Annotated in this window: 41 protein-coding genes and 4 pseudogenes (1 of these 45 running past the window's edge); 21 read left to right on the forward strand and 24 right to left on the reverse strand. The window is 71.2% G+C overall.

Annotation, left to right across the window (positions count from 1 at the left end; all coding sequences use genetic code 11):
- Nucleotides 1–113: pseudogene (locus E6R60_RS18875) on the forward strand (electron transfer flavoprotein subunit alpha/FixB family protein); the annotation flags it as partial.
- A 130-nt stretch (nt 114–243) separates the two neighbouring features.
- Here the strand turns inward: E6R60_RS18875 and E6R60_RS18880 are convergent.
- On the reverse strand, nt 244–1,563 hold the full coding sequence (locus E6R60_RS18880) for a lipase family protein (protein ID WP_136327920.1): 1,320 nt from the start codon (nt 1,561–1,563) through the stop codon (nt 244–246).
- Nucleotides 1,564–1,986: 423 nt separating this feature from the next.
- Nucleotides 1,987–3,681: an MFS transporter gene (locus E6R60_RS18885; RefSeq protein ID WP_136327769.1), complete on the reverse strand. Its 1,695-nt coding sequence runs from the start codon at nt 3,679–3,681 to the stop codon at nt 1,987–1,989.
- 98 nt (nt 3,682–3,779) lie between these two features.
- Between E6R60_RS18885 and E6R60_RS18890 the strand changes: the two genes are divergently transcribed.
- Entirely contained in the window at nt 3,780–4,433 is a 654-nt protein-coding gene (locus E6R60_RS18890) for a TetR/AcrR family transcriptional regulator (RefSeq protein WP_136327770.1), read from the forward strand.
- 88 nt (nt 4,434–4,521) lie between these two features.
- On the opposite strand, the pseudogene E6R60_RS18895 reads toward E6R60_RS18890, so the two are convergent.
- Nucleotides 4,522–4,653: pseudogene (locus E6R60_RS18895) on the reverse strand (LuxR C-terminal-related transcriptional regulator); the annotation flags it as partial.
- Nucleotides 4,654–4,773: 120 nt separating this feature from the next.
- Here E6R60_RS18895 and E6R60_RS18900 point away from each other — a divergent pair.
- A complete protein-coding gene (locus E6R60_RS18900; protein ID WP_136327921.1) occupies nt 4,774–6,303 on the forward strand; it encodes a glycoside hydrolase family 43 protein in 1,530 nt (509 codons plus the stop codon).
- Between the two features lie 56 nt (nt 6,304–6,359).
- On the opposite strand, the gene E6R60_RS18905 is transcribed toward E6R60_RS18900, so the two are convergent.
- On the reverse strand, nt 6,360–7,091 hold the full coding sequence (locus E6R60_RS18905; RefSeq protein WP_240802620.1) for a hypothetical protein: 732 nt from the start codon (nt 7,089–7,091) through the stop codon (nt 6,360–6,362).
- Nucleotides 7,092–7,167: 76 nt separating this feature from the next.
- On the opposite strand from E6R60_RS18905, the gene E6R60_RS18910 reads away from it, so the two are divergent.
- The 11 genes and pseudogenes from E6R60_RS18910 (at nt 7,168) to E6R60_RS18965 (ending at nt 21,940) form a co-directional block, all read left to right on the forward strand.
- Nucleotides 7,168–7,485, forward strand: a complete 318-nt coding sequence (locus E6R60_RS18910) for a hypothetical protein (RefSeq protein WP_136327771.1) — start codon at nt 7,168–7,170, stop codon at nt 7,483–7,485.
- A gap of 498 nt (nt 7,486–7,983) precedes the next feature.
- Nucleotides 7,984–8,251: pseudogene (locus E6R60_RS37480) on the forward strand (transposase); the annotation flags it as partial.
- Nucleotides 8,252–8,877: 626 nt separating this feature from the next.
- Entirely contained in the window at nt 8,878–10,239 is a 1,362-nt protein-coding gene (locus E6R60_RS18920; RefSeq protein WP_136327772.1) for an alpha-lytic protease prodomain-containing protein, read from the forward strand.
- 297 nt (nt 10,240–10,536) lie between these two features.
- Nucleotides 10,537–11,658, forward strand: coding sequence for a LacI family DNA-binding transcriptional regulator (locus E6R60_RS18925; RefSeq protein WP_136327773.1), 1,122 nt, complete (start codon nt 10,537–10,539; stop codon nt 11,656–11,658).
- A 326-nt stretch (nt 11,659–11,984) separates the two neighbouring features.
- Nucleotides 11,985–13,376: an extracellular solute-binding protein gene (locus E6R60_RS18930; RefSeq protein WP_136327774.1), complete on the forward strand. Its 1,392-nt coding sequence runs from the start codon at nt 11,985–11,987 to the stop codon at nt 13,374–13,376.
- Between the two features lie 121 nt (nt 13,377–13,497).
- A complete protein-coding gene (locus tag E6R60_RS18935; protein WP_240802627.1) occupies nt 13,498–14,322 on the forward strand; it encodes a sugar ABC transporter permease in 825 nt (274 codons plus the stop codon).
- A gap of 17 nt (nt 14,323–14,339) precedes the next feature.
- Nucleotides 14,340–15,293, forward strand: coding sequence for a carbohydrate ABC transporter permease (locus E6R60_RS18945; protein ID WP_240802628.1), 954 nt, complete (start codon nt 14,340–14,342; stop codon nt 15,291–15,293).
- A 51-nt stretch (nt 15,294–15,344) separates the two neighbouring features.
- Nucleotides 15,345–17,501 (forward strand): beta-galactosidase, encoded by a 2,157-nt coding sequence (locus tag E6R60_RS18950; RefSeq protein WP_136327778.1) that lies wholly within the window; start codon nt 15,345–15,347, stop codon nt 17,499–17,501.
- Nucleotides 17,502–17,541: 40 nt separating this feature from the next.
- A complete protein-coding gene (locus E6R60_RS18955; protein ID WP_136327779.1) occupies nt 17,542–19,347 on the forward strand; it encodes an RICIN domain-containing protein in 1,806 nt (601 codons plus the stop codon).
- 485 nt (nt 19,348–19,832) lie between these two features.
- The gene (locus E6R60_RS18960) at nt 19,833–20,855 is read left to right on the forward strand and encodes a glycoside hydrolase family 11 protein (protein WP_136327780.1); all 1,023 of its coding nucleotides are present in this window, start codon (nt 19,833–19,835) and stop codon (nt 20,853–20,855) included.
- An 89-nt stretch (nt 20,856–20,944) separates the two neighbouring features.
- On the forward strand, nt 20,945–21,940 hold the full coding sequence (locus tag E6R60_RS18965; protein ID WP_136327781.1) for a polysaccharide deacetylase family protein: 996 nt from the start codon (nt 20,945–20,947) through the stop codon (nt 21,938–21,940).
- A 103-nt stretch (nt 21,941–22,043) separates the two neighbouring features.
- On the opposite strand, the gene E6R60_RS18970 is transcribed toward E6R60_RS18965, so the two are convergent.
- The 5 genes from E6R60_RS18970 to E6R60_RS18990 all read right to left on the reverse strand — a co-directional run bounded on the left by E6R60_RS18970 (nt 22,044) and on the right by E6R60_RS18990 (nt 28,155).
- Nucleotides 22,044–23,783 (reverse strand): trehalase family glycosidase, encoded by a 1,740-nt coding sequence (locus tag E6R60_RS18970; RefSeq protein ID WP_136327782.1) that lies wholly within the window; start codon nt 23,781–23,783, stop codon nt 22,044–22,046.
- Between the two features lie 89 nt (nt 23,784–23,872).
- Nucleotides 23,873–24,724, reverse strand: coding sequence for a carbohydrate ABC transporter permease (locus tag E6R60_RS18975; protein WP_136327783.1), 852 nt, complete (start codon nt 24,722–24,724; stop codon nt 23,873–23,875).
- On the reverse strand, nt 24,721–25,692 hold the full coding sequence (locus E6R60_RS18980) for a sugar ABC transporter permease (RefSeq protein WP_136327784.1): 972 nt from the start codon (nt 25,690–25,692) through the stop codon (nt 24,721–24,723). Before E6R60_RS18980 ends, E6R60_RS18975 begins: the two co-directional genes overlap by 4 nt.
- 20 nt (nt 25,693–25,712) lie before the next feature.
- Nucleotides 25,713–26,957, reverse strand: coding sequence for a sugar ABC transporter substrate-binding protein (locus E6R60_RS18985; RefSeq protein WP_136327785.1), 1,245 nt, complete (start codon nt 26,955–26,957; stop codon nt 25,713–25,715).
- A 154-nt stretch (nt 26,958–27,111) separates the two neighbouring features.
- A complete protein-coding gene (locus tag E6R60_RS18990) occupies nt 27,112–28,155 on the reverse strand; it encodes a LacI family DNA-binding transcriptional regulator (protein WP_136327786.1) in 1,044 nt (347 codons plus the stop codon).
- Between the two features lie 406 nt (nt 28,156–28,561).
- Between E6R60_RS18990 and E6R60_RS18995 the strand changes: the two genes are divergently transcribed.
- A complete protein-coding gene (locus E6R60_RS18995; protein WP_136327787.1) occupies nt 28,562–32,224 on the forward strand; it encodes a LamG-like jellyroll fold domain-containing protein in 3,663 nt (1,220 codons plus the stop codon).
- A gap of 52 nt (nt 32,225–32,276) precedes the next feature.
- Nucleotides 32,277–32,522 (forward strand): annotated as a pseudogene (locus E6R60_RS19000) (LysR substrate-binding domain-containing protein); the annotation flags it as partial.
- Nucleotides 32,523–32,533: 11 nt separating this feature from the next.
- Here the strand turns inward: E6R60_RS19000 and E6R60_RS19005 are convergent.
- The 5 genes from E6R60_RS19005 to E6R60_RS19025 are packed head-to-tail and all read right to left on the reverse strand — an operon-like array spanning nt 32,534 to nt 38,961.
- Nucleotides 32,534–33,775 (reverse strand): amidohydrolase, encoded by a 1,242-nt coding sequence (locus E6R60_RS19005; RefSeq protein WP_136327788.1) that lies wholly within the window; start codon nt 33,773–33,775, stop codon nt 32,534–32,536.
- On the reverse strand, nt 33,772–34,563 hold the full coding sequence (locus tag E6R60_RS19010; RefSeq protein WP_136327789.1) for an ATP-binding cassette domain-containing protein: 792 nt from the start codon (nt 34,561–34,563) through the stop codon (nt 33,772–33,774). The genes E6R60_RS19005 and E6R60_RS19010 overlap by 4 nt, the downstream gene beginning before the upstream one ends.
- A complete protein-coding gene (locus tag E6R60_RS19015) occupies nt 34,560–36,398 on the reverse strand; it encodes a dipeptide/oligopeptide/nickel ABC transporter permease/ATP-binding protein (protein ID WP_136327790.1) in 1,839 nt (612 codons plus the stop codon). Before E6R60_RS19015 ends, E6R60_RS19010 begins: the two co-directional genes overlap by 4 nt.
- The gene (locus E6R60_RS19020) at nt 36,398–37,393 is read right to left on the reverse strand and encodes an ABC transporter permease (RefSeq protein WP_136327791.1); all 996 of its coding nucleotides are present in this window, start codon (nt 37,391–37,393) and stop codon (nt 36,398–36,400) included. The genes E6R60_RS19015 and E6R60_RS19020 overlap by 1 nt, the downstream gene beginning before the upstream one ends.
- A complete protein-coding gene (locus E6R60_RS19025) occupies nt 37,393–38,961 on the reverse strand; it encodes an ABC transporter substrate-binding protein (protein ID WP_136327792.1) in 1,569 nt (522 codons plus the stop codon). The genes E6R60_RS19020 and E6R60_RS19025 overlap by 1 nt, the downstream gene beginning before the upstream one ends.
- A gap of 203 nt (nt 38,962–39,164) precedes the next feature.
- Here E6R60_RS19025 and E6R60_RS19030 point away from each other — a divergent pair, with 203 nt between their 5' ends.
- The 3 genes from E6R60_RS19030 to E6R60_RS19040 all read left to right on the forward strand — a co-directional run bounded on the left by E6R60_RS19030 (nt 39,165) and on the right by E6R60_RS19040 (nt 43,975).
- Nucleotides 39,165–40,232: an Lrp/AsnC family transcriptional regulator gene (locus tag E6R60_RS19030; RefSeq protein WP_136327793.1), complete on the forward strand. Its 1,068-nt coding sequence runs from the start codon at nt 39,165–39,167 to the stop codon at nt 40,230–40,232.
- Between the two features lie 247 nt (nt 40,233–40,479).
- Nucleotides 40,480–41,931, forward strand: a complete 1,452-nt coding sequence (locus tag E6R60_RS19035) for an amidase (RefSeq protein ID WP_136327794.1) — start codon at nt 40,480–40,482, stop codon at nt 41,929–41,931.
- Nucleotides 41,932–42,016: 85 nt separating this feature from the next.
- Nucleotides 42,017–43,975 (forward strand): acyl-CoA synthetase, encoded by a 1,959-nt coding sequence (locus tag E6R60_RS19040; protein ID WP_136327795.1) that lies wholly within the window; start codon nt 42,017–42,019, stop codon nt 43,973–43,975.
- 133 nt (nt 43,976–44,108) lie between these two features.
- Here the strand turns inward: E6R60_RS19040 and E6R60_RS19045 are convergent, their stop codons facing one another.
- From E6R60_RS19045 to E6R60_RS19060, 4 genes are all read right to left on the reverse strand, one after another.
- Entirely contained in the window at nt 44,109–44,690 is a 582-nt protein-coding gene (locus E6R60_RS19045; protein ID WP_136327796.1) for a sigma-70 family RNA polymerase sigma factor, read from the reverse strand.
- Nucleotides 44,691–44,792: 102 nt separating this feature from the next.
- On the reverse strand, nt 44,793–45,626 hold the full coding sequence (locus tag E6R60_RS19050; RefSeq protein ID WP_136327797.1) for an alpha/beta hydrolase: 834 nt from the start codon (nt 45,624–45,626) through the stop codon (nt 44,793–44,795).
- A 103-nt stretch (nt 45,627–45,729) separates the two neighbouring features.
- Nucleotides 45,730–48,480, reverse strand: coding sequence for a LuxR family transcriptional regulator (locus tag E6R60_RS19055; RefSeq protein WP_136327798.1), 2,751 nt, complete (start codon nt 48,478–48,480; stop codon nt 45,730–45,732).
- A gap of 529 nt (nt 48,481–49,009) precedes the next feature.
- Complete coding sequence (locus E6R60_RS19060) at nt 49,010–49,768, reverse strand: DeoR/GlpR family DNA-binding transcription regulator (RefSeq protein WP_136327799.1); 759 nt, start codon at nt 49,766–49,768, stop codon at nt 49,010–49,012.
- 49 nt (nt 49,769–49,817) lie between these two features.
- On the opposite strand from E6R60_RS19060, the gene E6R60_RS19065 reads away from it, so the two are divergent.
- Nucleotides 49,818–50,201 carry a DUF4406 domain-containing protein gene (locus tag E6R60_RS19065; protein ID WP_168713643.1) on the forward strand — a complete coding sequence of 128 codons (384 nt, stop codon included), beginning with the start codon at nt 49,818–49,820 and terminating at the stop codon, nt 50,199–50,201.
- Nucleotides 50,198–50,875, forward strand: coding sequence for an NUDIX domain-containing protein (locus E6R60_RS19070; protein ID WP_136327800.1), 678 nt, complete (start codon nt 50,198–50,200; stop codon nt 50,873–50,875). The genes E6R60_RS19065 and E6R60_RS19070 overlap by 4 nt, the downstream gene beginning before the upstream one ends.
- 239 nt (nt 50,876–51,114) lie before the next feature.
- On the opposite strand, the gene E6R60_RS19075 is transcribed toward E6R60_RS19070, so the two are convergent.
- The 6 genes from E6R60_RS19075 to E6R60_RS19100 form a co-directional block, all read right to left on the reverse strand.
- Nucleotides 51,115–52,386 (reverse strand): hypothetical protein, encoded by a 1,272-nt coding sequence (locus E6R60_RS19075; RefSeq protein WP_136327801.1) that lies wholly within the window; start codon nt 52,384–52,386, stop codon nt 51,115–51,117.
- On the reverse strand, nt 52,383–53,246 hold the full coding sequence (locus tag E6R60_RS19080; RefSeq protein ID WP_136327802.1) for an inositol monophosphatase family protein: 864 nt from the start codon (nt 53,244–53,246) through the stop codon (nt 52,383–52,385). Before E6R60_RS19080 ends, E6R60_RS19075 begins: the two co-directional genes overlap by 4 nt.
- Nucleotides 53,247–53,645: 399 nt before the next feature.
- The gene (locus E6R60_RS19085) at nt 53,646–54,509 is read right to left on the reverse strand and encodes a hypothetical protein (RefSeq protein WP_136327803.1); all 864 of its coding nucleotides are present in this window, start codon (nt 54,507–54,509) and stop codon (nt 53,646–53,648) included.
- A gap of 257 nt (nt 54,510–54,766) precedes the next feature.
- On the reverse strand, nt 54,767–54,982 hold the full coding sequence (locus E6R60_RS19090) for a hypothetical protein (RefSeq protein WP_206309454.1): 216 nt from the start codon (nt 54,980–54,982) through the stop codon (nt 54,767–54,769).
- Between the two features lie 388 nt (nt 54,983–55,370).
- Entirely contained in the window at nt 55,371–56,714 is a 1,344-nt protein-coding gene (locus E6R60_RS19095; protein ID WP_136327804.1) for a TRAM domain-containing protein, read from the reverse strand.
- 132 nt (nt 56,715–56,846) lie between these two features.
- Nucleotides 56,847–57,671: the 3' end of an APC family permease gene (locus tag E6R60_RS19100; protein ID WP_136327805.1), read on the reverse strand. It continues 1,224 nt past the right edge of the window; only the last 825 of its 2,049 coding nucleotides appear in the window; its start codon lies beyond the right edge, outside the window; the stop codon is at nt 56,847–56,849.

The raw sequence follows: 57,671 nt of genomic DNA on the forward strand, positions 1-57,671 counted from the left end.
TCAACAAGGACGCCGAGGCGCCGATCTTCGACCTCGTCGACTACGGCGTCGTCGGTGACCTCTTCAACGTCGTCCCGCAGCTCACCGGCGAGATCACCGCCCGCAAGGGCTGACCCACCGGCAGGCAGGCAGGCAAGCAAGCAGGCAGGCAGAGTCGACGGCCCGGGGCCGCGCGGTGAACCCACCGCGCGGCCCCGCACCGTTTCCGGTCGCTCAGCGAGCAGTTCGCCGATGAGGACCGGGTCAGGGCTGGATCGGCATGGTCCAGCAGTTGGACGATGCGGCCTTGCCCGCGAGGCGGTCGGTCATCCAGGAGATCGCGTCCCCCTGGTCGGTGATCAGCGGGACCAGGTGGTTGGTCAGGATCTTGTCGCCGAGGTTCGGCAGGTTGATGGCGTCGTAGGTGACGTCGGCGCCCTTGCGGCACCAGTCCACGGCCAGCTGGCGTGCCTGGGCGTGGGGCACGATGTCGTCCTGCACCCCGGTGGCCAGCCGCACCGGACCCGCGGGCCTGAGCGTGCCGATGCGCTGCCGGTCGAGGGCGGCCTGCGCCCGGGGCTCGGCGGCGAGGACGTCGCCGAGGGACTTGCCGCTGGTGGTCCACTTGGTGCTCTTGGTGAAGCCGTAGCCGAAGATCGCGTCGCCGACGCACATGGTCGACGCGTCCTTCAGCGCGGCGCGGCCGGCGTCGTTGACATTGGCCTCGACGACGTCGCGCAGATCGGGGTCGGCCTGGGCGAAGCCGTTGATCGACCAGGCCAGGGCGCCGGCGAGGGCGCTGCCGTCGATGCCCTTCATAACGGCGGTGAGGTTGGCGGGCGGCGCACCGGCGTAGGTGCCGGCGAGCTTGACGTCGGGCGCGTAGGACGGCTGGAGCTCGGCTGCGGACGCGCTGGCTCCACCGCCCTGGCTGTAGCCGTACAGACCCGTGCGGGAGTCGGATGTGAGGGAGGTGCCCGGCAGTCGGTGCGCGGCGCGGGCCGCGTCCAGCAGGGCGTGGCCCTGGTCGAGCCGGTTGACGTAGGTGTGGAGCCGGTCGGTGGTGCCGAGCCCGACGTAGTCGGTGACCACGACGGCGACGCCGGCGGAGAGCAGTCGGTAGACCGCCAGGATCTCGTACCCCACGGACACGGTGTCGCCGTTCAGGGTCAGCGGGTGCTGGAGGGTCATGGAGGGTGCGCACTGGTCGCCCTGGCCCACGGTCCCGGAGGCCAGCGCCACCAGGGGGCGGGGGCCGGGCCCCTTCCAGGCGGCGGACGGTTCGATGTAGGCGCCGGTCACCGCGACGGCCTGGCCGCCGGAGTCGGTGGAGCGATACATCAGCCGGGTCGCCGTACCCGGCATCGGGCGGCCGTCCAGACCGGGCAGGCTCAGCCCGAGCGGCAGCGGTTCGTGGCGGATCAACGAGCCGTTGGCGGCGGGCAGTTCGGTCGGCGGGTTGTAGAAGTCGGGGATCGTGACCCCTCGGGACACCACGGGCTGCGTCCCGTCGGTGGCGGACGCGGGGGAGGCGTACGCGGCCACGCAGGCCGCCGCGGTCACGGCGACGGCCACCGCGCGCATGCCACCGGCGCGGGGTCCGCGGGCGGCGGACACCAGGGGGGACGTCGTGGGGGAGGTGGATGGCGAACGGGTGCTCTTGCGGCTCACAGCTCACTCCTCGCTCTGCTCGGAATGCGGGTGAACGCAAGCTAGCAGCGGGCCTTACCGAAGGTAACCCACCGGTAAGTTACGCTGTGGTAACTGTCCGGCGGGCACCTTCGGGCCGGCCTGCCGGCCCGTGCGCGCATGATCTTCCTGCTCAACGTCCCGATCGCCTGCTGGCCCTGTACGCCGCCTGGTCGTGGTCGTCCACGCCCCCAGGATCTGACGACGGCTGCCGGGCGGGCAGCCGCCCGGCGGACAGGAGCCGGGCGGACAGGAACCGGGCGGTCTGCACTGCACAGCGTTCGGCCAGACCCGGCCAGGCACCGGGCGAGCGAGCGGTCAGCGGGCCCGGATCTCCTCCTCCGTGCGCCAGTCCTCCTCCCTGATCTCCGTCGGCAGCAAGGCTGCCAGCAGCAGGGCGAGGAGGACGAGGCCGCCGGAGAACCAGGTGGTCGCCTTGGCCGAGTCGGTGAACGCGGTCCGCGCCGCCGTCTCCACCTCCTGGCCGGCCACGGCCGCGGTGGCGCCGCCGCGTTCCATGAGCCGGGCGCAGGCGCCGCCCGACGACGGGCCCTCGTCCGTGGCGACCCGCTCCCGGACACAGCCCCGGAAGTCCGAGACCAACGGGCCCGCGTCCTGGCCGGAGGTGACGGCGACGGCACGGACGCGGGGCACGGAGTCGTCCGCCACGTGGTCGGCCCGGACCCCGAGCAGCGCCACGAACACGGTACCGAGCACGGCCACCCCGAGGGTTCCGCCGAGCTGGTCGAAGGCGTTCAGGAGGCCGGAGGCGGAGCCGGCCTCGCGGTCCGAGACGCCACCGAGGATCTGGCTGGTGAGCGGCGTGAGGACGAAGCCCATGCCGGTGCCGCAGAGCAGGCCGGACGGGATCAGCTCCCACGGGTTCAGGCCGTTGCCGGCGAGCTGGAGCGTCAGCCAGGCACCCGCCGTGCCGGCCAGCAGGGCGATCAGGCCCCACTTGAGGACGCGGCCGCCGTACCGCGGAACGAGGGCCATGCCGGACCACGCGGAGCCGAAGGCGACGCCGATCGCCCAGGGCCCCTCGGTCAGACCGGCCTTGAGGGCGGAGAAGCCGAGGCCGATCTGCAGGTGCAGGGCGAGGACCATCAGGTAGCCGGCCATGGCACAGAAGAAGGCCAGGGTGACGAACAGACCGACGACGAAGGCGCGGTTGCGCAGCAGGCTCATCTCGACGAGCGGGGTGCGGCCGGCGCGCTGCAGCCGGACCTCGTACCGGGCGAAGAGCGCGAGGACCGGGACGGAGCCGGCGAGCATGGCCAGGATCCAGCCGGGCCAGCCCTGCTCACGCCCCTGGACCAGAGGGTAGACGAGCAGGAACAGGCCGGTGGTGGCGAGCAGCATGCCGATGATGTCGAGGCCGGCGCGGCGCGGTGAGCGGGACTCGGGAAGGATGCGCAGGGCGAGGACGAAGGCCGCGAGGCCGACGGGGACGTTCAGCAGGAAGACGGAGCGCCAGCCGGTGCCGAAGAGGTCCCAGTCCACGAGCGCGCCCCCGAGTACGGGGCCGCCGACGGCGGCGAGTCCCATGAACGGGCCGGACGCGCCGAAAGCCGCTGCCCGCCGCTCCGGCGGGAAGACGTTCTTGATGACGGCGAGGACCTGGGGCACCATCACCGCCGCCGAGGCACCTTGCAGGACGCGGGCCGTGATCAGCTCCGCGGGGCTCTGCGCCACCGCGCACAGGGCGGACATGGCGGTGAACGCGGCGAGACCGACGAGGAAGGCGCGGCGGCGGCCGAAGATGTCGCCGAGCCGGCCGCCGGTCACCAGCAGAACGGCGAAGGCGAGCGCGTAGCCGGCCGCCATCCACTGCAGCGCGGTGTAACTGCCGCCGAGGTCGGCGCGGATGGCCGGCAGGGCGACGTTGATGACGGAGCCGTCCAGCAGGTCCATGAAATTGGCGCCCAGCAGGACGAGGAGCAGGAGCCAGTGGCTCCGTGAACCACTCCGGGCGGGCTGTTCTGCGGTGGTGGGCATCGCGGTCGAGGCCATGGGATCTCCCTCGTCGTAGGCTGAACCAAGAACGAAGTTATACCCAGTGAAATTTTTTATCAAGGCAAAAATTGGTCCGCATCAGGTACGTTGGCCTCATGGCAGAGACCACCACGCCCGCACCGCTCGGTCTGCGCGAACGCAAGCGCCGGGAGACACGGATCGCGATCTCGCGCGCCGCCACCCGCCTCTTCCTCCGCGACGGCTTCCACAACGTCTCGGTCGGCGAGGTGGCCAAGGCCGCCGATGTCTCGAAGGTGACTGTCTTCAACTACTTCCCGACCAAGGAAGACCTGGCTCTGGCCCCGATGGCGGAGCACACCCGCGACGAGGTCCGGGCGGTCCGCGAGCGCCCTGCGGGAACCTCGCCCCTGGACGCGCTGCGCGACGCCTTCCTGCACGACCTCGCCGCTCACGCACCCCAGGCCGGCATGTTCGAGCCGGCCGCCCCGCTGGTCCGGATGATCCTCACCACCCCCGCCCTCAGCGCCCGCCTGCTGGCCGTCGAGGCTGACCGCGAACAGGCACTGGCCGACGCCCTCAGCGAGGAGACCGGAGAGCGCGGCGCCTTCGAGGCACGGGTGTTCGCCGCAGCCGCCCTCGGCGTACGCCGCACCCTGATCGCCGAGAACTACCGGCGGCTGGCCGAGGGAACGAGCCCCTCCTCGCTCTACCCGGACGCCCTCGCGCGGGCGGAACGGGCCTTCGGGCTGCTGGAGTCCGGCTTCGGCGGCGCGTTCCCGGTCCGCTGAAGCCGTAGCCCGGCGGGCCGCGCCGGGCGCCCTCGCTCACGGTCTGCGGATCCAAGCGGCGGCGCGTGACAACTGCGTACAGGCCCTGCAGCCAGTCCGCCTCGCGGGCGATGCGGACCGCGTCCACCCGATTGCGGGCCCCCCGCCTCGTCACCGCGTTCGTCAGGTAGTTGCGCACCGTCCCCGCCGAGAGGAAGCGCCGGCTCGCGATCCGGGCCGCTCCCGCGCCCCCGGCATCCGTTGACAGCGCGGCGTCCCCATGCCAGCTTCGAAGCGCTTCGACGATCGTGGCGGTGCGGCGGGCAGCCGTCCCCGCCACCCGGCCACCCCTGGGACGAACATGGCGCTCTTCGACAACCCCGTGATAGCCGGCTTCAGTCCGGACCCGAGCATCTGCCGGGTGGGCGACGACTACTACGTGGCGACGTCCAGTTTCGAGTACGTGCCCGGGGTGCCGCTGTGGCACAGCCGCGACCTGGTGAACTGGCGGCTGGCCGGGCACGCGCTGGACCGGCCCGGTCAGTTGGAGCTGCCCGGATCGGTCCCGGCCTCATGCGGCGTGTACGCGCCCACCCTGCGGCACCACGACGGCCGGTTCTGGATGATCACGACGGTGGTCGACGGCGCGGGCACCTTCCTGGTGACCGCGAAGGACCCGGCCGGACCCTGGTCGGATCCGGTTCCGGTCGGCATACCCGGCATCGACCCCGATCTGGCCTGGGACGAGGACGGCACCTGCTGGTGCGTGTACTCGGACGACGGCATCCACGGGGTGCGCATCGATCCGGGAACGGGCGAGGTGACCGGCGATCCGGTGCCGCTGTGGTCGGGCAGCGGGCTGCAGTACCCCGAAGGACCGCACCTGTACCGGATCGGCGCCTGGTGGTACCTGCTGCTGTCGGAGGGCGGCACCGAGCGCGGCCACGCGATGTCGGTGGCGCGGGCCCGCAGTCTGCCGGGGCCGTTCGAGCCGCACCCGGACAATCCCGTGCTCTCCCACCGCAGCACCGGCCACCCCGTGCAGAACGTCGGCCACGGAGATCTCGTACAGGCGCAGGACGACACCTGGTGGATGGTCCTGCTGGGCACCCGGCCCCGGGGCGACACCCCGAAGTACCACGGCCTGGGCCGGGAGACGTTCCTGGCGCCCGTCCGCTGGGAGGACGAGTGGCCGCTGCCGGGCCCGGTGGAGCTGCGGGCAAAGGGCCCCGCCCTGACGCCGCACCCGTGGCCGGACGAGCCGGAGCGGGACGAGTTCGACTCGCCCTCGCTCGCACCGTGCTGGGTGTCGCCGAGGCGCCGGGACCCGGCGGCCGTCCGCCTGGACGAGCGACTGGGGCACCTGGTGCTGCACGCCCGCGCGGACAGTCTCGACGCGCCCGGCGCGGCCTTCGTGGGCCGCCGCCAGCAGGCCCCCGACTGTACGGCCCGCACCCGGGCCGACGTCGCCCCGGGCGGCCTGGGCGGGCTGGCCGTACGGCTCGACGAGGCCCATCACTACCGGGTGGAGACGGACGGCGCCGGCCTGGTCCACGTCGTCGCCAGAATCGGGCCGCTGTGCCACACCGTGGCCACGCGCACCGTGGCGGCCGGCCCGTTGACCCTGCGGGTCGACGTCACCACCACCGTGGTCCTGCCTCCCTCCGTCACGGACCCGGGGGCGGCGGCCCCGCCCGGCCTCCGCGTCGGCGGCCCCGACACCCTGCACCTGGGGTACGAGACGGCCGAAGGCGACTTCGAGATCCTGGCAGCACTCGACGGCCGCTACCTCACCACGGAGGTCGCCGGCGGCTTCACGGGCCGGGTCATCGGCATGTACGCGACCCGGGGCAGCGCCGCCTTCGACTGGTTCGGCCTGCGCCCGGCGTGACACCGGGGGACGGGGCGCGCGCCGGGAGGGCGGCGCGCGCCCGTTCCGTGCGGCGCTCAGTTCTGGTTCACCGGCCAGACCGCCGCCGGATCGCAGTGGGCGGGGCACGCCATCAGGTAGACCTCGTTGCCGAGGAACATGCCGTACATGCCGGCCCCCACGCTGTAGGGCTGCTCCGGCAGGCCGGGCCGGACCGCGAACTCCATGCCTTCGGGCACCTGGCAGAGGAACCGCAGATCCGCACCGCACGCGCAGGTGTAGTACTCGGGCTCCTGCGCCCAGGACGGCGTACCCCCCAGCTTGAACGTCTGGGCTCCGATGCCGCGGGAGCCGGGAGCGTCCAGGAAGGGCCTCAGCGTCAACGGCAGTGCGCACACGTCCGGTTCCGCCTCGGCGGCCGGGAGCGCCGCCTGCCGTTGAAGCAGAATGCGCCAGAACGGCCCCGGGTAGGGCGGCTGCGGTGCGTCCCAGTACCCGGGTACGAGCCGGCCACCGGCGAACTCGGGCTCGGAGGCGTCGTTGTGCGCACGGCAGTGGAACACCAGCAGGTGATCCCCGCCGAAGGGGACCAGGTCCTCGGGCACGTCGAGCTGGAAGAGCAGAGCCAGCCTCTCCCGGCAGAAGCACACGGGCCACTCCTGCCCGTCGTCCAGAAAGGGCCGGCCGCCCACGGAGTCCCGCGCCGGCCGGTCCAGCACATCGGCGCCGACCTCGATCGCGTAAGCGGGCGCTGCCGCCGACTGCTCCCCCGCGCCCTGTTCGCCCATCCGCTCACCCTCAGAAGTCATCTCATTCGGCACGTGAACGTAGGGTTCAGGCTGTTGCGGCGCGCCTCTGACGTGGAGGCTGGAACATACTCCACGCATGACTACACCGATAGGCCCCGTGGTCCTCTTCGATGACGACTACCACATGTACGTCCTCCCGGACCGAGCGTCCGCCGAGGCATGGTGGGAGATGCCCGACGACTACGCTTTGGGGTTCGACGCCTTGGCCAGACCGTTGCGTATGACGGGTGAGCCGCATCAGGTCACCCTTGAGCTCAGCGGTGATCAATCGGCCGAGGCAGACCTGCGTCGTCTCGTAGCCGACCACTACCAGCGCTTCCTGCCTGGGCAGGCGCCGCCCCGAGGATCCGATCTTTCGGAGTTCGTTGCGGGACTGCCTGTCGAGGGCGAATAACGCGAATCCGTCTTCACCGTATTGCTCAGGGACTCTGCTGCCTGGGACCGTGGCGTGATGGTCGATACTCATGCACGCAGGTACCTGCTGTTGGTCCGCAGAATGTTCTGGTGCGGCGCCCTGTTCTTCGCCCTAGGTCTCACCGCCGGCTGGTCTGCCAGAGGTCACCGAGCGACCTCGTGGGACTGCGATCCGACGTGCCGACCCTCGACCAGCACAGCATGGGAAGCCGTCGCCGACGCGGCACTGATGTCCATCGTGCTCGGGACCGCTCTCGCCGTCACTGCATTCCTGATGATTATGCTCCGCCGACCACGCTCCCTGCCTGACAACGACAAACCCTCATAAGAAATCATCTCCATGGGTGGATCAAGCCGCCCATGCATATGGGCCGCCCAGACGCAGGCCGGTGACCGGACCGTGAGGTGAGAATTGCAGCATGGACATGGGGCGTGAGTCGCGGTGAGAAAAGGACGCAATGACAGGTAGCGTCTCGGCGTGGGGATCGCTGAGCGGCTGGGGCCGGACGAGTTGAGTTGTTCCAGCGAGTGGTGCCGGAGGCGCCGGCGCGCCCCCGGGGCGGTGGTCGGCGCCGGCACGGCGACCGGGAAGTGCCGGCCGCAATCGTGTTCGTGGCCACGTCCGGTTACACCTGGCGGCAGCTGCATCGTTCGGCCCTTCCGGAGCGACCGCCCACCGGCGGTTCTCGGAGTGGTCGAAGGCCCGGGTGCGGGCCAGGCTCCACCACTTGATCCTCGACCAACTCGGGCGCCCACGGCGAGCTGGACTGGCCGCGTTGCGCAATCGACTCGGTGACGTTGTCGAAACACCCGAATACACCCCGCATGCGGGCGCCTCTCCGCCTTACGATGCACCGCATCCGACGCCACGCGCTGATCCACCAGGAAGGGCGGGACAGCCCTTTGGCACTCCGCCCGCAGGCGTGCCCGGTCCCCGAGGGAGGACGGTAGGCGCCGGCCGGCGGGGAAGCCGTTTCGGTCCACGCCGGGTGCTCCCACCCCCGCGCCGGGCGGTCCAGGGACGTCCCGCCTGCGCGGCCCACCCCGTGCCGGTCGGTATCCGCGTCCACCCGATCCACCCGGGCTACGACCGAGGTGACCGCCCTCTCCGCACCCTGCGCTCATAGGCGGCCGGCCGCTCGGCACGGCGCACCGTCAGGGCGCGCCGGCACGCCGGCCCACCCTCCGGGCATCCGGGGCCTCCGAGGCGGGAACACCCGCACGCGCGAGGTCCCCGGCATGGCCCGCGCTTAGGCCGCCCGGCGGTCTCCGTGTCTGCCATCGCGCCGAACACGGAGCACATAAGCATTATTTGCCCGATTTCGGCAATGTCTGCGGTTCACACGTTCTCCCGGATGAATCGAGGAACTCGATGGCCCACAGAAGCCCCGGAGCCGCTCACGCCGCCCTGACCCTGGTCACGGCGGCCCTGCTGCTGACAGGAACGCCCGTCGCGGCCGCCGCCGGGCACACGGCTCCGTCCGGCGGCCCCGCCGCCGGAGCACGGGGTGCCGACGAACCGTCGCCCGCGCTGCTGAAGGCACTGGAGCGGGACCTGCGCCTGACGCCCCAGCAGGCGCGGCGGCGACTGAGCAACGAGGCGGACGCCGGTGCGCGCGCCGGGCATCTCCAGCTCGCCCTGGGCAAGACCTTCGCCGGCGCCTGGGTGCGCGGTGACGACTCCGCCCGCCTCACGGTGGCCACCACCGACGCCGCCGACGCCCCCGCGATCGAGGCCGCGGGAGCCGATGCCGAGGTCGTGCGGTTCGGCCTCGCCGCGCTGCGTGACGCCGCGGCGAAGCTGGACCGTGCCGCCACCGGCACCCAGGCCCTCGACACGCCGGTGCGGTACGTCGACGTCCGCAGGAACCGGGTGACCGTCCAGGCGTCCGCGAGCAGCGCCGCCGAGGCCCTCATCGCCGCGGCCGGGGTGGACCGGGCACTCGTGAACGTCGCGCTCTCCCCGGAGCGGCCCCGCGCCCTGTACGACCTCGTCGGCGGTGACGCGTTCTACATCGGACAGGGACGCTGCTCCGTCGGATTCTCCGTCACCAAGGGCCAGGAGCAGGGATTCGCCACCGCCGGGCACTGCGGCCAGGCCGGTGCGACGACCACCGGCTTCAACATGGCCGCCCAGGGCACGTTCCAGGCGTCCACCTTCCCGGGCCAGGACACCGCCTGGGTGAAGACCGGGACCGACTGGACCGCGACACCGCAGGTCAGGGGCGCGGGCGGGGAGAACGTCCAGGTGGCGGGTTCCACCCAGGCCATGGTCGGCGCGGCGGTCTGCCGTTCCGGCTCGACGACCGGCTGGCACTGCGGCGAGATCGAACAGCACGACACCTCCGTCACCTACCCGCAGGGCACCATCAACGGCGTGACCAGGACGACGGTCTGCGCCGAGCCCGGCGACTCGGGCGGCTCGTTCATCTCGGGGAGCCAGGCGCAGGGCGTCACCTCAGGCGGCTCGGGAGACTGCACCAGCGGCGGCACGACGTACTACCAGCCCGTCAATCCGCTCCTGGAGAAGTACGGACTCGTCCTCAAGACCACCGCGCAGGACACCACCACGCCCGGCTCGGAGACGGACCAGGGCTCCTGGACGCCGGGGCACGTCTACCGGACCGGGGACGAGGTCACGTACGGCGGCGTCACCTACCACTGCGTCCAGACGCACCAGGCCCAGGGTGCGGCGCGCCCGACCGACGCACCGGCGCTGTGGGAGCGCGCCTGACGGTGCGATGACGGCGCACGACCGCGTGGGGCGAGCCCGGGCCAGTCGGCCCGGGCTCGCCCCACTCGGTCGCGCACGCCGACCACGGTGGACCCGCGTCACGTACGGCGGGCCGAACAACCTTGGAAACAACCGCTTTCGCGTGACGTTTCTGTTCTGGACTCTTGACGCCCCTCTCATGACTGCGTAGACATAGCGACCAGGAACTCACGGCGGAGCACGGTATGACTGCGCAGTCATACCAAACAGCGTCCGCATCATCGGTTCGCTCATGTACGGGATCACAGGAGGACACCCATGACGCGTGGAACGGGACGGGGGCCGAGCCCTGCCGCGCCTCGTAGCGTAGACGTGGCCCAGTTGGCCGGGGTCTCGCAGAAGACGGTGTCCCGCGTCTTCAACGATGAGCCGTACGTCTCCGCCGATGTGCGCCGGCGTGTGCTCGCCGCCGCCGAACAGCTCGGCTACCGACGCAACAACGCCGCCCGGGCGCTGGTTTCGGGGCGTACCCGTTCGATCGGCGTGGTGACGCTCGGCACCGCTCTGTACGGACCCGCCTCGCTCCTCATGGGGGTGGAGCGGGTCGTCAGGGACCTGGGCTACGCACTCCGCGTGGTGAACACGATGGAAGGCGACCCGTCCGGCATCGCCGGCGCCGTGGACTCGCTCCTCGACCAGGGGGTGGACGGGATCGTCATCTCCGAGCCGATCGACGAGGGGGACGGGGAGGGGGAGGGCGCGACCCTCCGCGTCGACGTGCCGGTGCTGGTCCTCGGTGCGCCGCCGCCCTTCACGGCTCCCACGGTGCTGACCGCGGGAGGCCGCGCCGACCTGATGGCGTGCCGGGCCACGCAACACCTCCTGGACCTGGGGCATGCGACGGTGCACCACCTGGCCGGCCCGCAGCGGTGGTACGCGGCCCGGGACCGGCTGGAGGGGTGGCAGGCCACCCTGCGTGCGCAGGGCAGGACCGTCCCCCCGGTGGTCGAGGGCGACTGGTCCGCGGCGTCGGGGTACCGGGCCGGACGCGAACTGGCGGACGACGGCGACCTCACCGCCGTCTTTGCCGCCAACGACGACATGGCCATCGGCCTGATCCGCGCACTGGCCGAGTCCGGCCGGCGCGTGCCGCAGGACATCAGCGTCGTCGGCTTCGACGACATCCCCGTCGCCGCCTACGTCAGCCCTCCTCTCACCACGGTGCGGCAGCCGTTCGAGTCCGTGGCGCAGGAAGGGCTCAAGCGCCTGGTCCACGCCATCGAAAGCCCCGAGGCGGAACCATTGCCGTTGAGCGACCCACCGGTCGACCTCGTCATCCGGGCCTCGACCGCGCCACCGCCGGACCCGGAAGACCCCGGCTCCGCATCGCACTACACCGTCCTCCCCCTCCCGGCGGCAGGCCCGGGCCGCCCCTCCTGAGGGAGGTCGGGTACCCCTCCGCCTGGCGGGTGGCCCGGTCGATGCCGTCGGCCTGACCCGCGCGACCTGACGTGCCGGGCTCCACGTCCCGGCACGGCCCCTGAGAACCAGGAGCCGCCCGGCCGCGTTCCGGTACCCCGCCTGATCCGCACCACCGCGTTCCGACCGCCCTGCCCCCATGGCAGGCGCGCTCCGCGCCGCCGCGGCCGCGCCGCCGCGCCCTCGTGCGTCGGCGTGCGCGCCCTCGGCCGCGTCCTTCCCTCTCCTCACTCACCCCGCACGCCCTCGCCCGGCGTGCCGTCACTTCGCCTCGGCGGGAGCCAGCCATGCCCAGATCAGTGTTCACACCCAGCGCCTCCTCTCTGAACCGCCGGTTGTTCCTCACCACGACAGGAGCCCTGTCCCTCGGCGCCGCCCTCACCGCCTGCGGCGGCGGTGGCTCCCCGGCCTCCTCGGCCTCCGCCGAGCCGGTCGGCCGGGCCGAGATCGACAAGGCGATGAAGACGCCGACGGAGCTGACGTTCTGGACATGGGTGCCGGACATCCGGAAGGAGGTCGCGCTCTTCGAGAAGCGGTACCCGGCCATCAAGGTCAAAGTGGTCAACGCCGGTCAGGGCGTGGCCCACTACACCAAGCTGCGGACCGCGCTGAAGGCCGGCAGCGGCGCCCCCGACCTGGTGCAGATGGAGTACCAGGCGATCCCCACCTTCACGATCACGGACAGCCTGCTGGACCTGCGGCCGTACGGCGCGTCCGCGCTCAAGGACGAGTTCGTCGACTGGACCTGGGCGCAGGTCAGCGGCGCCGGCGGCGAGGTCTGGGCGATCCCCCAGGACAGCGGTCCGATGGGCATGCTGTACCGCAAGGACATATTCGACGAGCACGGCATCGACGTCCCCGGAACGTGGGAGGAGTTCGCCGCCGCCGCGCGCAAACTCCGCAAGGCAGCACCGGATGTCCGTCTGACCAACCTCGCGGCCAACGAGGCCGCGGCGTGGCACGGCCTGCTGTGGCAGGCGGGCGCCAAGCCGTACGCCGCCTCCGGCAAGAGCGATCTCACCATCAGCGTCGACGACGCCGTGTCGCGCAAGCTCGGCGCGTACTGGGGCGGGCTGGCGCAGGAGGGCGTCATCGGCACCGAACCGGACTTTACCGACGCCTGGTACGCGGCGCTCAACAGGGGCAAGTACGCCACCTGGATCACCGCGGCCTGGGGACCCGTCTTCCTCTCCGGTTCAGCCAAGGCCACGGCGGGCAAGTGGCGGGCGGCCCCGTTGCCGCAGTGGGACGTCTCGAAGCCGTCCTCGGGAAACTGGGGCGGCTCGACGACCGCAGTGATCCGCTCGACCAAGAACCCCATCGCGGCGGCCCTGTTCGCGCAGTTCCTCAACAGCGACCCCGCCAGCGCGAAGATGTTCGCCGAAACCCAGTCCTTCTTCCCCGCGACCAAGGCGCTGCTCGCCGATCCCGGCTTCACCGGCGATACTCCCTCCTTCTACGGCGGCCAGAAGGTCAACGAGATCTTCGCCGGGGTCAGCACCACGGTCGCTTCTTCCTTCCAGTGGCCGCCGTTCCTGGACCAGGCCGCGACCGACTGGACCGAGACGGTCGGCAAGTCCCTCGCCAACCGGAGCGGCACCGAACGCGCCCTCGGGACGTGGCAGTCACGGCTCACCACGTACGCCAAGAACCAGGGCTTCACCGTCAAGGGGAGTTGACATGACCCTCACGACGACCACCACCACGGTCACGGCCAAGGGCCGGCCGGGCGGTACCCGACACCGGCCGGGGACGGTGAACCGCCGGCGCACGGCCGGGCCGCTGTTCGTCGCACCGTTCATGGTGCTGTTCCTCCTGCTCTTCCTGGCTCCGCTCGGCTACGCCGCCTACCTGAGCCTCTTCCAGGAACGCCTGGTCGGCGGTACCGCGTTCGTCGGACTCGACAACTACGTGAAGGCCCTGGGCGACGCCCAGTTCCTCCACGGCATCGGCCGCGTCGCGCTGTTCTTCGTGATCCAGGTCCCCCTCATGCTGGTGCTGGCGCTGCTGTTCGCCCTCGCGCTCGACAGCGGGCTGCTGCGGCTGGCGCGCGTCATCCGGCTCGGCATCTTCGTGCCCTACGCCGTACCGAGTGTCGTCGCGGCCCTGATGTGGGGATATCTGTACGGCCCCGACTTCGGGCCGTTCGCCCAGCTCAGCCAGGAGCTGGGCTGGCCGGTCCCGCGCTTCCTGAGCGACGGCTGGATGCTCGGCAGTCTGGCGAACATCGTGACCTGGGAGTTCGTCGGCTACAACATGATCATTCTGTACGCCGCCCTGCGCACCATCCCGCCGGAGCTGTACGAGGCGGCGGCGATGGACGGCGCCGGCGCCTGGCGGATCGCCTGGTCCGTCAAACTCCCCGCGCTGAGGCCCGCGCTCCAGCTCACCCTGCTCTTCTCGGTGATCGGCAGCTTCCAGCTGTTCAACGAGCCCAACCTGCTGATGCGGGTCGCCCCTGACGTCATCGACAGCTCCTACACCGCGAACCTCTATGCCTACTCCCTCGCCTTCACCGGCCAGCAGGTCAACTACGCGGCCACCGTGTCGTTCCTCCTGGGCCTCGTGATCGTGATCGCCTCCTACGCCATCCTGCTCACCGCGAACCGCAGGCGGACCCCGTGACCATCTCCCGCGAAACCTTGGCCTCGCGCGACGCGGCGACGTCCTCGTCCCCGACGGTCCCGAGTCCTCCGACGACGACGTATACGGTCTCCTCCCCGCGGCCGAGGCGCCGCGGGGGCCGGAAGCGCCGCAGCACCCCGCTCACCATCGCCATGCTGGCCGTCCTGGCGTACTTCCTGCTTCCTCTCTTCTGGCTGCTGGTCGCCTCCACCAAGAGCAGCCAGGATCTGTTCAACAGTTTCGGCCTGTGGTTCTCCGAGGCCCCGCAGCTGCTGACGAACATCAAGAACACCTTCGCCCAGGACGGCGGGGTCTTCACCCACTGGCTGCTCAACACCCTGGTGTACGCCCTCGTCAGCTCGCTGGGGGCCGCTCTGATCGCGGCCGCCGGCGGGTACGGCTTCGCCAAGTTCCGCTTCCGCGGCGACCGCGCGGCGTTCAACCTGGTCCTCGGCGCAGTCATGGTCCCCGCCACCGCCCTGGCGATCCCCACCTATCTCCTGTTCGCGGAGATGGGTCTGGTGAACACACCCTGGGCGATCATCCTGCCCTCGCTGGTGAATCCGTTCGGCCTGTATCTCATGCGCGTGTACGCCGAGGACGCCATCCCCGACAGCCTCCTGGAGGCCGCCCGCATCGATGGCGCCGGCGAGGCGCGGATCTTCTTCCGGATCGGGCTCCGACTGCTCGGGCCCGGTCTGGTGACGGTCCTGCTGTTCACCCTCGTGGCGACCTGGAACAACTACTTCCTGCCGCTGATCATGCTCAACGACCCCGGTCTGTACCCGATCGCGGTCGGCCTGTCCTCCTGGGCGGCCCAGGCCCAGAACGGCGGGGCGGGCGGCGGCGGCGACATGGTCGCCCTGGTCGTGACCGGTTCCCTGATCTCGGTCCTGCCGCTCGTCGTGGCCTTCCTCCTGCTCCAGCGCTACTGGCAGAGCGGCCTGGCCACCGGTGGCGTCAAGCAGTAGCCACGGGCTCGCCCACGTCCTGTCAACTCCCCTGTTCCCGGAGGTTCCTTCATGGCGGCTCTGCCTGCCCGCGTCCTATTCGGCGCCGCTTACTACTACGAGTACCAGCCCTACGAACAACCCGACGAGCGGCTCAAGACCGACCTCGACCTGATGACGGACGCGCATGTCACCGTCATCCGGGTCGGCGAGTCGGTCTGGTCGACCTGGGAACCGGAGAACGGGCGCTTCGACCTCGACTGGCTCCAGCCGGTGCTGGACGGCGCCCACGAGCGCGGCATCTCCGTGATCCTCGGCACCCCGACGTACGCCGTACCGCTGTGGCTGGCCCGGCAGTACCCGGAGATCACGGGCGAACGCCGCAGTGGCGAGCGCATCGGCTGGGGCGCACGGCAGGAGGTGGACTTCACCCATCCCGCCTTCCGCTTCCACGCCGAACGTGTCATCCGCCGGATCACCGCACGGTACGCGGACCATCCAGCCGTCATCGGTTTCCAGGTCGACAACGAGCCGGGGCTGGAACTCCTCCACAACCACGGCGTCTTCCAGCGCTTCACCGACCACCTGCGCGAGAAGTACGGCGACGTGGAGACCCTGAACCGCGAGTGGGGGCTCGTCTACTGGTCGCACCGCCTCTCGACCTGGGCCGACCTGTGGACGCCGGACGGAAACACACAACCGCAGTACGACGTCGCCTGGCGGGAGTTCCAGGCCCGCCAGGTCACCGAGTTCATCGGCTGGCAGGCCGGACTGGTCCGTGAGTACGCCCGCACCGAGCAGTTCGTCACCACCTGCATCTCCTACACCCGTCCCGCGGTCGAGGACGACGAGCTGACCGACCGCCTCGACATCGCCACCGGCAACCCGTACTACGACATGCAGGACGGCCTGCTGCTCCCCGACCCCACGCCCGACGACCATGAGCAGATCTGGAAGACCACCGGTGTGTGGGCGCTCCAGCAGACCGCGGACTGGATGTACTCCTCCCGCCAGGAACCCTTCCTGGTCACCGAGACCAACGCCGGCTCGATCGGGTTCCCCTGGGACAACCGCCCCGCCTACGACGGGCAGTGGCGTCAGGCAGCCTGGGCGCTCGTGGCGCGCGGGGCCCGCATGATCGAGTACTGGCACTGGCACACGCTGCACTTCGGCGCGGAGACGTACTGGGGCGGCATCCTCCCCCACACCGGGCAGCCCGGCCGTACGTACGCCGAACTCGCCCGCCTGGGAGCTGAGTTCGAGAAGGCCGGCGCGCTCGTCGCCGGCCTCGAGCCGGACGCCGACATCACGATGGTGTACTCCACGCCCAGCAAATGGCTGATGCAGAAGTACCCGCCGCTGTCGACCCCCGACGGCGCACCCGATCCGGCCGCCTACCACCGGATCTTCGACCCGTTCTACCGGGGTGCGTTCGAGTCGGGACGCCAGGTGCGGATCGTGCACGCCCGGCAGCTGCACGACCCGCGCGGCGAGCGGGAAGGCATGGCGCCGGAGGAGGCCGTGCGCCGTCACCCCGTCCTGGTCGTCCCGGCGCTGTACATCGCCGACGACGCGACGCTCGACTGGCTGGCGGCCTACGCCCACGCGGGCGGCCATCTGGTCCTCGGACCCCGCACCGGCTACGCCGACCACGAGGCCCGCGCCCGGCACGAACGGGCCCCCGGCCGCCTCACCGAGGCCGCGGGCGTCTCGTACGACGAGTTCAGCAACCTCCGGCGGCCCGTCCCCCTGCGCGCCGCACCCGGCAGTCCGCTGAAGCTGCCGCCCACCGCTACGGCGACCCGCTGGGCCGACGGTCTCGCCGTCGACGACGCGGACGTGCTCGCCGCTTACGACCACCCGCACTTCGGCCGCTGGCCCGCGGTCACCACGCGCCGCCACGGCGCGGGCCGCGTGACGTACTCCGGCACCGTCCCCGGCCGCGACCTCGCCAGGGCTCTGGCCGCCTGGGCGGCCCCCGCCCCCCGCAGCGGATGGCAGGACCTTCCGGCGTCCGTCACCGCGACGACCGGCGCCTCCCCCGACGGCCGCCGCGTCCACGTGGTCCACAACTGGGGTTGGGAGCCCGTCCGCGTGCAGGCCCCCGCCGACCTCGTCGACGTGCTGAAGGGCACGTCCCTCCCCTCCGCCACCGCACTGGACCTCGGCGCCTGGGACGTGCGGGTGCTCGTCTCCGCCGACGCCCGCAGCGCCCCGGACCCCACCTGAACCGGCCCGCACCACAGATGCTCACCCCGGAGGAGAGATCATGAGAAGGACAAGGCTCGGTCACACCGTCGGAAGCGTCATCGCGGCCTTCGCGATGCTGGCGATACCCCTGGCCACCGCCGAGGCGTACGCGCCCACCGGCGGGGTCCTGTACCGGCTCGGCACCGAGGCCTGCCTGAAGGGAAGGGCGAACTGCGCGGTCTACCCGAAGTCGGCGCAGCTGCCGGCCGGCCGACTGGTCGCCTCGTTCGAGAAGTCCACCGTCGTTCCGCGGACGGGCAGCGCCGACGGGCAGACCCTTCCGGTCTACAAGAGCGACGACCGCGGCACGACCTGGCAGCCGCTCTCGGAGGTCGCGGCCCCGGCCTACCTCTCGAACGACCCGCGGTACGCGAAATACACGAGCAACTGGACCAACCCGTACCTGTACACGCTCCCGCAGGACATCGGGAACCTGCAACGGGGCACACTGCTCCTCGCGAGCGTCGTATCGGGCGACGACCAGTACTACAAGGAACACAAGGCGGCCGACCCGGACTGGACACCGTCCAACGACGGAGACCGCCAGGACCTGGCGATCGCCCTGTACTCCAGCACCGACGAAGGCGTGACGTGGAAGGTCGTCAACGTCATCGCGACCGGAGGCTGGCAGGGCGGCAGCGCGGGCGCCCTCGGGCAGAACATCGCGCGCGCCAACACCTTCCGCCAGGTGGACCCCGTCTGGGAGCCCTACCTGATGGTCTACGACGGCCGGCTCGTCTGCTACTACTCCGACGAGAACGACTACCTCGGCTTCGACCCGTCCACCGGAGTGCCCGCACTCGACCCGGCCAACAACACCGCTCCGGACTCACACGGCCAGATCCTCGCCCACAGGACGTGGGACGGCGTAGGCGGGCAGTGGAGCGCGCCCGTCGTGGATGTCGCGGGACTCACCCAGAGCATGGGTGGAGGCAAGACAGAGATCGGCGGGGGCCGCCCCGGTATGGCCAACGTGGTGCCGACCACGGACGGCAAGTGGATACTCCCGTACGAGTACTGGGGCGGCGGCTCCAACACCCGGTACCGCATCGCCGACAGCCCCCTCGAGTTCTTCCGCGGCTCCCCCACCGGCGACAGCGTGACGTCCCTGCCGGTCGACGCCGGCTCCCGCCCCCTCGCGACCGGCGGCAGCCCGGTCGTCATCAGGCTCCCCGACGGCCGCCTGGTCTACAACGCCGCCGGCAGCGGGAACGTCTGGGTCAACGAGAGCGGACGCGGCGACGGCACGTGGAAGGAGTACCAGACGACTTCGCAGGCCGGCTACAGCCGCAATCTGCAGTACGTCGCCGGAACGGGCCGGGTCGCGATCCTCAACAACCAGGGCGCCTCGGTGCTCGCCTACGCCGAGACCGACCTCGGCCGCTCGGACGGCGCCTACTACCAGCTCGTGAACCGCAGGACCGGCCAGGTGATCGGCACCGGCGGCAAGACCAACGACGCGAACATCGGCAACCGGGACGTCCCCGACGTCGTCCTCGAGTCCCCCGGCTCCGCGGCGAACCGGGACACCCAGTACTGGCACGTGACGAACGAACCGAACGGGGGCGTCACCCTGTTGAACAAGTCCGGCGGCCGTGCGGCAGCCGTCTGGACCGGCCGTGCCACGGCCGGTCAGCGAATCGGCCAGTGGGTCGACAACAGCCCCACCGGCAGCTGGAACCTCGTCCCGGCCGACAACGGGTTCTACAAGCTGCGGTCGGTCGGTGACACGAGCCTCTATCTGACCGGTGCGTCGGGCGGTGCACCGCTCACCCTGCAGTACGCGGCCACGGACGGCTCCCAGGAATGGAAGCTCGTGCCGTAAAGACCGTGCACCGCAAGAAGGGCTGAGGCGCCACGTCCGCGTGGCGCCTCAGCCCTTCTTGCCTTCACCCGCCGGGGCAGGTCAGGGCCGCCCCACGGCGCGCGTAAGGGAGGTCGGCGGTACCGCCGGATCAACTTCCGGTTACCACCCCCTCACGCGTTCGAAAGTTTCGAAGCAGTGCATGGCATCCCTCGGATCACTCACACCCGACCCATCAACCTTCTCGATGAGTACTGGATGGACTTGCACGTCGACCTGCGGAATTGAGCAACCCGGCATGCCTTCACCGCGTCCGAAGCTTTCGAAATAACTGCCGAAAGTATTGACAGCTGTCAGGGGCAGATCAAGACTCCCTGATCGGACCGGACACCCCCGCCGACAGCCGCGTCATCCCAACTACGCGACGCTGCCCTCGCGTTGAGAGCAGTCGGTGAAGACCCGTCCGGCGTCACCCGTACGTAAAACAGTCCCTGGAGGACACCGACATGAGCGCATCCGTGCCATCGCCGCGCCGGCGCAGACCCGCCCCCTTCATGACCCTGCTGCGGAGCTCCTGGGCCATCGCCCTGGCCGCGGTCGCCGTGCTGCTGGTGCCCAATGCCGCCAGCGCCGACACCGTCATCAACTCGAACCAGACCGGCACCAACAACGGCTTCTACTACTCGAACTGGAGCGATGGCGGCGGCTCGGTGTCGATGACGCTGGGCTCGGGCGGCAACTACGGCTACCAGTGGAGCAACGTCGGCAACTTCGTCGGTGGGAAGGGCTGGAGCACCGGCGGACGCAAGTCCGTGAACTACTCCGGCAGTTTCAACCCGTCGGGCAACGCCTACCTCGCGCTCTACGGCTGGACCACCAACCCGCTGGTCGAGTACTACGTCGTCGAGAACTACGGCACCTACCGCCCCACCGGCACCTTCAAGGGCACGGTCACCAGCGACGGAGGCACCTACGACATCTACGAGACGACCCGGGTGAACCAGCCCTCGATCGAGGGCACGAAGACCTTCAACCAGTACTGGAGCGTCCGCCAGTCGAAGCGGACGGGAGGCACCATCACCACGGGCAACCACTTCGACGCCTGGGCGAGCCACGGCATGAACATGGGTTCCTTCAACTACATGATCATGGCGACCGAGGGCTACCAGAGCAGCGGCAGCTCCAACATCACCGTCAGTGAGGGCAGCTCCGGCGGCGGCACGGGCGGCGGCGGCACGGGCGGTGGTACCGGGGGCGGTACCGGCGGCTGCACCGCGACGCTCTCCGCGGGCGACAAGTGGAGCGATCGCTACAACCTGAACGTCTCCGTCTCCGGCTCCAGCAACTGGACCGTCACCATGAAGGTCCCCTCGCCCGAGAAGGTCCTGTCGACCTGGAACGTGAGCGCGAGCTACCCGGACAGCCAGACCCTCGTGGCCAAGTCCAACGGCAGCGGCAACAACTGGGGAACGACCATCCAGACCAACGGCTCCTGGACGTGGCCGACGGTCAGCTGCAGCGCCGGCTGATCCCACCGGCTCGCCGCTTCCCTCACGTGCACCCCGCGTCCGGCCGCGCTCCTCGGCGCGGCCGGACCTCCGCCACCAGGAGGACCCCCATGCATCTCCTTCCCCGCCTTCGCCCGGCCGCTCTGGCCGTCGGACTCGCTCTCGCCGCGACGGCCTCCCTGGGCCTGACCGCCACGGCCGCCGCCCCCGCACAGGCCGCCACCTGCAACGGCTACGTGGGCCTCACCTTCGACGACGGCCCGTCCAACGACCACACCCCCGCCGTCCTCAGCGCTCTCAAGCAGAACGGTCTGCGGGCCACCATGTTCAACGAGGGCCAGTTCGCCGCCTCCTACCCGGGGCAGGTGCAGGCCGAGATCAATGCCGGCATGTGGGTCGGCAACCACAGCTACACGCACCCCCATCTCATCCAGAAGAGCCAGGCCGAGATCGACTCGGAGCTCTCCCGGACCCAGCAGGCCATCGCCGGCGCGGGCGGAGGCACACCGAAACTGTTCCGGCCGCCGTACGGCGAGACCAACTCCACCCTCAAGGCCGTCGAGGCCAAGTACGGACTGACGGAGGTGATCTGGGACGTCGACTCGCAGGACTGGAACGGCGCCAGTACCGACGCGATCGTGCAGGCCGCGGGACGGCTCACCAACGGCCAGGTGATCCTGATGCACGAGTGGCCGGCCAACACCCTCGCCGCGATCCCGCGCATCGCCCAGTCGCTCGCTTCCCGTGGCCTGTGCTCCGGCATGATCTCGCCGCAGACCGGGCGGGCCGTCGCGCCCGACGGCAGCGCCGGCGGCGGGACCGGTGGGGGCGGGGGCACCGGTGGCTGCACCGCGACGCTGTCCGCCGGGCAGCAGTGGAGCGACCGTTACAACCTCAACGTCTCCGTCAGCGGCTCCAGCAACTGGACGGTCACGATGAACGTCCCCTCCCCCGAGAAGATCCTCTCCACCTGGAACATCAGCGCGTCGTACCCCAGCGCCCAGGTCCTGACCGCGAAGCCCAACGGCAGCGGTAACACCTGGGGGGTGACACTGCAGACCAACGGTTCCTGGGTCTGGCCGACGGTGTCCTGCACCACCGGCTGACCACCGGAGTCACCAGCCGCGGTTCCCGGTGTGCGGCGCCCCCGCGGCGCCGCACCCTCGCGCTCCCCGCCCGGCCACGGCTCGAAGCGGTCCTCGGCACGCCCTAGGAGCCGCCACCGCGGCTCACATGCGCTTCGGCGAGCAGGAGGTAGCTGCTGGCGGTCCAGGTGTAGGCGCGGTCCCGCAGGCCCGTTCCGGCCAGGGCGTCGAAGTTCTCGGCGAAGCCGTGGTTCTCGCACAGCGTGCGGAAGCAGGCGCTGATCTCGTCCGCCAGCCGGTGCTGCCCGGCGCGGCGCAGCCCGTCCTCGATGAGGACCGTGGCGGGGGCCCAGATCGGGCCGCGCCAGTAGCCGTCGGGGAGGTAGTGCGGCGAGGCCGGCAGTTCGGTGGCCAGTCCGTGCGGGGTCAGGTGGGCCTCGATGCGGGCGGCCAGCACGGCGGCGACGTCCTGCGGCAGATGCTCGCCCAGCACGATGGGCATCAGGTCGAGGAGACTGGAGCTGTGCCAGGTGTCACCGCTGTCGACCCCTCGGGTGACGAACCGCTCACCGCTCCAGAGCTCGTCGAACATCGCCGTCTGTGCCGCCCCGGCGGCCCGTGTCCACCGGTCGACGTCCCCGGGGATGTCCAGGAGGGCGGCCAGCCGGGCGAGTTCGTGGAACTGGAGGATGAGGAAGGCTGCCAGGTCCGCGGTGACCACCACGCGTTCGGGGTCGAAGGTGGTGGCGTTGTCCCAGCCGCTGTCGTTGCCGTGCTGGTAGTGGGGCAGGGCGGCGCCCGGCGCGCGTCGTGCGGTGAGCCAGAAGTCCGTCCAGCGCGTCAGCCTGTCGTACGTCTCGGCCAGGTCCGCACGGCTGACCGGCGTGGTCAGCCGACGCCGCAGGTGGCCGAACGCCCAGCCGTGGATGGGCGGTTTGACGAAGTTGCGGAGGATCTCGGAGTGGGTGACCGAGTCCGGCAGCGCCCCGGTCCCGTCCTGGTGGTCGAAGGGCACGTGGTACTGGTCCCAGGCCAGTCCGGGCCGGCCGGGCGCCAGGGCCAGGGCGTTGAAGCAGTGGTCCCAGCTCCAGACCTTGTCCATCCAGTGCTTGGACATGAGGACACCGGGCCGGGTGAGCATCCCCGCCGGGAGGACGGTCGCGGACCACACGACGTAGACCGCGAGTTCGGCGGCCGGCGTGGCGGAGGAGCGCCAGGGGGCGACCGCGTCGGCGAAGTCCGCGAAGGAGCTCTGCGCGGCCTCGGCGATCTTGTCGAAGGCCGCCGTCCGGACGTACGCGGGGCGGGCGGTGTCGAGTTCCTCGATCGCGATCTCCCAGAGGCCGTCCGCGTCGGCGGCGACGGTCAGGCCGCGGTCGGCGCCGCCCAGGGCCTGGCTGCCGAAGGCGTCGGTCACCGTGCCGGAGAGCACGGTGACGCGGTAGCGGCGACCGGTCTCGTACGAGGTGAACACGTACGCGCCGGCGGACGCGTCGTGGAAGAAGTAGGCGCCGCTGAACGGCGTCAGCGTCCGGACCGCTGCCGAGACGCGCAGCGGCAACCCCGCGCCGCGCAGGCGCACCGTGTCCGGCGACTCGTAGGCGAGATCGATACGGCCGAGGTCGCCGGTCCAGCTCAGCAGGCCCGGAACCGCCGTCACGCGGGTCCCGGCCCGCTCCCCCGTCGCGGCGTCCAGCGGCACGAGGCTCAGGACGGCGTGCATGCCGTTCTGGTGCGAGACGAGGTGGAGGTCCTCGGCCCAGACCTTCTCCGCCAGGACCGGGGAGATGTCGAACCAGGAGCCGTACGTACTGAAAGGGATGTCCTGGACGGAGAAGGCCGGGCCGGATCGGGCGGCGGTCATGAGAGGTCACTCGTTTCTCGGGCAGGGTGCGCCGGCCGTCCGGCGGACGGCACGGCCATGGCGGGGCAGGGGAGGAGTGGTGAGAGCGGTCAGTCCTTGACGGCGCCGGCGGTCACACCGGCGGCGACGAAGCGCTGGGCGAGGACGAGGATGACCGCGGCCGGCAGGGAGGCCACGACGGCGGTGGCCATGATGGCGTTCCACTCCTGGTTGTTGTTGCCGATGTAGTGGTAGATGCCGAGGGTGATGGGCTCGTGGGCGCCGCCGTTGACCAGGGTTCCGGCGAAGACGAAGTCGGACCAGGACCACAGGAACGCGAACAGGGACACCGTGACGACGGAGTTGCGGCTCATCGGCAGGACGATCGACCAGAAGGTGCGCAGGGGCCCGGCGCCGTCCGTCTTGGCCGCCTGCATCAGCTCGCCGGGGATGCCGGACATGAACGCGGTGAAGATGAGCACCGCGAAGGGAACGGCCAGGGTGGAGTCGGCGACGATCAGGCCGGGGACGGACTGGAGCAGGCCGAGGCTGAGGTAGATGGCGTAGAAGCCCATCGCCATGATGATGCCGGGGATCATCTGGGCGACCAGCAGGACGAAGCCGAGGACGCCGCCGCCGCGCGGGCGCAGCTTGGCCAGGGCGTAGCCGGCGGGAGCGGCCAGGGCCACGGTCAGGACGACGGTGCCCAGGCCGATGACGAGGCTGGTGCCCAGGTAGGGCAGCTGCTCGGCGAGGACCGTGCGGTAGCCGTCCAGGGTGGCGTCGACGGGGAACAGGTCCGGTGGGCTCTTGCGCATGTTCCGGTCGCGGGTCAGGGACACGTTCAGCATCCAGTAGACCGGGAAGAGCATGATCCCGGTCAGCACCAGGCCGATGGCCGTCTTTCCCCAGGTGCGCGTGCGCTTCGCGCTTCCTCCGGTGTGCGGGGTGTTCCGGCTCATGTCCAGGCCTGCTTTCGCTGCACCCGGATGTACACCAGGCCGAAGACCAGGGCGGCGATCACCAGGAGGTTGCCGACGGCCGCACCCGGGCCGAAGGCCGGGAGCATGTTGCCGAATCCGAGTTGGTAGGACCAGGTGGCGAAGGTGGTGGAGGACTCCGCCGGGCCGCCCTTGGTCATGATCCAGATGATGTCGAAGACCTTGAGCGTGTACACCAGCCCGAGGAGCAGCGTGATCGCGGACACCGGGCGCAGCAGCGGGAAGGTGATGCTCCGGAACCGCCGCCAGGTGCCGGCCCCGTCCAGGGCCGCGGCCTCGTACAGTCCCGCGGGAATGGACTGCAGGCCGCTGTGGAGCACGACGAGGTTGAACGGTACGCCGATCCAGATGTTCGCGATGATCACCGAGGCCAGCGACCAGCTCGGTGAGGTCAGCCAGTTCACCGGGTCGACGCCCACCCCGTGCAGGAGGGTGTTGACGATGCCGGAGTCGCTGTTGAGCATCCACGACCAGGTGGAGGCCGACACGATCAGCGGCAGCAGCCAGGGCACCAGGAACAGGGCCCGCAGGGTGGCGGAGAGCCGGAAGTGCTGGTGGAAGAAGACCGCGAGCGCCAGCCCGATGGCGTACTGGAAGACCAGGCACACCACGGTGAACAGGAGGGTGTGGAGCAGGGCGGGGAGGAACGTCGCGTCGGCGAAGACCGTCCTGTAGTTCTCCAGGCCGGTGAACGGGGCGTCGCCCTGGACGAAGGAGCGGACGGTGTAGTGCCGCAGGCTCAGGTCGATGTTGCGGTAGAGGGGGTAGGCGTAGAAGAGAACGAGGTAGAGGGTCACCGGGGTGAGGAAGGCCCAGGCGGCCCACTGCTGGGAGGCGGGGCGGCGGCGCGGCGGGGGCGGTGCGGCGGGGGCCGCCTCGCCGGGGCCGGTATCGGACCCGGCGAGCGGCACTCGTGTCATGTGGCTCATCGACGGACCTTGGTGATCGGCTACTTGACGGCGGACTGGGCGGCGGCGAGCGCGTCCTGCGGGGACTTCGAGCCGCTGAGGGCGGACTGCACGGCCTTCCACAACTGCTCCGAGATCTTCGGGTACTTGGTGCCCAGGTCGTCGCTGGTACGGCCCTTGGCCGCCTTGACCGCGTCCACCCACGGCTTGAGCCCGGGGGTGGCCGCCGTCTGCTTGCCCTGCACCTCGGCGGTGGGGGCCACGTACGACAGGGTGGTGTCGGTGTCGTACAGGTTCTGGTCGCTCGTCAGACAGGCCGCGAGCTTCCGCGCGGTGGCGTAGCGGCCGGTGTCGCCCTGCACCGGGAGGGTGACGAACTCGCCGCCGGTCGGGGCGGCGGCGCTGCCGCCGGTGGCGCCCGGTATGGGCAGGACGCCGTAGTCGAATCCCGCCTTCTCGGCGTTGGCCAGTTGCCAGGTGCCGTTCTCCGCGAACGCGTAGTCACCGCTCGCGAACTCCTGCCAGCTGGTGGTCTGGGTGTTGTTGAGTACGGAGTTGGGGGCGTACCCCTTGCCCAGCCAGTCCTTCCACAGGGACAGGGCGGAGACGGCCGCCGGGGAGCCGATGTCGGTCAGTTTCGCGCCCGCTCCCCAGAACCACGGCAGGAACTGGAAGGTGCCCTCCTCCGTGCCGATCGCGGAGAACGTGATGCCCTTCTTGCCCTTCTCCTTGACCTTCGCCAGCGCCGCCGTCATGGTCGGCCAGTCCTTGACCGAGGCGATGTCCACCCCGGCGTCCTTCAGGATCTGCTTGTTGTAGTACAGGGCGAGGGTGTTGGCGCCGATCGGAGTGCCGTAGGTCTTGCCTTCCGACTGGCCGGCGGCAAGCAGGTTGGCGTCCACGCCCGAGGTGTCGAGCTTGTTCTCGTCGGTGGCCGTGAGGGCTCCGGCCTCGGCCAGCGTCGAGACCACCGGGTTGTCGACGATGAGGATGTCCGGGGAGTTGTCCTGCTGGGCGGCGAGGAGCGCCTTGTTGGCCAGGTCGCTGGTGTCGAACCCGGTGCGCTTGATCTTCACGTCCGCCTTGGCTCCGCAGGCGTCGAGCAGCTTGCCCCAGGCGGCGCCCTTGGCGAACTGCGGGTAGGGGTCCCAGACGGTGTACGTGCCGTCGTCGGCGCCCTTGGCCCCGGTGCCTCCCGAGGACCCACAGGCGGTGGCGCCGAGGGCGACGGCCAAAGCGGTCGCGGCCACGGTCGTCAGGCGGCGCTTTCTGGTGGAGCTGTTCATCGCGGGTTCCTTCGTCTTGAGCACGCGGGTGCCGAGGATGGTGAGCAGGGGGAGGGTGCGAGGGCGTGGAGAGCGGCCGCGGGCATGCCGGACTGCGCGGACCGCCGGTTCGGGTGCCCGGGGGGCCGGCGCGCGGGGCGCGGTCAGGGAGTGGTCAGGGCGTACGGGCCCCGGGGTCCGCCGGAGGGGTGGCGCCGACCGGCCCGGTGCTGGCCCGCAGGGAGACCGGTGGCACGAGGAGGTGGTGCCGCGGCGGTGCGTCGGGGTGGGCGAGCCGCTCGACCAGGAGGTCGACGGCCAGGCGGCCCAGCTCCGCCGCCGGTACGTCCGCCGCGGTGAGCTGCGGGGTCACCGTCTGGGCCCAGCGGCTGGCGACGACGCCGGTGACGGAGAAGTCGCGCGGCACATGGCGGCCGGCCTCGACCAGCCCTCGGTAGAGGCCGCCGAGCGCGGCCTCGTTCAGGGTGACCAGGGCCGTGGTGTCCGGATCGTCGTGCAGGATCCGCTCCAGACACGTCTGGCCGGAAGCGGGGTCGTCCCCGCAGCAGTACGTACGGGCCGTCAGCCCCCGCTCGGCGGCGGCCTTCGTGAAGCCGTCCAGACCGCGCTGGGCGGACTCGTACCCCGTGCGCAGCAACTGCTCGGGGCGGTTGACGAAGGCGACTCGGCGGTGCCCCAGGTCCGCCAGATGGTGCACGCACGCCTCCACCAGCGCGGTGTGGTCGATCCCCGCCCACCAGCCGCCCTCGGGACGCGCGGTACGGCCGATGGCGACGAAGGGGAAGTCCACCGCGGACAGATGGTTCACCCGGTCGTCCTCGAGGCGGATCTCCATCAGGATCGCACCGTCGACGCGCCGCTCCCCCAGCAGCCGCTGGAAGGAGCGGTCGCTGTCCACCCCGCTGGGCGACAGCAGTACGTCGTAGTCGCAGGCCGCGGCGGCTTCCACCACGCTGCCGATGAAGTCCAGTTGCATGCCGGTGTAGTGGTTCCCGGCCGGCGGGAAGACCAGCCCGAGCGTGCTGGTCCGCCCGTTGGCCAGGGCGCGGGCGCTGGCGCTGGGCTGGTAGCCCAGCTCGTCCACGACCTGCTGGATCTTCCTGCGGGTGTCGTCCGAGACCGGACGCTTGCCGCTCAGCGCGTAGGACACGGTGCTCCGCGAGACACCGGCCCGGCGCGCGATCTCCCCGATGTTCACGGTGACTCCTCCATCGAACCGGTTCGCATGGAGTGAAGGTAGGAACGGCCGGAGCGACTGTCAATACCCGGGTCACACTTCACCAAATCCCACCGAACAAAGGGAAGTTCCTTGTGTCGGAGGGATTGCTGGCCGCATGGCCCGGTGCTAGCTTCGCCGAACCGGTTCGACGAAGCGATCCTTCCGGCGAACCGACGAGACACCTGGCCTGTGCGGCCCGGTCCGCCGGTGCAGCCGGCCCATCCGCTCCCCGGAACGTCCAGGCCTCCCGTTCGGGTCATCCGGCCGAACGGGTTCGACGTACTCCTCCCCCGGCCCTCCCTCCGCACGGAGCGGCACCTGGACGTCCGCCGGCCCAGGAGGGCCGCGGACCGGCCCCCCGACTGAAGGATTGAGGACGCTCTCCATGCCATCCGCTGACAGATCCACCCGGCGCCGGAGCTCGGCCGCCGTGGCCCTGACTCTCGGCGCGGGCCTGCTGGCCGCACCGGCCGCGCCGGCGCAGGCGGCCGACGTGCCCCGGCCCGCCGCCCACTACACCTTCGACCAGGACGATCTCGCCTCCGGAAGGATCGGCGACAGCTCCGGCAACGGTCTGACCGCGAGCCTGGTCAACGGATCCACCGCGCGGTCCGTCACCGGCGCCGACGGAGGCAAGGCGCTGGCCCTGCCGGGCGGGGCGCCCGCCTCGGACGGCGCCTACGTCCGCCTGCCCGGCGAAGTGATCCGCGGGACTGGCGACCTGACTGTGTCCGCCCGCGTGAAGTGGGGCGGCGACACGTCGGCCTGGCAGCGGATCTTCGACCTGGGCACCAACAGCACGCGGTACCTCTTCGCCACCCCGTCCAACAACGACGGCGTACTCCAGACCGCCGTGACCACCGGCGGAGGAGGCGCGGAGGCGCGGACCGCCGGGTACGCGATGCTGCCCGCCGACGCGTGGCGGACGGTCACCGTCACCCTCGACTCCGCCGCCGGCCGGGTCACCACCTACCTCGACGGTGCGGCGGTCTCCTCCGCCGCGACCGGCGTCAAGGCCGGGGATCTGCTCGACCCTTCGGCCACGACAGCCGGATACCTCGGCAAGTCCTTCTATCCGGACCCCCTTTTCAAGGGCGCCATCGACGACTTCACCGTGTGGCACGCGGCGCTCAGCGCCGAGCAGGTGGCCGGCACGGCCGGGACCCCGCCCACCCTGACGGAGCTCTCGAAGACGTCCTTCGCGGTCCGCACCACATCCGGGACCGCTCCGTCCCTCCCCGCTGCCGTCCGCTCCTCCTTCTCCGACGGCTACGACCGCGACACACCGGTCACCTGGGACGCCGTTCCGGCCGACGCGTACGCCCGGCCGGGCACGTTCACCGTCGCGGGATCGGCGGCCGGGCGTACGGTGCACGCGACCGTCACCGTGGTCCGCGAGGGGCAGCTCGCCGTCGACCTCGGCTCGGACACCGGCGCGTTCCACGGCGGCGCGTCCGGCACCCTCTACGGCGTGTACGGACCGGACGTCCCCACCAACAACCTCATCGAGGGCATGGGGCTGCGCACGGTCTCCACCAAGGCGCAGGACGGCCCGCAGCACCCCGGCGCGGACGCCCTGGAGGTGGTCAAGCCGCTGGCCGACTCCACCAACGGTGACGTGTACATCTACATGACCGACATCCACCGGGGCTTCCCGTACCAGTGGCCGGGAGACACCCCCGAACAGAAGATCAAGCTGTACGGGGAGAAGGTCGTCAAGCAGGTCGACCAGGTTCTGAAGCTGCCGAAGGAGTATCAGGACAACGTCGTCTTCGTGCCGTTCAACGAGCCCGAGGGCAACATGTTCGGCACCGGCGAGTGGAGCTACGACAAGGTCAGCTGGCTGAACGACCCGGACGCCTACTTCGCCGCCTGGGACGACTTCTACCGGCTCATCAAGGCCCGGATGCCTGCGGCCCGCATCGCCGGCCCCAACACCAGCGTCCTCTTCGACCAGGTGAAGGGGTTCCTCGCACACGCCCAGGCCGCCGGCACCCTCCCCGACGTCATCACCTGGCACGAACTGAGCCACCCCGAGGCGGTGCGCGAGAGCGTCGCCAAGTACCGCACGTGGGAGAAGGAACTCTTCGAGGGCACCACCAGGGAGGGCACGCGGCTCCCCGTCAACATCAACGAGTACGCGTTCAACTACCACACCTCGGTGCCGGGGCAGATGGTCCAGTGGGTGTCCGCGATCGAGGAGTCCAAGGTCGACGCCGACATCGCGTACTGGAACATCGACGGCAATCTCTCCGACTCCGCGGTGCAGTCCAACCGAGGCAACGGCCAGTGGTGGCTGCTCCATTCGTACGCCTCGATGAGCGGGCACACGGTGAAGGTGACCCCGCCGTTCGTCGGCGAGAACTACACCATGCAGGGCGTCGCCACGCTCGACGCGAAGAGGAAGCAGTCCCGGCTGCTCTTCGGCGGGTCCACCGGCAACGGCCACGTCTCCTTCGGCCACGTGCCGAAGGAGGTCTTCGGCGACCGGGTGCACGCCTGGGTGCGGGAGATCGAGTGGAGCGGCCAGCTCGGGGACTCCCCCGGGCCGCGGCTGCTCGCGGAGCAGGACGTGCGGGTCGGTGACGACGGCACGGTGGGCTTCGGCTTCGGTGACGGCGGACTGCCGAAGCTGAAGGAGTCCTCGGCGTACGAGATCGTCCTCACCCCGGCCGGGAAGGCCACGGGCGTCCAGGCGCCGTCCACACGCTGGAAGTCGTCGTACGAGGCGGAGGACGCCGCCCACACCGGCTCCGGCTACTCGAAGAACGGCCCGGAGGGCTCGCCCCGGGACGTGTCGAAGTTCTACACCTCCGGCGGCTACGACGTGGGGGGCCTGCGCACCGGCTCGGACGTCGCGCTCGACTTCAGCGTGGACGTGCCCGAGGACGGCACGTACGACCTGAGTGTCTTCGCCAACTCCCTCAACACCTTCGACAAGGTGAAGGAACAGGGGCCCGCCAACGTCTTCCTGCGCGTCGACGGCAGGGCGGACAGCGAACAGGAGGTGTATCTGCCGCTCGGCTACAAGTGGGTGGTGTGGGACCACGCCGACACCCAGGTCAGGCTCACCAAGGGCAAGCACACCCTGACGCTCGCCGCGAAGAGCGCCGACGGCACGCGCGCCACCCGGGGCGACGCCATCGTCGACCGCCTGCTCCTCTCCCTTCCCGGCACCTCGGCCGCCACCCAGGTGTACGAGGGCGAGCTGGCCTGGCCGGCCGGCGGGGCGCAGCCCACGTACACGGTGCCGACGCAGGCCCAGGCACCTGCCACCGGCTCGGGCGCGGTCAGGCTCGGCCGGGGCCAGACCGCTACGTTCTGGGTCCATTCATCCGCCGACCGCGAGGCCACCCTCAAGGTGGACACGCTCGGCAGCGCCGACGCCCGGCTCGCCGTCAACGGGCACGAGGTCCTGCGCCTGTCCCCGGGCCGGACCAGCGTGGCGGTCTCGCTCTCGGGCGGCGTCAACAAGGTGACGCTGACCGGGGGCTCGTCGGGCGCGCTCGTGGACCGGCTCACGGTCACACCCACCGAGGGTGCGCTCACGACGCGTACGTACGAGGCGGGCGACGCCCGGCTCGCGGGTACGGCCTCGCTCGTCCCGCTCTCCCTGGCCACCGGCGGCACGGCGATCACCGGAATCGGCGGCGCACCCGGCAACGGCAACACCGCGACGTTCACCGTCGCCGCCGACCGGGCCGGCCTGTACGCGCTGCGCGTCCGCTACTCCAACCCCGAACAGTCCGAAGCCACCCACTACAACCCGGACCCGCTCGCCCGGCACGCCGACATCACCGTCAACGGCGGCGGGATACAGCGGGTCGGCTTCCCGCACACCTTCCACCGCAACAACTTCTGGGAGCTGACCATCCCGGTCCGCCTCAAGGAGGGACAGAACACGGTGTCCTTCGGCTCGGAGGAACTGCCGGACTTCGACGGTGCGACCTACGCCTCGGACACGTTCCCCGGTGTGCTGCTCCGCTCCCGGTACGCGCCCCTCGTCGACCGGATCACCGTCGCGCCGTATGCGCGGGAGGTGCGGTGAGGCCGTCCTCCTAGGAATGTGACGCGCGCGGGGCCTGCCGGCAGCGGGGCCCCGCGTCGTGCGGTACGGCCGGGATCGGCTGATCGCCGCGGTCCGGCCCGGCCACCCGCTCGGCGGGAGCCGGCCGGCCCCCGAGCGCTACGCGGCCGCCGAACACCTCACCGTGTCGCGGCGCGGAAGCCTGCGCGACCCGGTCGACGACGCGCTGGCCGCCCACGGACCCCGGCGGCGCGTCGTCGCCGCGGGACCCACTGCCGCCTTCGCGCTGCAACTGGCCCTCACCACCGACCTGGTGGTCGGCCGGGCCGCTCACCCCAGTCGGCTCAGCGCCGCCGACACCAGTGTCCGGACACCGGGAAGGAGCACCGGAAGGTCGGGGGCGAACAGGGGGCTGTGGTTTCCTGGTACGTTGCCGATCTTCTCGGCCAGGTCCGCTCCGGGGGCCGCCTCCCACACCGGGGGCGGGGTCGACGTCACGTACCAGAAGTCGTAGGGCACGCCCGCCGGCGCGAGGAGTGAGAAGTCCTCGCTGCCCATCGCGGGGCCGAAGTCGAGCACCGTGAGCGGTCCGAACAGTTCGCGGTGCACGGCGGCGATCTCGCCGTCGAGGACGGTGTCGTTGACGGTGTTCGGGTAGCCGGGCCGGACCGTGACCTCCGGCGGGGTCGGGCAGCCGGCGGTCCGGCACTCGCCCTCCACGATGCGGCGGACGGCCCCGAGGACGCGCTCCCGCACGCTCGCGTCCTGGGTGCGCAGGTTCAGGGAGAGGCGGGCCTCGGCAGGGATGATGTTGTGCTTCGTACCGGCGTGGAACTGGCCCACCGTCAGCACCACCGAGTGGGCCGCCGCGACCTCGCGGGACACGACGGTCTGCAGGCGCGTGACGATATACGCGGCGGTTACCACCGGGTCGGTCGTCGACTCGGGGCGGGAGCCGTGACCGCCGACGCCGTGGACGACGACGTCGAGGTCGTCGGAGGCCGACATGGTGAGCCCCGGGGTGTGCGGGTAGAACCCGGCGAGACCGGGCGTGACGTGCTGGCCGAGCACCACGTCGGGGCGGGGGAAGCGGGTGTGCACCCCGTCGGCGACCATGGCCGCCGCCCCGCCGCCGGACTCCTCTGCCGGCTGGCCGACGACGACGAGCGTGCCCGACCAGGTGCCGCGGGCCGCGGCCAGCGCGTCGGCGGCTCCGGCGAGCCATGTGACGTGCAGATCGTGACCGCAGGCATGCATCACGCCGTCGACGGTGGAGGCGTACTCCAGACCGGTGGCCTCCTGCACCGGCAGTGCGTCCATGTCGCCGCGCAGCCACACGGTCGGACCGTCGCCGTTGGCGAGAACACCGACCACCCCGGTGCGGCCGACGCCCTCCGTCACGTCGTAGCCCGCCGCCCGCAGCCGCGCGGCGAGCTTCGCGGCGGTGCGGTGCTCCTGGAAGGCGAGCTCCGGGTGGCGGTGCAGATCCTGGTAGAAGTCCTCCAGGGCTGCTGGCTTCAAGCCGGCGGTGATCTCCTGCGTGAGGCGGGCGACGGCGGTCGGTTCGCTCATACCGCTTCCTCCTTCTCGTCGAATGTCGGCACGCTCGCCAGGAGGCGGCGCGTATACGGGTGTTGTGGGGCGTGGTAGACGTCCCGCACCGGGCCCTGCTCCACCAGTTCGCCCTGACACAGGACGGCGACCTCGTCGCTCACATGGCGGACGACGGCCAGGTCGTGGGAAATGAAGATCATCGTGAGGGACAGGGACCGTCGTAGCTCCTCGAGGAGGTTGAGCACCTCGGCCTGCACGGAGGCGTCCAGCGCCGAGGTGATCTCGTCGGCGATCAGCACTTCGGGTTCCACGGCGAGCGCCCGGGCCACTGCGATGCGCTGGCGCTGGCCGCCGGAGAACTCGTGCGGGTACCTGTCGGCCGCGGAGCCGTCCAGCGCCACGGTTCCCAGCCACCGTTCGACGGTCGCCGCATGCTTCCTGGCGTCGGCCCGCACGGGGTCGACGGCCTCGGCAATCGCCTCACCGACCGTCATGCGCGGGTTGAGCGAGGCGTACGGGTCCTGGGAGACGAGCTGCACCCGACGGCGCACCGCGGCCAGCTCCTTGCGCCCGAGGCCGGTGACGTCCCTTCCGTCGAGGAGGATGCGGCCGGTCCTGGCGGGGTGGGTGCCGACGATCGCCTTGGCGATGGTCGACTTGCCGGAGCCGGACTCGCCGACCAGGCCGAGGGTCTGCCCGGTCCGGACCCCGGTGGACACGCCGCGCAGCACGGTTCGCATGCGCCGTCCGTGACCGAAGGCGACGGTCAGTTCCTCGACTTCCAGCTTGTGCGGGGATGAGGTCATCCGACCTGTGCCTCCTGTCGTACGGCATGGCAGGCCACGTCGTCGATCAGACGCGGTCGTTCGGTCGCGCAGACCGCGTCGAGCGCCACCGGGCACCGGTCGGCGAAGGCGCAGCCGGACGGCCGGTCGGCGGGGGCCGGCGGGCGGCCCGGGATCGTGGCGAGCGGTGCGCGTTCCCCGCTTCCGGTGTCCCGCAGTCGCGGGCTCGCGGCCAGCAGTGCCCGTGTGTACGGGTGCCGCGCGCGCCCCGCCCGCAGGTCGGCCGCGGCCAGTTCCTCGACGACACGTCCCGCGTACATCACCACGACCCGGTGGCACACCGTGCCGACGACACCGATGTCGTGGGAGATGAGGAGCACGCTCGTGGCACGCCGGTGGTTGACGTCCTTCAGGACGTCGAGGACTTCGGCCTGAACGGTCACGTCGAGGGCGGTGGTCGGTTCGTCGGCGATGATCAGTCGCGGACCGGGCAGCAGTGCGGCGGCGATCATCGCGCGCTGCCGCATGCCGCCGGACAGCTCGTGCGGATACTGCTTCATGACCTGGGCGGGCTCCTTGATCCGTACCTGCTCCAGGGCCTCGACGGCCCGCCGGCCCGCCTCCGCGCCGCTCACCCCTTGGTGGACACGGAGCGTCTCGGTGAGCTGACCGCGCATCCGCAGCGCCGGGTTGAAGGAGGACGACGGGTCCTGGAAGACGATGCCGATCTCGGTCGCCAGACGCTCGGCATCGGCTTCGGGGGCGGCCAGGTCGAGGTCGTCCAAGGTCAGTCGCGCCGCGTGGGCGGACAGTCCCTCCGGCAGAAGCCGGGCCACGCTCATCGCCGTCAGCGACTTGCCGGAGCCCGACTCCCCCACCAGGCCGACGATTTCGCCGGGCATGACGTGGAAGGAGACGTCGTCGACGAGGCGGGTGCCGTCCGGGAGGACGACGGCCAGGCCGTCCACCGTCACCAGGGCGTCGGCGGGAGCCCGGTGCGAGGGCGGGGCCACGGCGGTGGGCCGTACCGCTGCGGCCCTCGTTCTCCCACCGCGGGGATCGAGCGCTGTGGCGAGGCCGTCGCCTATGAAGCCCACGAGGACGCCGGTGACGGTGATGGCCACCCCGGGGCCGATCGCCTCGGCGGGGTTGGTGTAGAGGGACTGGAGGCCGGAGTTGAGCAGCGCGCCCCAGTCGTATTCGGGTGCCTGGACGCCGACTCCCAGGAAGGAGAGGCCCGACAGGGCGACGAGCACGTTCGCGAAGGCCACCGACAGCAGTACCAGCAGCGGCCCGGAGATGTTCGGCAGGAGGTGCCGGACGAGCACGCGGTACGGCGGTACGCCCATCAGGCGCGCCTGCGTGACGAAGTCGCGCTGCGCCACGGAGGCCGCCATGTTCGCCGTGAGGCGGGCGAAGGCGGGGGCGCCGCCCAGGCCGATCGCCAGGACGGAGGCGACGGGCCCGGTGCCGAGGACCGTGGCGATCACCAGCGCGAGGATGAGCGCCGGGTAGGAGATCATCACATCGATCAGGCGCAGGCCCAGCTCCCGGACGCGCCGTCCCGACACCCAGACGCCGGTGCCGAGGAGGATGCCGGCGACCGCGGCGATCGCCGTCGCGGCGAGGGTCATTTCCAGGGTGAGACGAGTGGCGACCAGCGTCCGCGCCATGACGTCGCGGCCGAGCACGTCGGTGCCGAGCAAGTGTCCGGCGCTCACGTCCGCGCGGGCGGCGCCGCTCAGCGCGGTCGCCTCGTCCTCCAGCAGAAGAGGCGCGACGATGCCGAGGACGACGATCAGTCCGAAACCGGCGAGGGATACGGCCAAGGGTGCGTTCCACCGGATGCGGCGCATCAGCGGCCTCCCTTTCCAGCCAGGGTGCGGGGGTCGAGCAGCGCGAGGACGACGTCGACGAGCAGGTTGAGCAGAGCGGCGACCAGCCCCAGGATCAGGACGCAGCCCTGGATGACGGGGTAGTCGCGGACGAGGAGCGCCTCGACGACGCGTTGCCCGACGCCGGGCCAGGCGAAGATGGACTCGACGACGACCGTGCCGCCGAGCAGCCCGGCGAGGATCAGCCCGCCCAGGGTGAGCGTGGCGGTCAGCAGGTTGGGCAGGGCGTGCCGGGCGTACAGGCGCAGGGGTGGCAGGCGGCGGCCCCGCGCGGTCCGCATGTAGTCCTGGGCGAGGACGTGGGTGGCCTCGCTGCGCACGATGCGGGCCATCACGCAGGTGGCCGGCAGCACCAGGGCGGCGATGGGGAGCACCATCGACGCGAGGGTCTCGGCGCCCGCCGCCGGGAACCAGCCCAGCCTGATCGCGAAGCCGAGGACGAGGAGGGTGCCGATGATGTACTCGGGTGTGGCGCCGACCGTCCCGGTGACGAAGGTGAACGAAGCGTCGGTGCGGCGGCTGCCGCGTGCTGCGGCCGCAAGCCCGATCGGCACGGCGAGCACCAGCACGGCGAGGACGGAGAGGAGCGCGATCTCGGCGGTGAACGGCAGACGGCCGCCGATGATCTGGGCCACGGGTTCCCGCGTCTGGAAGGAGGCGCCCATGTCGCCGCGGAGCAGCCCGCTCGTGTACGTGCCGAACCGTACGAGCAGCGGCTGGTCCAGGCCGAGGTCGTGGCGGGCCCGCTCCACGTCGGCGGGGGCCGCCTCGGCGCCGGCGACCACGCGCGCGGGGTCGCCGGGGATCAGCTGCACCATCAGGAACGTGCCGACGACGAGCGTGACCGCTACGGCGGTGAGCCCGACGAGACGCCGGACGAGGAAGTCGCCCCAGGGGCTGAGCCGCGCCGAGCGCCCGGCCCCCGCGGCCGCCCCGACGGCCGGTGCCGCCGCCATCAGCCGGTGACCCGGAGCGTGGAGACGGAGAGGGACCCGCCCGGCATCGCGAAGGAGACGCCCTTGCGGGCGACGTAGTGCACGTCGACCGTGGCCAGCGGGATCACGTCGTTGGCCCTGAGCAGCGCCTCCTGGGCCTTCTGCCAGGCGGCGCACTTGGCGTTGCGGTCCGTGGTGGAGGTGGCGGCTGCGTAGTTCTTGGCGTACACCGCGTTCTTCACCGCGCCGTAGTTCAGGCCGCCCTTGGCTGGTTCGGGGCCCAGGAAGTAGCTGCCCCCGCGCGCGAGGGTGCCGCTGATCAGCGGGAAGACGGTGGCGTCCCAGTCGCCCTGGTTGGCGGTGACGTCGGTGGCCCAGGCGGCGTTGTCGGCGTTGGTGAGCTTCACCTCGGCGCCGGCGGCGCGCAGGGCCTCGGCGACGTAGGAGTTGCCCGCGCCGCCGGCGACCGCGTTGGATCCCTCCAGCTTGATGCTGACGCCCTTGAGGACCCGCTTCGCCGCAGCCGTGTCCGTGCCGGTCAGCAGGGCGCCGTCGGTGGAGACGCACGCCGCCTTCTCGTCCACGTACGAGGTGAGGGGCTGTCCGGTACCGCCGAAGACGTTGTTGAACGCCTTGACGCTGACCGCCTGCGCGATCGCCTTGCGAAGTTTCGGATCGGCGCCCGGGCGCCCGGGGCGCTGATTGAAGGCGATGTAGTTGCGGATGAACGGCGCGGATTCGACCGTGAACGTGTCGTTGCCCGTGAACCGGGTGGCGTCCGGGCCGGTGAGGGGAGCCAGGTCGAGGGCGCCGGTCTGCAGCTGGTTGGCGAGGGTCGACTCGTTCTTGGAGATCTGTACGCGCAGGCGGTCGGCCGGCTCCCCGGCGGGCATCGCGGCGAACCGCGGATACGCCTTGAATCCCTTGCGCAGCCGCAGTTCGTACGAGGCGCCGCGCCGCGCCGTCACCATCTCGTACGGTCCGGTGGCCGCGCCCTTGACGGGGCCCTGGGCGAGCGCGGCGGCGCCCGCGTCGAGGCCGGTCTTGCAGACGATCCCGGCGGCGGTGCCGGACAGGCCGGCGAGAACCTCGCCCCACGGGGTGGCGGTGGTGATGGTGACGGTGCCGGCCGCGTCGTCGCCGGTGATCGCGGTCTTCTTCCCTGTGTTAGCGGCCCCGAAGGTGAGCAGGGCGCCGGCCGAGTTCGCCCGGTAGCGCTCCAGTGAGGCGACGACCTGCGAGGCGGTGAGCGCCGACCCGTCGGAGCAGGTCAGGCCCTTCTTCAGAGTCAGCGAGGTCTTCGTCGGCGTGGACGTCCAGGTGTCGGCGAGACCGGCGACGAACGTGCCGCCCTCGTCCTGGCCGATCAGCGGCTGGTACAGCAACGACGTGACGGCGTAGTCCGTCGAGCCCGCGCCCTTCGCCGGGTCGAACGAGGTGACGTCGGAGGTGAATCCGACCTTGACGGTGGCCCGGTCCTTGTCGCCGCCCGAGGAAGGACCGCCGGTCGGACCGGTGGTGCAGGCGGAGGCCAGGAGGCAGGTTGCGGCGACCGTGATGGCGCCGGAGAGGAACCGCGAACGGGGCATGGAGGACTCTCCAGGACTGAGAACCGAGAAGGGGGCTGAGCGGGGCGAAGGAGTGGTACGAGCCGGGGAATCGCACGGGCCGTGGGCCGGGCCGGCCGACGTCCGGGAGCGCGGGCGGTGCTGCGGTCTGTTGCGGCATACAGAACAGGCCACTTCCCTCCCGCCCCCGCAATTGCAAGAATCCGCATCGGAGAGGGGATCGCATGCATGAATCAGCAGGGACCGTCGGCCTCAGTGCCGCCACCACCCCGTCCCGGGGAACACTCGATGAACTCGACCTTGCCCTCGTCAACGCCCTTCAGATGGCGCCCCGCGCCCCCTGGGCGCAGCTGGCCCGTCCGCTCGGCGTGGACGCGGCCACGCTCTCCCGCCGCTGGTCCCGGCTGCGGGAGAGCGGTGAGGCATGGGTCACCTGTTACGCGTCTCCCTCCCAGGTCACCTACGGCGCCCTCGCCCTGATCGAGGTGTCGTGCGTGCCGCAGGCCCGGGAAGCCCTGGCCGAGCAGCTTGGCGGGCATCCGCAGGCGATGAGCGTGGAACTGGTGGCGGGATCGTGCGACCTGCTCCTGACGGTGGCCACGGCGACCATGTCGTCGATGAGCGCCTACGTGCTGGCCCTCGGCCGTATCGAGGCGGTGACGGCCACGCGCACCCACCTGGTGCAGCACGTGCACCGGGACGGCAGCGAGTGGCGCATGGACTCCCTCTCCCGCGACCAGAGGCGCGACCTGTCGGAGACCGAGGACGGTGGCGCCCACGCCGCCGTCGCGGCCACGCTCACGTCCGAGGACCGCATCCTGCTGCGCGTCCTCGCCGAGGACGGCCGCCGCTCCGTCACCTCGATCGCCGCCGAACTGGGCCGTCCGGAGTCAACGGTGCGACGGTCGCTGAACTCGCTGCTCCAGGGCGGCAGAGCGGTGCTGCGCTGCGACGCCGCCCACCTGTACGCGGGCTGGCGCAGCTCGGCGACGCTCTGGATGTCCGTGCCGCCCGCCCAGCTCATGGCGGCGGGCGACGAATTGAGCCGCCTGCGGAGCACCCGTATGGCGGCGTCGGTGTCCGCCGAGGCGAACCTGCTGAGCGTGGTGTGGCTGCACGCCCTGGACGACCTGGGCCGCTACGAGGCCCAGGCCGCCGCACGGATCAGCTCCCTGCGCGTACGCAACCGAGCGGTGAACCTGCGCTGGATCAAGCGCATGGGCCGCTTGCTCGGTGACGACGGCCGCAGCACCGGCTGCGTCCCGGTCGATCCGTGGCACCCGATCGCCTGAACCACCCCGTCCGGACCGTCCCCTCCCGTCGGGGCGGTCCGAGTCACTCCTTCCCGGGCCCGCAGCGGCGCTTTCCAGCACACAGCCCATGGTCCTGGCGGATTCATGCAATCCGCAGGCCGGACGGGGCCGGTCCCTGAGGCTGACACCACCGCCGGCGGGTCGATGAGCCGGTCGGCCGGCATGTCGGCCGACCGGCTCATCGCCCCGTCGGCCTCAGCCTCCGCACGGGAAGGACGCCACTCCCATGTCCAGCCGCACCCCCGCCGGCGACGACCTCGTCCGCCTCAGCGCCACCGACGCGCTTCGGCTCTTCGCCCGCCGTGCGCTGTCGCCCGTGGAACTCATGCGGGCCGTCGTCGCGCGTGCGGAGAAGGTCGAACCACGCATCAACGCCTTCACGGAGCGGCTCTTCGACGAGGCCCTGGAACAGGCCCGGCACGCCGAGGCCCGCTACCTCGGCAAAGGCGGCCTGGTCCCCCGTCCGCTGGAGGGCATCCCGGTCGCGGCCAAGGAGAAGCACGCCATCCTGGGCCGCACTCTGACCGAGGGCTCACTCGCCCACGAAGGCCGCATCGCCACGGAGAACGCCCCCGTGATCGACCGCATCCTCGGCGCGGGCGGGATCATCCACGCCCGCACGGCGACCCCGGAATTCTCCCTCAGCACCTACACGCACTCCCGTATGTGGGGCATCACCCGCAACCCCTGGAACCCCGACTTCACCCCCGGCGGCTCCTCCGGCGGCGCGGGCGCCTCCCTCGCCGCCGGTACGACCCTGCTCGCCTCGGCCTCCGACATCGGGGGCTCCACCCGCATCCCCGCCGCCTTCACGGGAACCGTCGGCTTCAAGGCCCCTTACGGACGCAACCCCGGCCTCGGCGTGCTCGCCGCCGACCACTACCGCGGCGACGGTCCCATGGCCCGCACCGTGGACGACGTCATCGCCTTCCAGAACGTCCTGGCCGGCCCCGACGCCCGCGACCACGCCTCGATCCGCCCCAAGTTGACCGTGCCCACCGCGTACGCGGACGCGGCCGGCGCACGTATCGCCCTGTGCGTCCGGCTCGGCGCGTACGACGTCCACCCGGAGATCGAGGCGCACACCCGCGCCGCCGCCCAGACCCTCGCCGACGCCGGCGCGTACGTGGAGGAGATCACCCTCCCCTGGACGCGCCTCGACCTGCTGACCGCGGTCGCCGGCCATTTCTCGACCCTCTTCGGCGCCCTCGTCGTCGAGGCCGCCGAAACCCACCGCGACCTGCTCAGCCCGTACACGCTCGCCTTCGCCGACACCATGAACCACGCCCGCACCAAGGTGAGTTACCTCGACTCCCTGCGCGCCGAACACCGGTTGCAACGAGCCCTCGCCACCGCCATGGACGGATTCGACGCACTGATCTGCCCCACCACCGCCGTTCCCGGCTGGCACGCGGGCGACGACCTGTCGGGCGACAAGGTCGTGGTGCACGGCGAGGAAGTGGCCGACACCCTGTGGAGCGCCATGACCACACCCTTCAACATCAACAACCGCTGCCCCGTGCTCAACGTGCCCTCCGGAATGTCGAGCTGGGGGATCCCGACCGGCCTCCAGATCGTCGGCCACCCCTACGACGACCCCGCCGTCTTCCGGATCGGCAAGGCACTGGAGACCCTCCGCCCCTGGTCGTACGCCCAGGTCGAGGAGGGCCTGCCGTAAGGGCTGTCCCGACGCCCCGCCCACGCAGGAAAGCGTGTCGGCCCCACCTCCACCACCACCAGCTCACCTTCGAAAGGCAGTTCCTGTGAACGCCGCCGAACCCGATCCGCTCTGGCCGGCATACGACCAGCCGGGCGCCCTGACGACGATCGAGTCCATCGCGCTCGAGGACCGCGGCCTGCCCGGTTCCACGTACGACGTACTGGCACGCGCCGCCGCACTGTGGCCCGACCGGCCGGCCCTCACCATGCTGCCCAGCGCGGAGCAGTGGACGCGCGGCGAGACCGCGTCCTTCGAGCAACTGCGCGATCAAGTACACCGCATCGCCAATCTCTTCCATCTGCACGGCGTAGGCCGCACCGCCGCGGTGGGCCTGCTGACCCCCAACGCCGGCCTGCTGCCGGCCACCCTCCTGGCCGCCCAGCTCGTGGGCTGTGCGGCACCGGTCAACCCGGCGCTCGCCGCCGGACACGCCGAACGGCTGCTGCGTCTGGGCGGGGCACGGGTCCTGGTCGCGGCCGGACCCGAACTCGACGCCGACGCATGGCGGACGGCCCGTACCGCGGCGGCGTCACTCCGCTGCTCGGCGCTGTTCGCTCTGCGTCCGGTCGGCGCCCCCGAGCCCGCGCCCGCGCTGGAACCGATCGAGGGGGTCCACGTCGCCTATCTGCACGTCGAGGCCGCCGCCCAGCCGGCCGAACTCCATCCCGGTGTGGTGCCTCCCAAGGCCGGCGACCTGGCGGCGTACTTCCACACCGGCGGCACCACCGGGGCCCCCAAGCTGGCCGCGCACACCCACGCCAACGAGGTGACCGACGCCTGGATGATCGCGGCCAACAGCACGCTGGACTTCGATTCCGTACTCTTCGCCGGACTGCCGTTGTTCCACGTCAACGCCTTGGTCGTCACCCTGCTGGCACCGCTGTTCCGCGGTCAGCACAGTGTGTGGACCGGCCCTCTCGGCTACCGTGAACCGGCGCTCTTCGCGGCCTTCTGGAAGATCGTCGCGCATTTCCGGATCGCCACCCTTTCGGCCGTCCCGACCGTCTACGCCGCCCTCGCCCGGATCCCGGTCGACGCGGACATCACCTCGCTGCGCTTCGCCATCGTCGGCGCGTCCCCTCTGCCGCCGACGGTACGTGCGGCGTTCGAGCACCACACCGGCGTCCCCCTCTGCCAGGGGTACGGATTGACCGAGGCCACCTGCGGCAGCGCTCGGAGCTTCCTGCACGAGCACCAGCGCCCGGAGGCCGCGGGCCAGCGCATGCCGTACCAGCAGGTGAAGACGGTACGGATCGAGGCCGACGGCACCTGGTACGACCTCCCGCACGGGGAGCCGGGCGTCCTCGCCATCAGCGGCCCCACCGTCTTCCCCGGTTACGTCGTCGGCCACGACGACACCGGACCGCGGTTGGACACCCTCGGCAGTGTGCGCGACGGCTGGCTCAACACCGGCGACCTCGCGCGGGTGGATTCCGACGGGTTCATCCACCTGCTCGGCCGCGCGAAGGACCTGATCATCCGCGGCGGCCACAACATAGACCCCGCCGTCATCGAGGACGCCCTCCTCACCCACCCGGCCGTCACCGGCGCAAGCGCCGTCGGACGCCCCGACCCCCACTCCGGCGAGGTCCCCGTCGCCTACGTCACCCTCAGGCCCGGCACGACCGGCACCGGTCCCGACGAGTTGATCGCCTTCGCCGCGCAGCACGTACCCGAGCGAGCCGCCGCCCCCAAGGACGTCATCGTTCTGCCGGCGCTGCCTGTGACCGACATCGGCAAACCTTCCAAGGTCCCCCTGCGCCTCGACTCCACGCGGCGCGCGATCTCCACAGCCCTGGCCGGCCTCGGCATCGATGTCGCCGACGAGCGGATCCGATGCGAACTGGCGGACGGCCGCCCCATGGTTTCCCTTCCTCCCGTCGCCGATCCCGGCCGGCGCCACCGGATCATCGCCCAACTCGCCCCGTACGACGTCGCCTGGGCGTTCACCGACCACGGCACCGGGCGCGGGACCGACGAACGAACCGACAGCCGGCCATGACACCGGCTCGGCATCGGACCGCTGCCGGCATGCGCGGGACCAGGGACCCCCGGCCGAGGTCTGTACGGTGAACGGCCTCGTGACAGGACGGGTGGAGAACCAGAACCTGCCGTGCACACGGCCGTCGCCCCGGTCACACCCCCAGGACCCCCTGCTTCTCCAGCGCTTTGCGCAACGCCCGCACGGCGTAGAAGGCACGGCTCTTGACGGTGCCGGGCGGTATGCCGAGGTGCTCGGCGGCCTGGCTGACGCTGCACTCCAGGTAGTACATGAGCCAGATGACGGTGCGTTGTTGCTCGTTGAGCTCCCCCAGGGCCTGCAACACCACATGGGAGTCGATCGTCGACGCCGTGTTGTCGCTGGAGGCGTTCCCGTCCTCGACGGGCACGAGCTCCAGCGGCCTTGTCCGGCGAGCCCGGTGATGATCGATGACGAGATTTCTGACCACGGTGAACAACCACGGTCTGAGGCTTTCGTTGCGGCTGCCCAGGTACGTGGCGTGCTTCCAGGCGCGGGCCGCGGTCTCCTGGAGAATGTCCTCCCCCTTGTGCCAGTCACCGTCCAGCAGACGCGCGGCATAGCGGACGAGCAACGGGCCGTACCGGTCGTAGATGTCCCTGATGAAGGCGTCGCAGTCGATGTCCGGTGCGGGGCGCCGGGCATCCGGCCGGGCCGGGGCGAGGGCAGTGGTCCCCGTTTCCATGATCCCGTTCATGAGAGACGCCCCATCCTGTTCGAGTGTTCCGTGCCGTGCTCACCCGCGTGCGCGGAGAACAGCGGGCACACGTGCTCCTTCACCATGGGAGAACGCCGGCTTTCAGGCTTCGAGGAAGTCGATGAGGGCGGCGTTGACCTCGGCTGCGTGGGTGAGCAGCAGCCCGTGCGGAGCACCGTCGATCTCGACGTACCGCGCATCGGGCAGGCGGCGGCGGAACTCGCGGGCCGTGGCGTCGATCGGCAGGATGCGGTCGGCGGTCCCGTGCAGGATCAGCGAGGGCACGTCGATGCGCTCCACATCGGCCCGGAAGTCCGTCAGCCACGCCGGGACGCACGCGTACGCCGCCATGGGCGCCGAGCCGATGGCGGTGGTCCAGTTCGCCCGCAGCGCGGCCTCGCTGAGCCGCGACCCGAGCGTCTCGTCGGAGTTGAAGAAGTCGACGAAGAAGTTCTCGTACCAGGCATAGCGGTCGGCCTCCGCCTGCTCCGCGATGCCGTCGAAGAGGCTCTGCGGCACACCGGCGGGGTTGTCCGGCGTCTGGAGCAGGAACGGCTGGAGCGAACCGAGGAACGCCGCCTTCGCCACCCGCTGCGAGCCGTGGACGCCGAGGTAGCGGGCCACCTCGCCCGAGCCCATCGAGAACCCGACGAGAACCACGTCACGCAGGTCCAGCTGCGTCAGTACGGTGTCCAGGTCGGCGGCGAAGGTGTCGTAGTCGTAGCCCGTCATGGTCTTGCTCGACCGGCCGAAGCCGCGGCGGTCGTAGATGATGACGCGGTAGCCGGCCTTGACCAGCGCGTCCGTCTGCTTCTCCCACGACCGCCCGTCCAGCGGGTACCCGTGGATCAGGACGACCGGCTGCCCGGAGCCGTGGTCCTCGTAGTAGAGCTCGATGCCGGTCGAGCCCTCGGCGCCGACGGTGATGGTTCCCATGGTGTGCCCTCCCGCCCGTCCACGACGTGTGAACCGGGCATGGCACGAACCTAGGAAACAAGCAGGGTGCACCGCGTCCGTCGGATGACGTCTTCGGCGTACGTCATGATGCTGCGCCTTCGGGGTACGTCATCGTGCCCCCCAGCACCGCGGCGAGTTCGCCCCGGGACGTCACACCCAGTTTGGGGAACATCCGCTGGAGATGGGTGCTCACCGTCCTCGGCGAGACGTACAGCCGCTCGCCGATCTCCCGGTTCGTCAGACCCTGGGCGGCGAGCTGGGCGACATGCAGCTCGGTCGAGGTCAGCCGGTCGACGGCGGCCGGATCCTGGCGGGGGGACGACGCGCCCGCGGCGCGCAGCTCCTGCCGTGCCCGCTCCGCCCACGCCGACGCGCCGAGGGCGTCGAAGATCTCACGGGCGGCCTGCAGGAGGACGCGGGACTCGGCGGGCCGCCGGTGACGCCGCAGCCACTCGCCCAGGGCGAGGCGCGCCCGCGCCCGCTCGAACGGCCAGTCCGTGGGGACGGCGTCGAGGGCCGCCCGGTAGAGCGGTTCCGCGTCGTCCTGCGGGCTCAGCAGGGCCCGGCCCAGTCGCAACCCGCAGAGCAGGGCGGGGGAAGAAGTCATCTCCCCGAGCGGGGTCAGCTCCCGCATGACGTCGCGTGCCACCTCCGCGGATTCGCTGCGGACAGCCGCCTCGACCAGCTCCGCGACCGCGTAGAAGCGCAGCCAGGGGTGGAACGCGGGGTCAGCCGGGTCGAAGACGCGGTGCAGGTGGCCGAACGCGTCGCCGTAGCGGCCCTCGCAGAGCGCCGCCTGCCCGCGGGCCGTCTGCAGGATGGCCAGCGCCGGGCGCCCTCCGCTGGGAAGGGCCTCGCGCTCGGCTTCCGCCGCCCACGCCTCCGCCGAGGGGTCGCCGCTGACGGCGGCCAGTTGCGCGCGGATGGCGTTCACCATCGCGTGTACGAGAGGCTGGCTGGTCTCGCGGGCCAGTGACGCGGCCTCCTCCGCGGCGAGGAGACCGGCGCGCACGTCGCCCAGCCGTGCGGCGCTCCCCGCCTGGACGCAGAGGGCGCGGGCCAGCATCGACAGCCTGCCCTGCGCTCGCAGGGCGTCCAGCGACCTCGCCGTCAGCCGGCTGGCCAGGGCGGGAGCGCCCACCGTCACGGCGGCGCCGCCCAGGAGCTGGTCCCCCTCCGCGTTCTCCGAGGAGCGCTCCAGCTGTCGCGCCAGGTCTTCCATGACCGCTCCCCCGCGCTCGACCGGCGCCGAGTACGCCCGCAGGGCGACCAGGTCGGCGTTGTCGGCGTGCACGGGCATCCGGTCGGCGGCGGCGGCGACCCGCTCGCGGGCGGCCGGTCCCGGCTCTCCCCAGAAGCACTGCAGGACCGCGCCCCACAGCATGCGCAGCCCCAGTGTCGGCTCGCCCCCCGCGGCGATCTCGACCGCCAGCTCGGCCAGCTCGGCGGTCGCCGCGCCCTCGCCCCGCGTCCCCTCGGCCAGAGCGATGCTGACCCAGGCCGCGCGGCCTTGGTCGCGGACCGAGAGGTCCAGTGCGCGCGCCTGGGCCAGCAGATGCGCCGCGACGTCTCCTTGGCCCGACTCCAGCGCGAGTTCCGCCGCCCGGAGCAGCCGGTCCGCCCGCGCGGAGGGGTCCTTCGTCAGCTCTGCCGCCCGCCTCAGCGCGGCAAGGGCCGCGGCGGCCCCGCCTCGCCGCAGGGCCCTGCCGGCGGTGGAGTCCAGATCCCGTGCCACCCGTTCGTCGAGACCGGCGGTGGCGGCGGCACGGTGCCACGCCTGCCGATCCGGCTGCCCCTGGAGCGCGGCGGCCAGAGCGGCGTGTGCGGCTTGTCGTTCCGCGGCGGTGGCGGCGTGGTACATCGCCGAGCGGACGAGCGGATGCCTGAACGCCAGCCCCTGGGCTTCCACCAGACCCGCGTCGACCGCTGCCTCGAAAGCGGCGACGTCGACCGCCGTCCCGAGCATCCGGGTCGCCGCGGCGAGGCATTCGTCCATCGTGCCGTCACCGTTGAGGGCCGACAGGAGCAGGACCGCACGGGTGTCGGCCGGGAGGCGGGAGACCCGCGCCGTGAAGGTCCGCTCCAGCCGCGCGGTCAGCGGCAGCGGGCCCGGGTTGAGCGCGTACGCCCCGCCGACCGCCTGCAGCGCGACCGGCAGCTCGGTCAGCGCCAGGGGGTTCCCGGCGGACTCCTCCAACAGCCGCCGCCTGACCTGCTGTCCCAGGCCGGGGGCCACCGCGTCCAGCACCTCGCCCGACACCTCGTCCGTCAGCGGACCCAGGTGCAGCACCGGCAGGCCGGCGCTGCTGAGGCGGTCGTCGAGGCGACGGGTGACGGCGACCAGGACGAGGGGATCGGACTCGATCCGCCGCGCCACGAACCCGAGCACGTCGAGGCTGGCACTGTCCATCCAGTGGGCGTCCTCGACGACCACCAGGAGCGGCGCCTCCGCTGCCGCGTCCGTCAGCAGAGTCAGCGCGGCCAGGCCGACGAGGTACAGGTCGGGGACGGCCTCGTCGACGAGCCCGACGGCTGCGAGCAGCGCCGTACGCTGGCGCCCGGGCAGGCCGTCGATCCGGTCCCGCAGCTGGTGAACCAGCTGGTGCAGGCCGGCATAGGGCAGGTTCTCCTCCGACTGGACCCCCACCGCAGTGATCACATGGGTCCCGCCGCGCGCTGCCGCGGCAGCGGCCTCCGTGACCAGCGCCGACTTCCCGATCCCCGGCGCGCCGATGATCACCGTCGCGCCGCCCGACCCGGTGGCCCCCTGCTCGACCAGGGCGGCAAGCGCGCGACGCTCCGGCTCGCGACCCAGCAGCGCCCGCCGTTGCATGGCTCACTCCGTTTCTCTGCGCCTTCCCAGCACCCGAAGGCTCCGCGTCCTCGCGGAACCAGGCGCCCCGGCGGCATCTGCCCTGGCGGGCGGTCCGGAGGCCGAGTCCGGACGCCGTCCGTGCAATGGTATGCACGCTCCTGGGCGGGAGTGACCGCGGCCGCCGAACCGTGCTGCCCGGATCAGCGCGGGCCGAACGGCCTTCCTACGTGTCCTGGGGCGTCGGGCCCTCCGCACCGGCCGGCGTACTGGGGAGCATCGAGTCCGTCGCGCACCCCCTCACGGTGGCTCAACGGTCTCCGGGGCTGGCAGCAGTGCAGCAGAGTCACCAGTGCCGCCCTCCTCGCTTCTCTCGCCTCGCCTCGCCTCGGGAGGAGAGCTGAGCCGTGACGTTTTCCATGACCGCGGTGCCGTCGTCGAAGGTCGTCTCAGGTGCGGGCCGACGGAAGCCCTTGGCCAGGACGGCCAGGTGGACGACGCCGCTCGAGCCGACCTCGACAAGACACCGGCCCGCTTCGCACCCCGGCCGTCAGCCGGCCGCCAGGATCTCCACGCCGTGCGCGGCGAGTTGTTCGAGGACGGGGTGGCCGGAGTCGGCGTCGGTGATCAGTCCGCTGATGCCCTCCCAGGGCAGGACCCGGAACCGGGAGGCGGTGCCGATCTTCTCGGCCGAGGCGAGGATGTAGGTGTCCGAGGCCCGTGCGGCCAGTGCACGTTTCATCGCCGCCTCCTCCGCGTCCCCCGTGGTGAGTCCGGCCTCGGGGTGGACGCCGGTGACGCCGAGGAGACAGAGCTCGGCCGAGACGTTCAGGGCGGCCTCGACGGCAGCGGCGCCGCAGGTGACCGCCGAGTGCTTGAAGAGGCGTCCGCCGAGGAGGAAGACCTCGGCCCGGGGGTGGTCGAGCAGTGCGACCGCGACCGTCGGACTGTGGGTGATCACGGTGCAGGCCAGGTCCGGGGGGAGGGCCTGGGCGACGGCGAGCGCGGTGGTGCCGCCGTCCAGGATCAGGGCGCTGCCGGGCCGCACGAGCGCGGCGGCGACCGCGGCCACCTGCCGCTTGCCGTCCGGGGAGACGGTCCGCCGGGCGGCGTAGTCCACGAGGGCCGGGGAGACGGGCAGAGCTCCGCCGTAGACGCGCTGGCACAGCCCTTCGGCGGCGAGGTCGCGCAGGTCGCGGCGCACGCTGTCCTCGGAGATACCCAGGGTGGCGGCGACGTCCTTGGCGACGATCTTGCCCTCCCGAGCAAGCAGATCCAGCAGGTGGTCTCGTCTCTCAGCAGCCAGCATCCGCACTTCCTCCTGTTGTTGCACGTTTCTGCATGTATCGTAGCCCACCATGACCGAGAAGCCGATGCTCATCCTCATCGCCGGCCCGTACCGCTCGGGAACGGACGGCGACCCGCAGGCCATGGCGGCCAACCTCGCCCGCCTCGAAGCGGCGGCCTGGCCGGTCTTCGCCGCCGGCCACGTCCCGATGATCGGGGAATGGGTCGCCCTTCCCGTCCTGCGCTCCGCGGGTGCGGGCCCCACCGATCCCCTCGCCGACCAGGTCCTCTACCCGACCGCCGATCGCCTGCTCGCCCGCTGCGACGCGGTGCTCCGGCTCCCGGGCGACTCCACCGGAGCCGACCAGGACGTCGCCACCGCCCGCCGCCGCGGCCTGCCCGTCTACCACCACGTGGACGAGATCCCGCACCGCACCCCGCAGGAGACGGCATGACCCCCGGCCCCGGTACCGACATCCCCGACCACCGCGGCCGCACCGGTCTCGATCAAGCCGGCCGGGACCTGGAGCGCAATCCCGACGTCGTGGTCCGCGACGTGGAACTCACCTCGCAGGGCTGGCACGTCCTGCGCCGCACCACCTTCGACTACCGGCGCAGGGACGGCCGCTGGGTCACCCAGCAACGCGAGACCTACGACCGCGGAAACGGCGCGGTCGTCCTGCCCTACGACGCCGAACGCGGCCGCGTGCTGCTCACCCGCCAGTTCCGCTACCCGGCCTACGTCAACGACCATCCGGACGGCATGCTCGTCGAGGCCGCGGCCGGGCTGCTCGACGGCGACGACCCGCTCGCCGCCATCCGGCGCGAGAGCGCCGAGGAGCTCGGCGTCGCACTGGGCCCTCTCACCCACGTCCTCGACGCCTACATGAGCCCCGGCTCCGTCACCGAGCGCCTGCACTTCTACGCCGCCTCCTACACCCCGGCCGACCGCACCGGAGAAGGCGGCGGAGTCGAGGAGGAAGGCGAGGACATCGAAGTGCTCGAACTGCCCTTCACCGAAGCCCTCGCCATGGTCCGCGACGGCCGCATCACCGATGGCAAGACCATCCTGCTCCTGCAATGGGCCGCCCTGGACGGGCCCTTCGCCGCCGTAGCGGCCGTGCACTGATACCCGCCTGGGGGCTCCGAGGGATCAGCCATGACGCCGTCGGGGCCCGGTCGGTGGGGCGCACCGTGCAACGCCGGTGCGCCGGCCCGGGGTGGGGCCGTTAGGGATCGGCGTCAGCCGCGGCGAGGACGGAGATTGCCGTGCCGGCTCGCGCCACCGGTGTCATGGGCGGTGCTGGAGTAGCAGGCTCCTGGGCGGCGCGAGCCCCTCGCAGAAGAGAGCCGGGAAGGTGACCCGCCCTACCGTCCGGCGCGTTTCCACGCGTCGACGAACTCCCGGTAGAGGAAGCGCTGGAAAGGTTGCGCACCGGAGAAGGCAAACTGCTTGCCGAGCGTGCGCGCACCGAACCAGAGCCCGCTGACCATCGGCACCCCTGTGGCGACCTCACCCACCGAGGCCACTGTGCCGACCAGTTCGCGTTCCATCGCCGACAGCTCCACCCGGCGCAGGCCGAGGCGTTCCAACAGTTGGCGTTTGACGCCCTCGATGTCGCGGGCGAGACGGACGTAGTCCTCGTCGGTGACACAACGCTCCACTGCCACCCGCAGATCGGAGGCACGGTCGCGGTACTGCCGGATGCGTGTGGCCACCAGCCTGATCCAGTCCCGGTCGCTGCGTCTGCCGACCTCGTTCGGCGTCCACAGGCGTCCGCCCAGCAGCGGCAGCTCGAGTTGGAGGAGTTGGAGCCGGTGGCTGTCGTCCTGGCCCGCGGCCTGGCTGAGGGTGGCGTGGATGCCACGCACCGACTGGATCAGGTCGAGGACCCGGCCCTCGTCCGCGCCCTGACGGGTCATGTCGAAGGTCAGGGAGAAGTCCCGGCGCATCGGATGCGACTGGTAGGAGACGGCCGCGGCTTCGGCCCTGGCCCTGTATTTCATGCCGCGCGCGAGCGTGGCCATGAGGTAGTTGCCCTGGGTGGGAGCGGCGATCCCCTTGAGCGCCTCGCCCAGCAGGACCGCCGCCGCACGGGCCCATTCACCGAACGCGTCCTCCTCCACGCCGTCACGCGTCGATATGCGCTGGTCGTGGTGCCCTGCGACTCGACGGACCTGACGCTCCTGGAAGGCGCTCCAGTCCCGTATACGGGACGACAGGGCGTCCTGGCCGCCCGCGCTGGCGGTGTCGCAGACGAATGCCTGCTCGACGAATCTGGCCATGCTGGTGAGGCCGTGCACGGTCTGCAGATCGTGCACGGCGGCGGCCTCGAGCGCGGCTGCGGCCTCCTGCTGAGCCGGGCCGAGGTGTAACGGACGCAGCAGCCCCGAGTCGACCAGTGCACGGAGCAGGTAGGGGCGGTCACCGAAGTCCTGCGCACTCGGCGCGTGCAGCACGGGGTGAGCCACGTAGACCTCGGACATGAAGATCAAGGACTGGACGACCTCCACGAAGCACTGTCGCGCGAAGGGGTCCTCGGGCGCCTCGCGCCGATTCTGCGAGAGGAGGAACTCCTCGGCGCTGATGAGCGAGGTGACGTCGATCGCGACGTCGGTGTTCGCCTGCCGCTCTCTCATGACCTGGCCGCCTTCAGGAACCAGTCGACGGTCTCGGGTCGTCCGGTCACGTCGGAGCTGAAGGTGGGAGTCGGCTCCACCAGGAAGTCGCGGGTCAGCGTCAGCGGCTCGCCGTCCTCACCGCAACTGCGCAGGCCGGCCGCGGCGGCGAGGCACAGTCCCGCGGCGCCGTCCCACAGCTTCTGGTTCCTGCGCCAGAACAGGTCGAAGGGCGGCAGTCCGGGCGTCGTCAGGTCGCTGAGGTCGAGAGCGGTGCGCAGCATGTCGAGCGTCTGCGAGGTGGTCCTCGTCTTGAGGGCGTAACCGGCCTGGCGCGCCGCTGCGTCGAAGGCGGGTCGCTCCTCGCCCCGGCTCCGGGTCACCGACAGGTGCCCGCCCGCCTCGGCTTGGCCGGCGGGCGCGACCGTGTGGCCGTTCAGCCACAACTGGCGCGTCCGGGCGTCGGCGGTTACCGAGACCGGTGTACGTCCGCTGCCGAGCTCAGGAGCGAGGATGAAGGCCGCGCTGGGCTGCCATTCCTCCAGGAGGCACACGACCGAGCAGAACTCCACGCTCTCCCCCCGGACGAACTCAGCGGTGCCGTCGATGGGGTCCACCACCCAGACGCGCCCGCTGGAGGCGAGGACTTCCGTGCGGGCCCCCGACTGCTCGTCCTCCTCGGCGATCACCACGGCGTCCGGGCCATCGAAGGCGCGGATCGCCGCCACGACCAATTCCTGTACCGCGATATCAGCCTGCGTGAGGAGGGTCCGGTCGTCCTTGACCTCGACGGGCAGGTCGGCCAGCCGTGACCTGTAATCCGCGAAGACCGGCAGGAGTTGCTCCTCCAATGTGGACCAGAGAGATTGGATGGGCGACATGTAGTCCTTGGCCTCCGTGCCTTACCCAGGGGCGAACTGACGATCAGTCCGGCAGCACTCGAACCCTGCCACAAGGCACCTCCCTCAGGAAGAGGCCACTCCCCCGCGTGCGTTCGAGAGATGCGCGTTGCGCCCACGAGTACACGGACGACGGCTCAGGGGGCACCCATCAGGTCGCGGATGCCGCCGACGAGCGCCGGGGCGTCGCGGTCGATCTGGTCCAGGGGTGCCCCTGCGGGTGATTCCGCAGGGGCACCGTCGTGCGGCAGGCGGGCAGAGGCCGTCCATACGGCGCTCGCATTCCGGGACTCAAGACCCGAGCGCCGAAGCAGCGACCGACGGGCCCCGACGGGGCAGACCGAGTCGGATACGCCCACTTGCACACCCCTGCCGCCCGCCTCATGGCTGTCGACGCTTCACGATGCGCCAGTCACGGCCCGGCCGAGGAATCTTCGCCTGCTCCTCGGCCGGGGAAGCCTCGTCCTGTACGACCTCCCCCGGGATGACCTGAGGGGCCGGCTGGGCGAGATCCAGACCGGAGAGGTGGGTCTTGAGACGCCTCGCCATGGGGCGGAAGGTCGCGAAGGTGAGCGTGCCGGACACGGCGGCCCCGACGACGGGGATGGCCTTGGAGACGGACTTCGCGAAGGTCTGCTTCGTCATCTCGACACCGAGGTATGCGGCGACCTTCTTCACAACGGGATAGACGACGCCCTGGGTCAGCGCCTTCTGCGGCAGCTTCTTGATGACCTGCTCGGACATCGCCTTCGCCACCTTCCCCACGGCGGCGTTCGCGGAATGGGTCCCGAACATCACTCCGAAGAAGAGGGTGAGAACTCCCTTGGTGGCGTCGTCGAGTTCGTCGTCGCCATCCTCGGAGAACAGATTGGGCCAGCTGTAGAGGTAGGCGAGCTTCTGCGAGATGCGCAGCATGTGGCCGATGTACTGGGCGAGATCGGCCGGCACGGTCGCGGGGAGGGCCAGGACCCCGGGGAATCCGGCGGCTGCGGAGAGGGCGCTCACCTTGGCGGTCTCGTAGCGGATGGACTCGTTGGCCACCCTGTCCAGCACGTCCAGGGGGATTCCGGCCGCCGCGGGGCTCTCCGCTATCGCCATGCGGACTTCGTACTCCGAGCAGTGGCGGGCCAACGCCGTCCGGAGGTACGCCTCCCTGTCGACGCGCACGCCCGGAAGTCTTGCCGCACCGAGCAGGAGAGCGGAGAAGCGCGACTCCGGGTTCTCCATCATTCTTCCTGTAGCCATGCCGAGAACGTACTCCAGAGGGGTGACCCGAACCCCTCCATTCGGTCATTCCGGGGCTGGCGTTGAGGCGCCGGCAAGAAGGCCGGCGTCCACACCCGTGAGAGCGAACTCCGCGACTCGCTAGCCTCGCCACCCGTACGCTGAGACATCGCAGCCGCCCGTTCGATAGCGGCTCACTGGTCGCCGGACGTGCCGGTGCGTCGGAGTCAGAAGCGGTACGGCGGGGCGGGTACGCGCGAGAGGTGGCCCAAGGTGGCCTACGAGAACAAGGCCCCGGCGCCGAGTGCGGGCTCGCAGATCTTCCACTCCAGGAGCTCCCTGGCCGGGGTGACGGTGTCGTGCTGGTCGAGGCGGTGCTTGAGGGCCAGCTCGACGGTGACCTCGGTCAGGCACTTCGGGGTGTAGTACAACGCGGAGGCCTGGCGGTCGCGGCCTGCCAGCCGGTAGACGAAGGTGCCCCGAGGGTGGACCACCCGCTCCTGGCGGCCGGGGTCGGGGTTCGGCCGGTGAACGAAGACACCGCCTCGTAGCCCTGGACGCGTGAGGCGGACCGGGCACTGGAAGGAGTGGCGGCTAAGCCGGCGCCCCTCCTCGAACGGGTACACCACGTACTCCGCCATCGCTTCCCTGTTGCAGATGGACACCCGAGTCGCACAGCCGGTGCGGGAGGCCATGGCCCAGCGGTTTGCCTGGAGCCCGGGCCGCGAGCTGGCCTGCATACCCCGTCGTCACCATCACTCGTACGATCCTCGCCACAACTTGTACCCACAGGTCGGGCGAGTTCGGACCACCGGCGCGCCTGCCGACCCGCTCCCCGCAGGAAAACAGGTCGAGCGCCCCCTCGAGCCGCACACCCGCAGGTCAGTCGTCCTTCTTCACCGGCTCCAGAATCGCCACGCACTCCACGTGATGCGTCATCGGGAACAGGTCGAACGCCCGCAGCGTCCGCACCTTGTAGCCGCCCTCCGCGAAGTACGCCAGGTCGCGCGCCAGCGCCGCCGGGTCGCACGCCACGTACGCGATCTTGCGTGCCCCGAGGCCCGCCAGGCGCTTGACGACCTGCTTGCCGGCGCCCGCGCGCGGCGGGTCCAGGACGATCAGGTCGCACTCGGTGATGCCCGTGCGGGGCAGGACCTGGTCGACCTTGCCGTGCTCGATGCGGACCCGCTCCAGGTCCTTGAGGTTGTGGCGGGCGTCCTCCACCGCACGCTTGCCGGACTCGATGCCGAGCACCGCGCCCTTCTCGCCGATGCGCTGGCCGATGGCGCCGGCGAAGAGGCCGACGCCGCAGTAGAGGTCGAGCGCCGTGTCGTTCTTGCGGGGCAGCAGGCCCTGCATGACGGCGCGGACGAGGGTGTCCGCCGCCTGCGGGTGGACCTGCCAGAAACCGCCGGAGCCGACGCGGTAGGTGCGGTCGTCGGCGCGTTCGCGGACGAAGCCGCGGCCGTGGACGCGGTGCACCCCGCCGTCGCGTTCGTCGACGCGCAGGACCGACACGGGCTTGTCGAGTTCGACCAGGGGGAGGCGGCCGCCCTCGCGCGGGGTGAGGATGACCTGGCGGTCGCTGGAGCCGGTGGCGGCGATGGCCTCCACCGTGGCCATCTGGGGCCAGTCCTGCTTCTCGATGCCGAGTTCGGTGACGCCGGGGGCGGCGATCATGCACTGGTCGATGATCTCGACGTCGTGCGAGCGGTGCTTGCGCAGGCCGACGCGGCCGTCCTCGTCGATCGCGTACTGGACGCGGGTGCGCCAGGCGGGGACCTCGCCCGGCGGGAGCTTGTCGCCCTCGGCCGGCATGACGGTGCCGTCCCAGCCCGCCTCCTCCGGGGTGAGGCCCGCGAGGCGCTGGAGCTGCTCGGCGATCACTTCGCCCTTGAGCCGGCGCTGGGCGCCCGGCTTGGCGTGCTGCCAGTCGCAGCCGCCGCACTTGCCGGGGCCGGCGAACGGGCACGGGGCCTTCACCCGGTCCTTGGACCCCTCGATGATCCGTACGGCGTCGGCGCGCAGGAAGCGGGAGTCCGAGGCGCCGTCGGTGACCTTCGCGACGACCTTCTCGCCGGGCAGGGTGTGGCGTACGAAAAGGACCTGGCCCTCGGAGGTGCGGGCGATGCAGTGGCCGCCGTGGGCGACCGGGCCGACCTCCACCTCGTACTCCCGCCCCACGAGCGATTCCCCGGTCTGCGGCGGAGTGGATTCGTTCTGCATGCGGGGAGGGCTCCAGAGATCAGGGGGACGGCGAACGGCCGGACAACAACCTACGAGTCTACGTGGGTGTCGTCCGGCCGCTTACCAGGAACGGATACCGCAGGAACCGCTACGGGGCGTCAGCCCCCGCGCTCAGCTCTTGTGCGTATGCTCCTTCGTCCTGCGCTCCACGGGACCGCGTCGCACGGCGCCGGGGGCGCTCCACTCCGCCCGCTTGCGCGCCCGCTTCTTGGCCGCCTCGGAGGACTCCAGCTGGTACGGGACCGAGGTGACCATCACCCCCGGCGTGAAGAGCAGCCGGCCCTTGAGCCTGAGGGCGCTCTGGTTGTGGAGCAGGTGCTCGTACCAGTGGCCGACGACGTACTCCGGGATGTAGACGCTGACGACGTCGCGCGGGCTCTCCCGGCGCAGGCCCTTGACGTACTCGATGACCGGGCGGGTCACCTCGCGGTAGGGCGAGTCGAGGATCTTCAGCGGTACGTTGATGCCGCGCCGCTCCCAGTCCTCCTTGAGCGCCTTCGTCTCGGCCGGGTCGACGCTGATGGACAGCGCCTCCAGGTGGTCCGTGCGGATCAGCTTCGCGTACGCGAGGGCGCGCAGGGTGGGGCGGTGGAGCTTGGAGACCAGGACGATCGAGTGGACCCGGGAGGGGCGGACGCTCTCGTCGGACGGCGTCTCGTCGGCGGCGATCTCCTCGGCGACCCGGTCGTAGTGCTTACGGATCGCGGTCATCGTGCCGTAGAAGATGACCATGCCGAGCAGTGCGACCCAGGCGCCGTGGGTGAACTTGGTGGCGAGGACGACGACGAGCACCAGACCGGTGAAGAACGCGCCGAAGGTGTTGATCGCGCGGGAGCGGATCATGTGGCGGCGCTTGGCCGGGTCCTTCTCGGCGCGCAGGTGCCGGTTCCAGTGCCGGACCATGCCGGTCTGGCTGAGCGTGAACGAGACGAACAC

The organism is Streptomyces sp. A0642 (assembly GCF_004795105.1).
Classification (GTDB): Bacteria; Actinomycetota; Actinomycetes; order Streptomycetales; family Streptomycetaceae; genus Streptomyces.

What these genes read in the sequence shown, in the direction of transcription:
- E6R60_RS18880 (WP_136327920.1), bottom strand. Translation starts at nt 1,563, where the DNA reads ATGCGCGCGGTGGCCGTCGCCGTGACCGCGGCGGCCTGCGTGGCCGCG.
- E6R60_RS18885 (WP_136327769.1), bottom strand. Translation starts at nt 3,681, where the DNA reads ATGGCCTCGACCGCGATGCCCACCACCGCAGAACAGCCCGCCCGGAGT.
- E6R60_RS18890 (WP_136327770.1), top strand. Translation starts at nt 3,780, where the DNA reads ATGGCAGAGACCACCACGCCCGCACCGCTCGGTCTGCGCGAACGCAAG.
- E6R60_RS18900 (WP_136327921.1), top strand. Translation starts at nt 4,774, where the DNA reads ATGGCGCTCTTCGACAACCCCGTGATAGCCGGCTTCAGTCCGGACCCG.
- E6R60_RS18905 (WP_240802620.1), bottom strand. Translation starts at nt 7,091, where the DNA reads ATGACTTCTGAGGGTGAGCGGATGGGCGAACAGGGCGCGGGGGAGCAG.
- E6R60_RS18910 (WP_136327771.1), top strand. Translation starts at nt 7,168, where the DNA reads ATGACTACACCGATAGGCCCCGTGGTCCTCTTCGATGACGACTACCAC.
- E6R60_RS18920 (WP_136327772.1), top strand. Translation starts at nt 8,878, where the DNA reads ATGGCCCACAGAAGCCCCGGAGCCGCTCACGCCGCCCTGACCCTGGTC.
- E6R60_RS18925 (WP_136327773.1), top strand. Translation starts at nt 10,537, where the DNA reads ATGACGCGTGGAACGGGACGGGGGCCGAGCCCTGCCGCGCCTCGTAGC.
- E6R60_RS18930 (WP_136327774.1), top strand. Translation starts at nt 11,985, where the DNA reads ATGCCCAGATCAGTGTTCACACCCAGCGCCTCCTCTCTGAACCGCCGG.
- E6R60_RS18935 (WP_240802627.1), top strand. Translation starts at nt 13,498, where the DNA reads ATGGTGCTGTTCCTCCTGCTCTTCCTGGCTCCGCTCGGCTACGCCGCC.
- E6R60_RS18950 (WP_136327778.1), top strand. Translation starts at nt 15,345, where the DNA reads ATGGCGGCTCTGCCTGCCCGCGTCCTATTCGGCGCCGCTTACTACTAC.
- E6R60_RS18955 (WP_136327779.1), top strand. Translation starts at nt 17,542, where the DNA reads ATGAGAAGGACAAGGCTCGGTCACACCGTCGGAAGCGTCATCGCGGCC.
- E6R60_RS18960 (WP_136327780.1), top strand. Translation starts at nt 19,833, where the DNA reads ATGAGCGCATCCGTGCCATCGCCGCGCCGGCGCAGACCCGCCCCCTTC.
- E6R60_RS18965 (WP_136327781.1), top strand. Translation starts at nt 20,945, where the DNA reads ATGCATCTCCTTCCCCGCCTTCGCCCGGCCGCTCTGGCCGTCGGACTC.
- E6R60_RS18970 (WP_136327782.1), bottom strand. Translation starts at nt 23,783, where the DNA reads ATGACCGCCGCCCGATCCGGCCCGGCCTTCTCCGTCCAGGACATCCCT.
- E6R60_RS18975 (WP_136327783.1), bottom strand. Translation starts at nt 24,724, where the DNA reads ATGAGCCGGAACACCCCGCACACCGGAGGAAGCGCGAAGCGCACGCGC.
- E6R60_RS18980 (WP_136327784.1), bottom strand. Translation starts at nt 25,692, where the DNA reads ATGAGCCACATGACACGAGTGCCGCTCGCCGGGTCCGATACCGGCCCC.
- E6R60_RS18985 (WP_136327785.1), bottom strand. Translation starts at nt 26,957, where the DNA reads ATGAACAGCTCCACCAGAAAGCGCCGCCTGACGACCGTGGCCGCGACC.
- E6R60_RS18995 (WP_136327787.1), top strand. Translation starts at nt 28,562, where the DNA reads ATGCCATCCGCTGACAGATCCACCCGGCGCCGGAGCTCGGCCGCCGTG.
- E6R60_RS19005 (WP_136327788.1), bottom strand. Translation starts at nt 33,775, where the DNA reads ATGAGCGAACCGACCGCCGTCGCCCGCCTCACGCAGGAGATCACCGCC.
- E6R60_RS19010 (WP_136327789.1), bottom strand. Translation starts at nt 34,563, where the DNA reads ATGACCTCATCCCCGCACAAGCTGGAAGTCGAGGAACTGACCGTCGCC.
- E6R60_RS19015 (WP_136327790.1), bottom strand. Translation starts at nt 36,398, where the DNA reads ATGCGCCGCATCCGGTGGAACGCACCCTTGGCCGTATCCCTCGCCGGT.
- E6R60_RS19020 (WP_136327791.1), bottom strand. Translation starts at nt 37,393, where the DNA reads ATGGCGGCGGCACCGGCCGTCGGGGCGGCCGCGGGGGCCGGGCGCTCG.
- E6R60_RS19025 (WP_136327792.1), bottom strand. Translation starts at nt 38,961, where the DNA reads ATGCCCCGTTCGCGGTTCCTCTCCGGCGCCATCACGGTCGCCGCAACC.
- E6R60_RS19030 (WP_136327793.1), top strand. Translation starts at nt 39,165, where the DNA reads ATGCATGAATCAGCAGGGACCGTCGGCCTCAGTGCCGCCACCACCCCG.
- E6R60_RS19035 (WP_136327794.1), top strand. Translation starts at nt 40,480, where the DNA reads ATGTCCAGCCGCACCCCCGCCGGCGACGACCTCGTCCGCCTCAGCGCC.
- E6R60_RS19045 (WP_136327796.1), bottom strand. Translation starts at nt 44,690, where the DNA reads ATGAACGGGATCATGGAAACGGGGACCACTGCCCTCGCCCCGGCCCGG.
- E6R60_RS19050 (WP_136327797.1), bottom strand. Translation starts at nt 45,626, where the DNA reads ATGGGAACCATCACCGTCGGCGCCGAGGGCTCGACCGGCATCGAGCTC.
- E6R60_RS19055 (WP_136327798.1), bottom strand. Translation starts at nt 48,480, where the DNA reads ATGCAACGGCGGGCGCTGCTGGGTCGCGAGCCGGAGCGTCGCGCGCTT.
- E6R60_RS19060 (WP_136327799.1), bottom strand. Translation starts at nt 49,768, where the DNA reads ATGCTGGCTGCTGAGAGACGAGACCACCTGCTGGATCTGCTTGCTCGG.
- E6R60_RS19065 (WP_168713643.1), top strand. Translation starts at nt 49,818, where the DNA reads ATGACCGAGAAGCCGATGCTCATCCTCATCGCCGGCCCGTACCGCTCG.
- E6R60_RS19070 (WP_136327800.1), top strand. Translation starts at nt 50,198, where the DNA reads ATGACCCCCGGCCCCGGTACCGACATCCCCGACCACCGCGGCCGCACC.
- E6R60_RS19075 (WP_136327801.1), bottom strand. Translation starts at nt 52,386, where the DNA reads ATGAGAGAGCGGCAGGCGAACACCGACGTCGCGATCGACGTCACCTCG.
- E6R60_RS19080 (WP_136327802.1), bottom strand. Translation starts at nt 53,246, where the DNA reads ATGTCGCCCATCCAATCTCTCTGGTCCACATTGGAGGAGCAACTCCTG.
- E6R60_RS19085 (WP_136327803.1), bottom strand. Translation starts at nt 54,509, where the DNA reads ATGGCTACAGGAAGAATGATGGAGAACCCGGAGTCGCGCTTCTCCGCT.
- E6R60_RS19095 (WP_136327804.1), bottom strand. Translation starts at nt 56,714, where the DNA reads ATGCAGAACGAATCCACTCCGCCGCAGACCGGGGAATCGCTCGTGGGG.